General features: G+C 73.6%; 49 protein-coding genes, 2 tRNA genes and 1 other RNA gene. 9 read left to right on the top strand and 43 right to left on the bottom strand.

Annotation, left to right across the window (positions count from 1 at the left end; translation table 11 throughout):
- Positions 1 to 169 precede the first annotated feature (169 nt).
- Together ACLQ14_RS17185 and ACLQ14_RS17180 are read right to left on the bottom strand one after the other, a co-directional pair.
- Positions 170 to 245, bottom strand: a tRNA-Lys gene (locus ACLQ14_RS17185).
- A 53-nt stretch (positions 246 to 298) separates the two neighbouring features.
- The gene (locus tag ACLQ14_RS17180) at positions 299 to 652 is read right to left on the bottom strand and encodes a GroES family chaperonin (RefSeq protein WP_425815249.1); all 354 of its coding nucleotides are present in this window, start codon (positions 650 to 652) and stop codon (positions 299 to 301) included.
- A 114-nt stretch (positions 653 to 766) separates the two neighbouring features.
- On the opposite strand from ACLQ14_RS17180, the gene bcp reads away from it, so the two are divergent.
- A complete protein-coding gene (bcp, locus tag ACLQ14_RS17175; RefSeq protein ID WP_425815247.1) occupies positions 767 to 1,246 on the top strand; it encodes a thioredoxin-dependent thiol peroxidase in 480 nt (159 codons plus the stop codon).
- 36 nt (positions 1,247 to 1,282) lie between these two features.
- Here bcp and ACLQ14_RS17170 read toward each other — a convergent pair.
- The 3 genes from ACLQ14_RS17170 to trxA form a co-directional block, all read right to left on the bottom strand.
- A tRNA-Leu gene (locus ACLQ14_RS17170) sits at positions 1,283 to 1,367 on the bottom strand.
- Between the two features lie 14 nt (positions 1,368 to 1,381).
- The gene (locus tag ACLQ14_RS17165) at positions 1,382 to 2,068 is read right to left on the bottom strand and encodes an HNH endonuclease (RefSeq protein WP_425815245.1); all 687 of its coding nucleotides are present in this window, start codon (positions 2,066 to 2,068) and stop codon (positions 1,382 to 1,384) included.
- Positions 2,069 to 2,143: 75 nt separating this feature from the next.
- A complete protein-coding gene (gene trxA / locus ACLQ14_RS17160) occupies positions 2,144 to 2,527 on the bottom strand; it encodes a thioredoxin (protein ID WP_425815243.1) in 384 nt (127 codons plus the stop codon).
- Positions 2,528 to 2,668: 141 nt separating this feature from the next.
- Between trxA and ACLQ14_RS17155 the strand changes: the two genes are divergently transcribed.
- Both ACLQ14_RS17155 and ACLQ14_RS17150 read left to right on the top strand, forming a co-directional pair.
- Positions 2,669 to 3,241, top strand: coding sequence for an NUDIX hydrolase family protein (locus ACLQ14_RS17155; RefSeq protein ID WP_425815241.1), 573 nt, complete (start codon positions 2,669 to 2,671; stop codon positions 3,239 to 3,241).
- Complete coding sequence (locus ACLQ14_RS17150) at positions 3,238 to 3,609, top strand: DUF3054 domain-containing protein (protein WP_425815239.1); 372 nt, start codon at positions 3,238 to 3,240, stop codon at positions 3,607 to 3,609. Before ACLQ14_RS17155 ends, ACLQ14_RS17150 begins: the two co-directional genes overlap by 4 nt.
- Here the strand turns inward: ACLQ14_RS17150 and rdgB are convergent.
- From rdgB to clpS, 7 genes are read right to left on the bottom strand one after another with little or no spacing between them, the layout of a single operon-like run.
- Positions 3,606 to 4,250 carry an RdgB/HAM1 family non-canonical purine NTP pyrophosphatase gene (gene rdgB, locus ACLQ14_RS17145; protein WP_425815237.1) on the bottom strand — a complete coding sequence of 215 codons (645 nt, stop codon included), beginning with the start codon at positions 4,248 to 4,250 and terminating at the stop codon, positions 3,606 to 3,608. The genes ACLQ14_RS17150 and rdgB overlap by 4 nt on opposite strands.
- Positions 4,247 to 5,029, bottom strand: coding sequence for a ribonuclease PH (rph, locus tag ACLQ14_RS17140; RefSeq protein WP_425815235.1), 783 nt, complete (start codon positions 5,027 to 5,029; stop codon positions 4,247 to 4,249). The genes rdgB and rph overlap by 4 nt, the downstream gene beginning before the upstream one ends.
- Before the next feature lie 20 nt (positions 5,030 to 5,049).
- Positions 5,050 to 5,853: an MBL fold metallo-hydrolase gene (locus ACLQ14_RS17135; protein WP_425815233.1), complete on the bottom strand. Its 804-nt coding sequence runs from the start codon at positions 5,851 to 5,853 to the stop codon at positions 5,050 to 5,052.
- A complete protein-coding gene (gene murI / locus ACLQ14_RS17130) occupies positions 5,853 to 6,656 on the bottom strand; it encodes a glutamate racemase (protein WP_425815231.1) in 804 nt (267 codons plus the stop codon). Before murI ends, ACLQ14_RS17135 begins: the two co-directional genes overlap by 1 nt.
- Before the next feature lie 59 nt (positions 6,657 to 6,715).
- Positions 6,716 to 7,918, bottom strand: a complete 1,203-nt coding sequence (locus ACLQ14_RS17125; protein ID WP_425815229.1) for an ROK family transcriptional regulator — start codon at positions 7,916 to 7,918, stop codon at positions 6,716 to 6,718.
- Positions 7,918 to 8,592 carry a DUF2017 family protein gene (locus ACLQ14_RS17120; RefSeq protein ID WP_425815227.1) on the bottom strand — a complete coding sequence of 225 codons (675 nt, stop codon included), beginning with the start codon at positions 8,590 to 8,592 and terminating at the stop codon, positions 7,918 to 7,920. The genes ACLQ14_RS17125 and ACLQ14_RS17120 overlap by 1 nt, the downstream gene beginning before the upstream one ends.
- The gene (gene clpS, locus ACLQ14_RS17115) at positions 8,589 to 8,882 is read right to left on the bottom strand and encodes an ATP-dependent Clp protease adapter ClpS (RefSeq protein ID WP_425815333.1); all 294 of its coding nucleotides are present in this window, start codon (positions 8,880 to 8,882) and stop codon (positions 8,589 to 8,591) included. The genes ACLQ14_RS17120 and clpS overlap by 4 nt, the downstream gene beginning before the upstream one ends.
- Positions 8,883 to 8,992: 110 nt before the next feature.
- Here clpS and ACLQ14_RS17110 point away from each other — a divergent pair, with 110 nt between their 5' ends.
- Positions 8,993 to 10,384, top strand: coding sequence for a nicotinate phosphoribosyltransferase (locus tag ACLQ14_RS17110; protein ID WP_425815225.1), 1,392 nt, complete (start codon positions 8,993 to 8,995; stop codon positions 10,382 to 10,384).
- A 10-nt stretch (positions 10,385 to 10,394) separates the two neighbouring features.
- Here ACLQ14_RS17110 and ACLQ14_RS17105 read toward each other — a convergent pair whose 3' ends face one another.
- The 9 genes from ACLQ14_RS17105 to ACLQ14_RS17065 form a co-directional block, all read right to left on the bottom strand.
- Positions 10,395 to 12,209: a DEAD/DEAH box helicase gene (locus ACLQ14_RS17105; protein WP_425815331.1), complete on the bottom strand. Its 1,815-nt coding sequence runs from the start codon at positions 12,207 to 12,209 to the stop codon at positions 10,395 to 10,397.
- Between the two features lie 89 nt (positions 12,210 to 12,298).
- Positions 12,299 to 12,658 carry a DUF3039 domain-containing protein gene (locus ACLQ14_RS17100; protein ID WP_425815223.1) on the bottom strand — a complete coding sequence of 120 codons (360 nt, stop codon included), beginning with the start codon at positions 12,656 to 12,658 and terminating at the stop codon, positions 12,299 to 12,301.
- A gap of 30 nt (positions 12,659 to 12,688) precedes the next feature.
- Entirely contained in the window at positions 12,689 to 14,023 is a 1,335-nt protein-coding gene (locus tag ACLQ14_RS17095) for an extracellular solute-binding protein (RefSeq protein ID WP_425815221.1), read from the bottom strand.
- A 128-nt stretch (positions 14,024 to 14,151) separates the two neighbouring features.
- Positions 14,152 to 14,934 (bottom strand): glucosamine-6-phosphate deaminase, encoded by a 783-nt coding sequence (nagB, locus tag ACLQ14_RS17090; protein WP_425815219.1) that lies wholly within the window; start codon positions 14,932 to 14,934, stop codon positions 14,152 to 14,154.
- A gap of 32 nt (positions 14,935 to 14,966) precedes the next feature.
- Complete coding sequence (locus tag ACLQ14_RS17085; protein WP_425815217.1) at positions 14,967 to 15,962, bottom strand: ROK family protein; 996 nt, start codon at positions 15,960 to 15,962, stop codon at positions 14,967 to 14,969.
- 1 nt (position 15,963) lies between these two features.
- Positions 15,964 to 16,878 (bottom strand): carbohydrate ABC transporter permease, encoded by a 915-nt coding sequence (locus tag ACLQ14_RS17080; RefSeq protein ID WP_425815215.1) that lies wholly within the window; start codon positions 16,876 to 16,878, stop codon positions 15,964 to 15,966.
- Positions 16,875 to 17,852, bottom strand: coding sequence for a carbohydrate ABC transporter permease (locus tag ACLQ14_RS17075; protein WP_425815213.1), 978 nt, complete (start codon positions 17,850 to 17,852; stop codon positions 16,875 to 16,877). The genes ACLQ14_RS17080 and ACLQ14_RS17075 overlap by 4 nt, the downstream gene beginning before the upstream one ends.
- Before the next feature lie 39 nt (positions 17,853 to 17,891).
- On the bottom strand, positions 17,892 to 19,232 hold the full coding sequence (locus ACLQ14_RS17070; RefSeq protein WP_425815211.1) for a sugar ABC transporter substrate-binding protein: 1,341 nt from the start codon (positions 19,230 to 19,232) through the stop codon (positions 17,892 to 17,894).
- Between the two features lie 133 nt (positions 19,233 to 19,365).
- Positions 19,366 to 20,529, bottom strand: coding sequence for an ROK family protein (locus tag ACLQ14_RS17065; protein WP_425815209.1), 1,164 nt, complete (start codon positions 20,527 to 20,529; stop codon positions 19,366 to 19,368).
- A 274-nt stretch (positions 20,530 to 20,803) separates the two neighbouring features.
- Between ACLQ14_RS17065 and ACLQ14_RS17060 the strand changes: the two genes are divergently transcribed.
- Both ACLQ14_RS17060 and ACLQ14_RS17055 read left to right on the top strand, forming a co-directional pair.
- A complete protein-coding gene (locus ACLQ14_RS17060) occupies positions 20,804 to 21,184 on the top strand; it encodes a hypothetical protein (protein ID WP_425815208.1) in 381 nt (126 codons plus the stop codon).
- Between the two features lie 213 nt (positions 21,185 to 21,397).
- Positions 21,398 to 21,823 carry a peptidoglycan-binding domain-containing protein gene (locus ACLQ14_RS17055; RefSeq protein WP_425815206.1) on the top strand — a complete coding sequence of 142 codons (426 nt, stop codon included), beginning with the start codon at positions 21,398 to 21,400 and terminating at the stop codon, positions 21,821 to 21,823.
- A 57-nt stretch (positions 21,824 to 21,880) separates the two neighbouring features.
- On the opposite strand, the gene ssrA is transcribed toward ACLQ14_RS17055, so the two are convergent.
- The 20 genes from ssrA to ACLQ14_RS16955 all read right to left on the bottom strand — a co-directional run bounded on the left by ssrA (position 21,881) and on the right by ACLQ14_RS16955 (position 42,804).
- Positions 21,881 to 22,249: a transfer-messenger RNA gene (ssrA, locus tag ACLQ14_RS17050) on the bottom strand.
- 144 nt (positions 22,250 to 22,393) lie between these two features.
- Entirely contained in the window at positions 22,394 to 22,810 is a 417-nt protein-coding gene (locus tag ACLQ14_RS17045; protein ID WP_425815204.1) for a hypothetical protein, read from the bottom strand.
- A gap of 46 nt (positions 22,811 to 22,856) precedes the next feature.
- Positions 22,857 to 23,327: an SsrA-binding protein SmpB gene (smpB, locus tag ACLQ14_RS17040; RefSeq protein ID WP_425815202.1), complete on the bottom strand. Its 471-nt coding sequence runs from the start codon at positions 23,325 to 23,327 to the stop codon at positions 22,857 to 22,859.
- Between the two features lie 114 nt (positions 23,328 to 23,441).
- Positions 23,442 to 24,887, bottom strand: a complete 1,446-nt coding sequence (locus tag ACLQ14_RS17035; RefSeq protein WP_425815200.1) for a peptidoglycan DD-metalloendopeptidase family protein — start codon at positions 24,885 to 24,887, stop codon at positions 23,442 to 23,444.
- 1 nt (position 24,888) lies between these two features.
- Entirely contained in the window at positions 24,889 to 25,803 is a 915-nt protein-coding gene (gene ftsX, locus ACLQ14_RS17030; RefSeq protein WP_425815198.1) for a permease-like cell division protein FtsX, read from the bottom strand.
- Positions 25,800 to 26,495: a cell division ATP-binding protein FtsE gene (gene ftsE, locus ACLQ14_RS17025; RefSeq protein WP_425815196.1), complete on the bottom strand. Its 696-nt coding sequence runs from the start codon at positions 26,493 to 26,495 to the stop codon at positions 25,800 to 25,802. The genes ftsX and ftsE overlap by 4 nt, the downstream gene beginning before the upstream one ends.
- Before the next feature lie 182 nt (positions 26,496 to 26,677).
- Complete coding sequence (prfB, locus tag ACLQ14_RS17020) at positions 26,678 to 27,793, bottom strand: peptide chain release factor 2 (protein ID WP_425815194.1); 1,116 nt, start codon at positions 27,791 to 27,793, stop codon at positions 26,678 to 26,680.
- 78 nt (positions 27,794 to 27,871) lie between these two features.
- Complete coding sequence (locus ACLQ14_RS17015; protein WP_425815192.1) at positions 27,872 to 28,303, bottom strand: hypothetical protein; 432 nt, start codon at positions 28,301 to 28,303, stop codon at positions 27,872 to 27,874.
- A 480-nt stretch (positions 28,304 to 28,783) separates the two neighbouring features.
- Positions 28,784 to 29,239, bottom strand: coding sequence for a pilus assembly protein TadG-related protein (locus ACLQ14_RS17010; RefSeq protein WP_425815190.1), 456 nt, complete (start codon positions 29,237 to 29,239; stop codon positions 28,784 to 28,786).
- Complete coding sequence (locus ACLQ14_RS17005; protein WP_425815188.1) at positions 29,239 to 29,736, bottom strand: pilus assembly protein; 498 nt, start codon at positions 29,734 to 29,736, stop codon at positions 29,239 to 29,241. The genes ACLQ14_RS17010 and ACLQ14_RS17005 overlap by 1 nt, the downstream gene beginning before the upstream one ends.
- On the bottom strand, positions 29,733 to 30,146 hold the full coding sequence (locus ACLQ14_RS17000) for a TadE/TadG family type IV pilus assembly protein (protein ID WP_425815186.1): 414 nt from the start codon (positions 30,144 to 30,146) through the stop codon (positions 29,733 to 29,735). The genes ACLQ14_RS17005 and ACLQ14_RS17000 overlap by 4 nt, the downstream gene beginning before the upstream one ends.
- On the bottom strand, positions 30,143 to 30,340 hold the full coding sequence (locus ACLQ14_RS16995) for a hypothetical protein (RefSeq protein ID WP_425815329.1): 198 nt from the start codon (positions 30,338 to 30,340) through the stop codon (positions 30,143 to 30,145). The genes ACLQ14_RS17000 and ACLQ14_RS16995 overlap by 4 nt, the downstream gene beginning before the upstream one ends.
- Positions 30,341 to 30,451: 111 nt before the next feature.
- Positions 30,452 to 31,390: a type II secretion system F family protein gene (locus ACLQ14_RS16990; RefSeq protein ID WP_425815184.1), complete on the bottom strand. Its 939-nt coding sequence runs from the start codon at positions 31,388 to 31,390 to the stop codon at positions 30,452 to 30,454.
- The gene (locus ACLQ14_RS16985) at positions 31,387 to 32,244 is read right to left on the bottom strand and encodes a type II secretion system F family protein (protein ID WP_425815182.1); all 858 of its coding nucleotides are present in this window, start codon (positions 32,242 to 32,244) and stop codon (positions 31,387 to 31,389) included. Before ACLQ14_RS16985 ends, ACLQ14_RS16990 begins: the two co-directional genes overlap by 4 nt.
- Entirely contained in the window at positions 32,244 to 33,515 is a 1,272-nt protein-coding gene (locus ACLQ14_RS16980) for a CpaF family protein (RefSeq protein WP_425815180.1), read from the bottom strand. The genes ACLQ14_RS16985 and ACLQ14_RS16980 overlap by 1 nt, the downstream gene beginning before the upstream one ends.
- Positions 33,516 to 33,717: 202 nt before the next feature.
- Entirely contained in the window at positions 33,718 to 36,099 is a 2,382-nt protein-coding gene (locus ACLQ14_RS16975; protein WP_425815178.1) for an FAD-dependent oxidoreductase, read from the bottom strand.
- A gap of 11 nt (positions 36,100 to 36,110) precedes the next feature.
- On the bottom strand, positions 36,111 to 36,977 hold the full coding sequence (locus tag ACLQ14_RS16970) for an SDR family oxidoreductase (RefSeq protein WP_425815176.1): 867 nt from the start codon (positions 36,975 to 36,977) through the stop codon (positions 36,111 to 36,113).
- 29 nt (positions 36,978 to 37,006) lie between these two features.
- Complete coding sequence (locus tag ACLQ14_RS16965; RefSeq protein WP_425815174.1) at positions 37,007 to 38,194, bottom strand: acyl-CoA dehydrogenase family protein; 1,188 nt, start codon at positions 38,192 to 38,194, stop codon at positions 37,007 to 37,009.
- The gene (aroA, locus tag ACLQ14_RS16960; protein ID WP_425815172.1) at positions 38,191 to 41,355 is read right to left on the bottom strand and encodes a 3-phosphoshikimate 1-carboxyvinyltransferase; all 3,165 of its coding nucleotides are present in this window, start codon (positions 41,353 to 41,355) and stop codon (positions 38,191 to 38,193) included. The genes ACLQ14_RS16965 and aroA overlap by 4 nt, the downstream gene beginning before the upstream one ends.
- 207 nt (positions 41,356 to 41,562) lie before the next feature.
- The gene (locus ACLQ14_RS16955) at positions 41,563 to 42,804 is read right to left on the bottom strand and encodes a S1C family serine protease (RefSeq protein ID WP_425815170.1); all 1,242 of its coding nucleotides are present in this window, start codon (positions 42,802 to 42,804) and stop codon (positions 41,563 to 41,565) included.
- Between the two features lie 196 nt (positions 42,805 to 43,000).
- Here ACLQ14_RS16955 and ACLQ14_RS16950 point away from each other — a divergent pair, with 196 nt between their 5' ends.
- Positions 43,001 to 44,239 carry a pyridoxal phosphate-dependent aminotransferase gene (locus tag ACLQ14_RS16950; RefSeq protein WP_425815168.1) on the top strand — a complete coding sequence of 413 codons (1,239 nt, stop codon included), beginning with the start codon at positions 43,001 to 43,003 and terminating at the stop codon, positions 44,237 to 44,239.
- Between the two features lie 10 nt (positions 44,240 to 44,249).
- Here the strand turns inward: ACLQ14_RS16950 and ACLQ14_RS16945 are convergent, their stop codons facing one another.
- Positions 44,250 to 44,867 carry a LysE/ArgO family amino acid transporter gene (locus ACLQ14_RS16945; protein ID WP_425815166.1) on the bottom strand — a complete coding sequence of 206 codons (618 nt, stop codon included), beginning with the start codon at positions 44,865 to 44,867 and terminating at the stop codon, positions 44,250 to 44,252.
- A 92-nt stretch (positions 44,868 to 44,959) separates the two neighbouring features.
- On the opposite strand from ACLQ14_RS16945, the gene ACLQ14_RS16940 reads away from it, so the two are divergent.
- Positions 44,960 to 45,865: a LysR family transcriptional regulator ArgP gene (locus tag ACLQ14_RS16940; protein ID WP_425815164.1), complete on the top strand. Its 906-nt coding sequence runs from the start codon at positions 44,960 to 44,962 to the stop codon at positions 45,863 to 45,865.
- 37 nt (positions 45,866 to 45,902) lie between these two features.
- Here the strand turns inward: ACLQ14_RS16940 and ACLQ14_RS16935 are convergent, their stop codons facing one another.
- Complete coding sequence (locus ACLQ14_RS16935; RefSeq protein ID WP_425815162.1) at positions 45,903 to 47,267, bottom strand: multidrug effflux MFS transporter; 1,365 nt, start codon at positions 47,265 to 47,267, stop codon at positions 45,903 to 45,905.
- Between the two features lie 157 nt (positions 47,268 to 47,424).
- Between ACLQ14_RS16935 and ACLQ14_RS16930 the strand changes: the two genes are divergently transcribed.
- A complete protein-coding gene (locus tag ACLQ14_RS16930) occupies positions 47,425 to 48,198 on the top strand; it encodes an SOS response-associated peptidase (RefSeq protein WP_425815160.1) in 774 nt (257 codons plus the stop codon).
- Positions 48,199 to 48,842: the final 644 nt, after the last annotated feature.

Raw genomic sequence — 48,842 nt, 5'->3', positions numbered from 1 at the left:
TCAGGGACTCGAACCCCGAACCCGCTGATTAAGAGTCAGCTGCTCTGCCAATTGAGCTAATGGCGCGCGAGAAGAAGAGTAGCAGCCCCCGGACCGGGTCAGGACCGGAGCACCACTCACCACGACGAGCGCCCGCCCGCCCCGAGGAGCGGTGCGGTCTGGTCGATGGTGGTGCGCCATCAGGGACTCGAACCCCGAACCCGCTGATTAAGAGTCAGCTGCTCTGCCAATTGAGCTAATGGCGCGCGAGAAGAAGGGTAGCAGCACCCCGCCGTGCCCTCGAAATCGAGTCCCCGGGCTACAGGTAGAGCCCGGTGCGCTCCCCTGGGGCCGGCTGCTCGAAGACCCCGTGCACGTCCCGCTCGCGCAGCAGCACGTAGTCCGTGCCGCCCAGGTCGACCTCGGCGCGCTCGTCCGGGTCGAACAGCACGCGGTCGCCCACCTCGACGCGTCGCACGTTCTCGCCCACCGCCACGACGGAGCCCCATGCGAGCTTCTTGGGCCCGACGGCGGTCGCGGGGATCACGAGCCCCGCGGACGTCTGGCGCTCGGCCGAGTCGGTCTCCGGCAGCACGAGCAGCCGGTCGTGCAGCATCCGGACGGGTACGTGCGGTGCGGGGGTCTCGGCGGCGGGAGTAGGGGTCTTGCTCACGGTCCCACGCTACCGGCCGGCGGCCGCCCACCCGCGCCCGTCCCCAGGCTCGGCAGCCACGCGCGGGCGGCACGTCGCTAGAGTCGCACCGAACCCGACCCACTGGAGGACCCCGTGACCGCGCACCGCCTCGCCGTCGGCGACGACGCCCCCGACCTCACGCTCCCGACCGCGGACGGCGGCACGTACCGCCTCGCGGACCACCGCGGCCGCCGCGTCGTCGTCTACTTCTACCCGGCGGCCGCGACCCCCGGCTGCACCACCGAGGCGTGCGACTTCCGCGACTCCCTGGCGTCGCTCCAGGGCGCGGGGTACGACGTCGTCGGCGTCTCGCCCGACCCCGTCGCCAAGCTGGCGACCTTCGCGGCCGACGAGCACCTCCCGTTCCCCCTCGTGAGCGACACCGAGCACACGGCGCTGGAGGCCTGGGGCGCGTGGGGCGAGAAGAAGAACTACGGCCGCACCTACACGGGAGTCATCCGGTCGACGGTCGTCGTCGACGAGGAGGGCAAGGTCGCGCTGGCGCAGTACAACGTGCGCGCGACCGGCCACGTCGCGAAGCTGCGCCGAGACCTCGTGATCGACCCGCTCTGAGGCCACGCGGGTGTTCGCCGTCGCGCAACCTACGTCTGGTGCCGGAGACGGGAGTCGAACCCGCACGCCCGAGGGCACGGCGATCTAAACGCCGGATGTCTGCCAGTTCCATCACTCCGGCCGGCGGGCGCCAGTCTAGCCACCTTGACCGTCTGCACCGTCCTCACGTTCCCCCGGGGCGACGCATCCGCGGTGCTTGACCGACCGACCGGCGAAGGTCGGCGTCTGGGCATGACAGTTCGGGCACAGAAAGCGAAGGTTCGACGCGCGATTGTCCCTGAAGTCGCCGCTGATGTGATCGACGTGCAACATGAGCGGGGCGCCTTGCCAGCGGCCGTCGCAACCACACGCTTCGCAGCTGTAGGACCGACCAAGCTCGAGCAGGGCCCGCCGCAGGAGGTGAGGCGGCCGACGCTTGGTCCGCACGGGCTCATGGATGAGCACGTCGGCTGCCGCGAGACGATTTGCCCGCACCCGTGCGCCTTGGTCGCGGCGGAAGTGGCTCGTGTCGACGCCTAGCTGCTTCAGCATCCGACCGATGTGCGCGTGCGCACCCCCGGACTCCACCAGGCCGAGGTGTCGGGGGACGGCCGCGACCGAGTCAGAGTTCGCGGCCGCCTCCTGCAGCACCTCGCGCGTGTACCTCCTGCGGGGCGCGAAGTGGCTCGTGTCGACGCCCAGCTCCTTCAGCCGCTTGCTGATATGGCTGTAGGAGCCGCTGCGCGTCGGGACGTCGAGGTACCGGAGCACGCCCGCCAGCGAGTCGGCATGCGCAGCCGCCTCGGTCAGGATCTCGTACGTGTACTTGTGCCGCCTGCTCATAATCGAACACTAGTTCGAACGACAGACAGTGGCCTGGGCCTGCGAGCGGCACCCGGAGCGCTACCGCGGCGCGGCTCAGCTCTGCTGGGCCGCGCTCTCCGCCTTGGCCTTCTCGATCTGGGCGCGCACGTCGTCCATGTCGAGGCCGCGGACCTGGTCGATGACCTGCTGGAGCGCGGAGGCGGGCAGCGCGCCGGGCTGGGAGAACACGAGCACACCCTCACGGAACGCCATCAGCGTCGGGATCGACGTGATCTGCGCGCCGGCGGCGAGGCTCTGCTCGGCCTCGGTGTCGACCTTGCCGTAGACGATGTCGGAGTTCGCCTCCGACGACTGCTCGAAGACGGGCGCGAACATGCGGCACGGGCCGCACCACGACGCCCACCAGTCGACGAGGACGATGTCGTTCTCGAGGACGGTCTTCTCGAACGTCTCGCCCGTGAGTGCCTGGGTGGCCATCTGGCTTCCTTCCTTCGGGGGTTTCCGACCGGTACAGCGGTCCGGGGAGCCGCCGTATTCCCACGACGACGACACCCGAGCCGGGTCCGGCGCCCGACCCGGCCGTGCGCCGTCGGGCGCGCGCACGGTAGAACTGGACCCGTGACCGACACCGCCGACCTCCCTCCCGACGACGACTTCCCGCACGAGCGCCCCCACCCCGCGGGCTGGCTCACGCCGGAGGAGATGGCGGCCGCACGCGCCCAGCTGCCGCTGGTCTACGTGGACGCCGTGCCGGTGCGGGTCGACGAGTCGGGCGACGTGGTCGCCGTCGGGCTGCTGCTGCGCGTGAGCCCGACGGGCGCGATGACGCGCGCGCTGGTGAGCGGGCGCGTGATGTACCACGAGCGGATCCGCGACGCCCTGCTGCGGCACATCGAGAAGGACCTGGGGCCCGTCGCGCTGCCGCTCGTCCCGCCGTCCCCGCAGCCGTTCACCGTCGCCGAGTACTTCCCGACGCCGGGGATCACCTCGTACCACGACCCGCGCCAGCACGCGGTGTCGCTCGCCTACGTCGTGCCGATCAGCGGCGACGCCCAACCCCAGCAGTCCGCGCTCGATCTGGCCTGGCTGACGCCGGAGCAGGCCTGCAGCGACGAGATCCAGCTCGAGATGCACGGCGGGCAGGGCACCCTCCTGCGCCAGGCGATGGCCCACGTGGGCCGGCTCCCGTGAGGCCGCGCACGGTTGCGCTCGCCGCGCTCGCCGACGTCGTGTGGGTGCTCGTGTTCGCGGCGATCGGCCGGCGGTCGCACGACGAGCACGAGGGCCTCGTCGCGGTCCTGGCCACCGCGTGGCCGTTCCTCGCCGGCGTGGCTGTGGGGTGGCTCGCGGCCCGCGCCTGGCGCCGTCCCCTCCCGCTCTGGCCGACGGCCGTGGCCGTGTGGGCGGGCGCCTGGGCCGTCGGAATGCTGCTCCGCCTCGCCACAGGTCAGGGCATCGCGCTCAGCTTCCAGGTCGTGGCCGCGGTGTTCCTCGGCCTGGGGCTCGTCGGGTGGCGTGCACTGGCCGGCGTCGTGGCGCGGCGGCGCGGCGGGGCCTAGTCCCTGGCCTTCGCCAGCACCCCCGCGACGTCGGGCGCAAGGGCCCGGAACGCTCGCCCCCGGTGGCTGATCGCGTTCTTCTCGGCGGGCGAGAGCTCGGCGGTCGAGCGGGTCTCGCCGTCGGGGCGGAACACCGGGTCGTAGCCGAACCCGCCGTCTCCGTGGCGCTCGCGCAGGAGGCTCCCCCGCAGCTCGCCCACGTGCACGACCTCGGTCCCGTCCGGGGTGACGAGCGCGGCCGCGCAGACGAACGCTGCGCCGCGGTGCGCGTCGGGCACGTCGGCGACCTGCGCGAGCAGCAGGTCGAGGTTCGCGGCGTCGTCGCCGTGCCGCCCGCTCCACCGCGCCGAGAAGACGCCGGGGGCGCCGCCGAGCACGTCGACGGCGATGCCGGAGTCGTCCGCGACCGCGGGCAGGCCCGTGAACGCGACGAGCGCCCGGGCCTTGATGAGCGCGTTCTCCTCGAACGTCACGCCGTCCTCGACGGGCTCGGGCGCGCCGACGTCACCCGCGCCGACGACCGCCGCCGGGTCGAGGTCGGCGAGCGCCGGGACGGCGTGCAGGATCTCCCGCAGCTCGCCGACCTTGTGCGGGTTGTGGGTCGCGAGGACGAGCCGAACGCCCTCCGCGGCCCCGCTCACCGGTGGCCCTCGGGCTCGGCGGAGAGCGCGGCCCGCTGGAGCGCGGCGAGCGTCGCGTTGCCCGCGACGGCAAGGTCGAGCAGCGCGTCGAGCTCGGCGCGGTCGAACGGGGCGTGCTCGGCGGTGCCCTGCACCTCGACGAACGTCCCCGCACCGGTGACGACGACGTTCATGTCGGTCTCGGCGCGCACGTCCTCCTCGTACGGCAGGTCGAGCATCGGCACCCCGTCGATGATCCCGACGCTCACGGCCGACACGGAGTCCGTGAGTACCGGCGTCCCCGCAGGCACGAGGCTCGGCCGGACCAGCCCGGAGCGCTGCCCCCACGCGACGGCGTCGGCGAGGGCGACGTAGGCGCCCGTGATGGCGGCGGTGCGGGTGCCGCCGTCGGCCTGGAGGACGTCGCAGTCGAGGACGATCGTGTTCTCGCCGAGGGCCTTCACGTCGACGACGGCGCGCAGCGAGCGCCCGACGAGGCGCGAGATCTCGTGGGTGCGCCCGCCGACGCGGCCCTTGACGGACTCGCGGTCGCTGCGGGTCGAGGTGGCGCGCGGGAGCATCGCGTACTCGGCGGTCACCCAGCCCTCGCCCGAGCCCTTCTTCCAGCGCGGGACGCCCTCGGTGAACGACGCGGCGCACAGCACGCGCGTCCCGCCGAACTCGACGAGGACGCTGCCCTCGGCGGAGTCCAGCCAGCCGCGGGTGATGCGGACGGGGCGGAGCTCGTCGGTGCTGCGGCCGTCGGCCCGGGTGATGGTCGTGGTCGTGTCGTTCGGCATGGACCCAGCCTAGGCGCGCCTCAGAGGGTGTACGTCGTGCCCGCCGCGGCGAGGGCGACGGGCCCGGCGTAGGCGGACGCCGCCTCGGCGAGCGCGACCTGCGGGTCGTTCCAGGCGGGCAGGTGCGTGAGCACGAGGCGCCGCGCCCCGGCGGCGCTCGCCGCCCGGCCGGCGCGGTACCCGGTCAGGTGGATCCCGTCGAGCAGGTCGCGGCCCTCCTGGAACGCGGCCTCGCACAGGAACAGGTCGGCCCCGCGCGCGGCCTCGACGAGCCCGTCGCACGCGTCGGTGTCGCCCGAGTAGACGAGCGTCGCCTGCTCGCCGGGGCGGTCGGTCGAGGGGCCCGTGACGCGGATCGCGTAGGCCTCGACGGGGTGCCGCACGGGCACGACCTCGAGCACGAACGGACCGAGCCGGACCGGGCGCTCCGGTGACCACGCCCGGAACGCGAACACGGACCGCATGTCCTCGTCGTCCCGCGAGCCATAGGCGTCCGCGAGGCGCCGCTCGGTGCCCGACGGCCCCCAGACGGCGAGCGGCCCGAGCGCCGGGTCGTGCAGGACGCCCCGCGACGGGTGGTACCGCCGGTACACGTAGAGGCCGCAGAGGTCGGCGAAGTGGTCCGGGTGCAGGTGGCTGAGCGCGACGGCGTCGACGTCGAACGGGTCCAGGACACGCTGCAGTGCGCCCAGCGCCCCGTTCCCGAGGTCGAGGACGACGGTCCAGGTGCGGCCCGACCCGTCCTCCGCCTGGACCGCGTACGACGACGCGGGCCCGGCGGGGCCGGCGAACGAGCCCGCGCAGCCCACCACGACCAGGCGCATCAGACCTGCTCCACGGCGCGCACCTCGGGGCCGAGGAACCGGCGGGCGAGCTGCTCGAACCGCTCCGCGCCCCCGGTGGAGACGAACCGGTGCTCGGGCGGCCCCGCCAGCGGCGAGCGCTCGAGCCCGTGCGCGACGAGCGTGCGGTAGACGTCGCGGGCGGTCTCCTCCGCGGACGAGACGAGCGACACCTCCTCGCCCATGACGTACGAGATCGCGCCCGTCAGCAGCGGGTAGTGGGTGCAGCCGAGGACGAGCGTGTCGACGCCGACCGTGCGGAGCGGGTCCAGGTACTCGTGCGCGACGTCCAGCACCTCGGGGCCGGACGTGACGCCCGCCTCGATGAGCTCGACGAACCGGGGGCACGCCCGGGACACCAGCGTGATGCCGGACGCGACGGCGAACGCGTCGTCGTACGCGCGCGACTCGATCGTGGCCCGCGTGCCGATGACCCCGACGTGACCGGTGCGCGTGGTGGCGACCGCGCGTCGGGCGGCGGGAAGGATCACCTCGACGACGGGGACTCCCCGGCGGACCGTGTACCGCTCGCGGGCGTCGTGCAGCACCGCCGACGACGCGCTGTTGCACGCGATGACGAGCATCTTGACGCCCTCGTCGACGAGCTGGTCCATGATCGCGAGGGACAGTGCCCGGACCGCCGCGAGGGGCTTGGGGCCGTAGGGGCTGTTGGCCGTGTCGCCGATGTAGTGCAGGGACTCGCCTGGCAGCTGGTCGAGGATCGATCGGGCCACGGTCAGTCCGCCGACACCGGAGTCGAAGATCCCGATGGGCGCGTCGTTCACGGTCCGAGCCTAACGGGGCACCGGCCCCGCGCCCGCCACCGACACCGGCCCCGCGTGGCTCAGTCGACGCGGCCCGCGCGCTCGAGGGCGCGCGACCGCAGCTCGCGGAGCAGCGCGACCCGGGCGCCGTCGAGCACGGCGCCGTCCGGCACGCCGGTCGCCACGACGCGCGTCCGCCAGGGCGAGGACGCCGCCACGTGCTCCTCGACGAGCCCGGCGAGGCGGTCGCCGCCGAGCACCGCCGGCGGGCCGGCGAGGACGAGCAGCCCGGGGTCGAGGACCGCGAGGACCGGCGCGACGCACTCGGCGACCCGGCGCGCCAGCGCCTCGAGCACCGCGTCGGACGCCAGGGCTGCCGCGAGCGCCGCGTCGGGTCCCGCGTCCGGCTCGGCCGGCGCCGTCCCGTGCCGCCGGCCGAGCTCGAGCACCGCGGACACGCTCAGCAGGTGGTGCACCGTCGACGGCTCGACCGGGTCGTCCGCCTCGAGCGCCGCGGGCGAGCGCAGGTAGCCGACCTCGCCGGCCGCCCCGGCGGCTCCCCGCACGACGACGCCGCCCAGGTCCGTCGCGAGCCCCACGCCCTGCCCCATCCACAGGATCGAGAAGCCGTCGGCGTCGCGGGCCGCGCCGTGCTCGCGCTCGGCGAGGGCGGCGAGCTTCACGTCGTTGTCGAGCACGACGTCGCAGCCCAGCGCGTCGCCGAGGTGGCGGCCCACGCCACGGTCTGGCCATCCGGGGAAGTCTTCCGCGAAGCGGAGGGTGTCGGTCCGCGGGTCCACCGCCGCGGAGACGCCCACGACGGCGAGGTCGAGCTGGTCGCGCGCCGCGCCCGCCTCGCGGCACACCCGGTCGACGAGCGCGACGAGCTCGTCCACGCCTCCCGACGTGGCGTCGTGCGGCCCGGGTCCCGGACCGTCGACCGCGCGCGCCACCTCCGCGCGCGCCAGCTCGGTGCCGAGCACGTCGACCGCGACGGCCGCGAGCCGGTGCGCGCGGGCGTCCACCGCGACCCCCACCCGGCCACCCGGGATCGGCCCGTAGGCGACGGCGTCGGGCCCGCGTCCGCCCGACACGCGGGCCACCGGCCCGACGAGCCCGAGCGACTCGAGCCGCTGGACGACCTGCGCGGCCGTCGGCTTCGAGAGCCCGCTGAGCGCGCCCAGGCGACCGCGCGTGAGCGGCCCGTGCGCGAACAGCAGCTCGAGCGCACGCCGGTCGTTGAGCGTCCGGAGCAGGGCCGGCTGACCGGGCTGGGGCGCCATCACGCCCGCGGGCCCGCGGGCGGCCGCCGCCGCAGGTCCGCCAGCATGGCCCCCACGAGCGACTCCTGGAGCCAGCCCGCGGTGACGAAGACCGCACCGAGGAACTGCCGCGACGCGTCGCCCACACCACCCGGCGCGTCGTCGTCCGTCGGCTCCTCCGCGGCGTCGTCGGCCGCGCCCGCCTCGATCTCGGCGTACAGGTCCTCGGCCTCGTCGTCGTCCGTCACCCCGAGGCGCGACGCGAGGACGAGCCGGACGTCCGTGAGCGCCGCGGCCGTGTCGCGCGCGGCGTCGCGCGGGACGACCAGGTCCGTCCGCTCGGCGCGCACGTGCCGGCCGGTGGCGGCCGCGCGGGCGACCTCGTCGTCCAGCAGGCGCTCCGCGAACGCCAGCAGGCGCGTCGCCTTCGCGCCCGCGAGCTCGCCCTGGGTGAGCCGTCGGAACTCGCCCGAGACCTCCGGGTCCGTCGACGCCTCCGGCAGCAGACGCGACAGGGCCGGGTCGCGCGGCGGGAGCGCCTCGGCCTCGAGCGTGCCCCACGGGGAGCCGTCGGCGTCCGGCACGGCGTCCTGGAGCAGCTCGACGACGTCGCCCACCACGTGCGCGAGCACCACCCGCTCCGGCGTGTCCAGCTGCGCGACGTAGCCGCGCCGCGTCGCCTTGAAGGGCCTCACGCGCCGTCCTTCTGGAGGGTCGCCCACAGGCCGAAGTCGTGCATCGCCTGCACGTCCACCTCCATGCGCTCGCGCCCGCCGTGCGAGACGACGGCGCGGCCCTCCTGGTGCACCTGCAGCATGAGCTGGTTCGCCCTCTCCGGCGGGTACCCGAAGTAGCTCTCGAACACGTAAGTCACGTAGCTCATGAGGTTCACCGGGTCGTTCCACACGATCGTCGACCACGCGTCCGCGACGCGCAGCGCGGCGTCGTCCGGGCGCACCTCCGCCTCCGGAGCCGCCGCCGACATCGTGATCAGGTCCACGCCTCCATGCTAGGTGGTGGGACCCGCGCCTCCGCTCGCCGTCCGAGGCCCGGGCCGCGCATGCCACGCCCCGGCGCGTGCCCTAGGTTGTGGTCATGGCCACGCTCCCGGGGCTCACGGTGCACGACGACGTGCCCCGCCTCACACCGCCGCCCGCGTACGCGCCCGGGCGGACCTCGCTCCTGACCGACCGCTACGAGCTCACGATGCTGCAGGCAGCGCTCGCCGACGGGACGGCGGAACGGCACTGCGTCTTCGAGGTGTTCACGCGCCGCCTGCCGGCCGGCCGGCGCTACGGCGTGCTCGCGGGCACGGGGCGGGTGCTGGAGGCGCTCGGCTCGTTCCGGTTCGAGGACGCCGAGCTCGAGTGGCTGGGGCGCGAGCGCATCGTCGACGACCGCACCCTCGCCTACCTCGCCGACTACCGCTTCACCGGCAGCATCACCGGGTACGCCGAGGGCGAGACGTACTTCCCGCAGTCCCCCGTGCTCGTCGTCGAGGGCACGTTCGCCGAGGCGGTGATCCTCGAGACCCTCGTCCTGTCGGTCCTCAACTACGACTCGGCCGTCGCCGCCGCCGCCTCCCGCATGACGAGCGCCGCCGTCGACCGCCCGTGCCTCGAGATGGGCGCGCGCCGGGCGCACGAGCAGGCCGCGGTCGCCGCCTCACGCGCCGCCGTGATCGGCGGGTTCGCCGGCACGTCCGACCTGGAGGCCGGGCGCCGCTACGGGCTGCCCACCATCGGCACCGCAGCGCACGCCTTCACGCTCCTGCACGACGACGAGGAGTCCGCCTTCGCGAGCCAGGTCGCCTCGCTCGGCGCCGGGACGACGCTGCTGGTGGACACCTACGACGTCCGCACGGGGGTCGAGCGCGCGGTCGCCGCCGCGGGCACCGGCCTCGGCGCGGTCCGCCTCGACTCCGGCGACCTCATGGGCCTCGCCGTCGACGTGCGCCGTCAGCTCGACGACCTCGGCGCGACGGGCACGAAGATCGTCGTCACGTCCGACCTCGACGAGCACGCGATCGCGGCGCTCGCGTCCGCGCCCGTCGACACGTACGGCGTCGGCACCTCGCTCGTCACGGGCTCCGGCTCGCCGACCTGCGGGATGGTCTACAAGCTGGTCGCCCGCGAGGGCCGCGACGGCGTCCTCGAGCCCGTCGCGAAGGCGTCGACGCTCAAGACGAGCGCCGGCGGCCGGAAGGTGGCGGCGCGGCGCCTCGACGGCGACGGCCGCGCGGTCGAGGAGCTCGTCGTGACGGGCGACGACCTCGCCCTGCGCTCGTGGGCCGTGCCCGACGACACCCGGCCCCTGCACGTGCCCCTCGTCACCGACGGCGCGGTCGACACCCGGTGGACCGGCCCGAGCGGGGTGCAGGCGGCAGCGCGGCGGCACGCGGAGTCCCGCGCCGAGCTCCCGCGCGGGGCCCGCCGGCTCTCGGTCGGCGACCCCGCGCTCGACACGGTCTACCTCCGCCTCCCGTAGCGCCCGACGCTCAGCGCTTGCCGACGAACCAGTTCCGCACGAGCTCGACGCGCGCCTCGAGCTGGTCGACGGTCGCGAGCGGGACCTCCGGGCCGCCGCACCGGCGCCGCAGCTCGGTGTGCACGCTGCCGTGCGGCTGCCCGCTGCGCCGCGCCCACGCCGACACCAGCTTCTGGAGCTCCTTGCGGAGCTCGGCCGCGCGACGGTGGTCGAACGCCGCCCGCTCGCGCGCCGCCGCGTCCGGGTCCTGCGGTGCCGCGCGGCCGCCCGCCTGGCCCGCCTGCCGCTCGCGCAGCAGGGTCGTGACCTGGTCGGCGTCGAGCAGGCCGGGGAGCCCCAGGAAGTCGAGCTCCTCCGCCGACCCGACCTCCGCGCCCGTCCCGAACTCGCCGCCGTCGAACAGCACGCGGTCGAACGTCGCCTGGGCCTCGAGCGCCTTGAAGCTCGCCTCGAGCCCGTCCGGCCCGACGGCGTCCGGCGCGTCCCGCACGCGGTTCGCGTCGGCGAGCAGGCCGTCCTCCAGGGCGTTCTCGTCCTCGCCCGACGACGGCCGGTCGAGCGCGTGGTCGCGCTCGTCCTCCATGGACCCCGCGAGCGCGAGGAGCTGGGGCACGCTCGGGAGGAACACGGACGCGGTCTCGCCCCGGCGCCGGGCGCGGACGAACCGGCCGACGGCCTGCGCGAAGAACAGCGGCGTCGCGGTGCTCGTCGCGTAGACGCCGACCGCGAGGCGCGGCACGTCGACGCCCTCGGACACCATGCGCACAGCGACCATCCAGCGTGAGTCGCCGGACGAGAACTCCTCGATCCGCGCCGACGCGCCGTCGTCGTCGGACAGCACGACGGTCGGCGCATGGCCGGTGATCCGGCGCAGGTGGGCGGCGTAGGCGCGGGCGTCGGACTGGTCCGTCGCGATGACCATCGCGCCCGCGTCGGGGACGGAGCGCCGCACCTCGGTCAGCCGCGTGTCGGCGGCCTGGAGGACGGACGGGACCCACTCGCCCTCGGGGTCGAGGGCGGTGCGCCACGCCTGCGCCGTCATGTCCTTGGTGAGGGCCTCGCCGAGCGTGGCCGCGACCTCGTCGCCCGCGCGCGTCCGCCAGCGCATCTGGCCCGAGTAGGACAGGAAGATCACAGGCCGCACGACGTGGTCGCGCAGTGCCTCCCCGTACCCGTAGCTGTAGTCCGCGGTCGACCGGCGGATGCCGTCCGGGCCCTGCTCGTAGCGCACGAACGGGATCGGCGCCGTGTCGGAGCGGAACGGCGTGCCCGTCAGCGCGAGCCGCCGCGACGCGCCCTCGAAGGCCTCGCGCACCGCGTCGCCCCAGCTCAGCGCGTCGCCGCCGTGGTGGACCTCGTCGAGGATCACGAGCGTCGGCGCAGCCTCCGTGCGCGCCCGGTGCAGCGCGGGCTTGCTCGCGACCTGCGCGTAGGTCAGCGCGACGCCGTCGTAGTGGGACCCGTGCCGGCCCTGGCTGTTCTTGAAGGTCGGGTCGAGGTGGATGCCCACCCGCGCCGCGGCGTCGGCCCACTGGTGCTTGAGGTGCTCCGTCGGCGCGACGACCGTGACCCGCCGGACCACGCGCCGCTCCAGCAGGTCGGTCGCGATGCGCAGCGCGAACGTCGTCTTGCCGGCGCCCGGCGTCGCGACCGCGAGGAAGTCGCGGGGCGACCGCTCGCGGTACAGGTCGAGCGCGGCCGCCTGCCAGGCGCGCAGCTTCCCCGCGGTGCCCCAGGGGGCGCGGCGCGGGTACGCCGGGCTGAGCTGCTCGGCCGCGAACGTCGACGCGGCCTGCGGGCCGGCGGGCGGGTGCGGGGCGAACAGCGACGGCTGCTCCGCGGCCGCGTGGTCGACGGCGGTGCGGTCTGCGGGAGGACGAGAGGACGGGCGGGTGCGGGGGCTCTCGTTCGCCGTCACTTGCCGCCCTTACCCCCAAAGAAGCCCTTGCGGCCCGAGCCGCCGCCGGAGCCCTTCTGGTCGCCGTCGCCGTCCTGCGGCTCGCGCAGACCCTCGTAGATCTCCTTGCAGACCGGGCAGACCGGGAACTTCTTCGGGTCGCGACCCGGGACCCACACCTTGCCGCAGAGCGCGATCACGGGTGCCCCCGTCACCGCGGACTCGAGGATCTTCTCCTTGCGGACATAGTGGGCGAAGCGCTCGTGGTCCCCGGGCTCGGCGAGCTCGCGGGTCTCCTCCCGCTCGAGCACCGCCGTGGACGACCCGCCGGACGGGTCGTCGTACGCAGGCTGGGGGCTGGAGAGCGGTTCGGTCATGATCCTGATCCTACGTCGGGGGCCCCACGCTCACTTCGCGTTGAGGGTGTCCTCGATCTCCTTGTCGAGCTTCTTGGCGATCGCCGGGACGGAGCCGCCGGCCGCGATCTCCGCGAACGCGTCCTGGAGGTACTGCTTCGACTCGACCGTCGCCCACTGGGGCGACGCCGGGGTCAGGATCGCGTTCTGCGCGGCGCGGGCGCTCGCGAGGGTGACGCTGTCCTGGGGCAGGTTCTCGGCCGACGTGATGCGTGCGGGGATGAAGTCGTTCAGTGCCATGAGGTCCTGGTAGCCGGGCGACGTCATGATCTTGAGCACCTGGTACGCGAGCTCGGGGTTCTTCGACTTCGCGGCGACGCCGAGGTTCGAGCCGCCCGCGAACGTCGCCGCGACGGAACCCTTCTCCTTGCCGGGGAGCGCGAACGCGACGAGCTTCGACGGGTCGCCGTAGGTGGTGCCGCAGCCGGGCGGGTCCGCCTTCTTAGAGGCACTGACGGCGCCGGCGAGCGAGGCGGGTCCCGCCAGGTAGCCGATCTTGCCCTTGCAGAAGACCTTCGCCGCGTCGGCCTCGTCGGCGTCCGCGGGCCCGACCTTCTGGTTGTTGGCCTTCTTCATGACGTTCTGCGCCTGGACGAGCCCGATGATCCCGCCCGACGACGAGAAGCCGGCCTTCCAGGACCCGTCGTCCGCCTGCTTGGCGATGTACCCGCCGTTCTCCCACACGTACGGCATGACGTCGTACCAGTCCTTGCCGGGCAGGTAGATGCCGGAGCGACTGCTCTTCTTCTCCTTGAGCGTGGTGCCCGCGGCGACGTACTCGCCGAGCGACTCGGGGATGGTGCCGCTCACGATGTCGCTCGAGCCCAGCACCACGTGCCCGATCGAGTAGTACGGGGGCGCGAAGAAGCGCCCCTCGTAGGAGCCGATCTCGACGAACCCGGGGAGCAGGTCGTCGCCGCCGAGGTCCTCGTACCTGTCGGTGAGGTCCAGGAGCGCCCCCGTCGCGGTGAAGCCCGGCGTCTGGGTGTTGCCCATCTCGACGACGTCGGGGATCGTGCCCTTCCCGTCGATGAGCTCCTTGGCGTAGTCGTCCTGGTAGGTGCCCCACGCCTCCTTCTCGACCACCAGCTTGTTGCCCGGGAACTTCGCCTCGAACGTCGCCTTGAGGTAGTCGTTCGCCGCGTCCTGCGCTGCTGACGGAGCGATGAGCGACACCGTGATCGTCTGGCCGGTCGGGTACGTCGGGTCGTCCCCGGTCGCCTTGCCCGACGAGCAGGCCGACAGCACGAGGCCGGCGACGCCGAGGACGGCGACGAGCGGGACGGCCGCGCGCCGGCGCCGCGGGATGAGGTGGTGGGACGACACGGACGGGTCCTCTCGATCGTGCTCCGGAGCGCTCGACGTGCGCACCGGACGGGAGCCGGACGCGCAGGCGGCGCGCACAGCCTACAAGGTGCGGCCGACCCGCCGGGCATGCTGCCCGGCGGCCCGGGTCACAGTCCCTGCCACCCCGGCTTCGACGCGAACGTCTGGCGGTAGTAGCCCGCGAGCTGCAGGCGGCTGGCGGCCGCGTCGTCGACCAGGACGGTCGCGTGCGGGTGCATCTGCATGATGGTCGCCGGCCACAGCGCGCTGACGGCGCCCTCGGCGAGCTGGTGCACGGCCTCAGCCTTGCCCTTGCCGGTCGCGAGCAGCACCAGGTGGCGCGCCGACATGATCGTCGCGAGCCCCTGCGTGAGGCAGTGGTGCGGGACCTTGTCGATGTCGTCGTCAAAGAACCGCGCGTTGTCCTCGCGCGTCTGCTGGGTGAGGGTCTTGATGCGGGTGCGCGACGCGAGCGACGAGCCCGGCTCGTTGAACGCGATGTGCCCGTCGGTGCCGATCCCGAGGATCTGCAGGTCGACACCGCCGGCGTCGACGATCGCCCGCTCGTAGGCCGCGCACGCCGTCGGCAGGTCCTCGGCGAGTCCGTCGGGGCCCTGGACGGCCCCGGGCGCGAAGTCGACGCGCGACGCGATCTCCTTCTCGATCACATTGCGGTAGCGCTCGGGGTGCTCGGCCGGCAGGCCGACGTACTCGTCGAGCATGAACGCCCGCGCGCCCGCGAAGGACAGCCCGTCCTCGGCGTGCCGCCGGGCCAGCTCGTCGTACACCTTGAGCGGGCTCGAGCCCGTGGCGAGCCCCAGGACGGCGTCCGGCTTGGTCCGGACGAGCCGCTCGACGGCGTCCGCCGCGAGCCGGGCGAGCTCGTCGGCCGGTGCGATGACAACTTCCATGACTGCTCCAGTCGCTCGGTGGTCGGTGGTCGCTACTCGCTGCGCAGGCCCGCCAGCGCCGCGCCGACGGCCGCGATGGGCACGTCCGACGGCGCGAGGCTGACCCGGTCCGCGATGCGGAGGCTCTCGAGGAACGGCGAGGTCGCGGCCTGCTCGGCCAGAGCCTCGCACAGCACCTCGAGCAGCGGCGCGCCGACCCCGGTCACGCCGCCGCCGATGACGATCCGGCGCACGTCGTACGACAGCACGATGATGCGCAGGCACTCGGCGAGCGCCACCGCGAAGTCGTGCCGGATCTCCAGGGCCCGGGGGTCGCCGTCGGCGGCCGCCCGGAAGACGAGCAGCGGCGCGGGGACGTCCGACGACGTCGGCCACCGCCGCGCGAGGGCGCTGCCGCTCGCGTAGAGCTCCACGCAGCCCCGCTGGCCGCACGCGCACACCGGGCCGTCGGGGCGGATCGGGATGTGCCCGACCTCGCCCGCGGCGCCGCTCGCGCCGCGCCGCAGCTCGCCCCCGAGCACGACGCCCGCCGCCATCCCCGTCCCGAGGGCGAGGTAGGCCAGGTCGTCGGCGTCGGGGCCGAGGGCGAACGACGCGCCCAGGGCCGCGACGTTGAGGTCGTTGTCGACGTGCACCGGCACGCCGCCGAGCTCCGCGCCGATCCTGGCGGCGAGCGGGAACTGGTCGGAGTGGATCCCGAGGTTCACGGCGTGGTGGACGGAGCCCGTCGCGGGGTCCACGAGGCCGGGGACCCCGACGCCGACGGCGCCGATCTCCCGCAGCTCGAGGTCCGCGGCGCGGGCGAGGCGCCGGACGACGTCCGAAGCCGACCGCACCACGCCGTCCCCGCCGCGGATCGTCGGGAGGCGGACGGAGTCCACGACCGTGCCGTCCGCGTCGAGCAGGACACCGAGCACCTTGGTGCCGCCGATGTCGAGCCCGACCGCGAACGTGCCAGGTCGCTGCTCCGCCTCGCCGTCCCCGATCGTCTCCGCGTAGGTCTCGTCGAACGAGGCAGAGATGCTCACGTCAGCCCTTCACCGCTCCCGCTGACATCCCGGCGACCAGGTTGCGCTGGATGATCAGGAAGAACACCACGACAGGCAGCGCGAACAGCACCGAGGCCGCCATCTGGCCGCCGAAGTCCGTGCCCCCGGTGGGCGTCGAGAACGAGTTGAGCCACACCGGGAGGGTGTACTTGCTGGAGTCCTTCATGAAGGTGTAGGCGACGATGTAGTCGTTCCACGCGGTGATGAAGCCGAAGATGCTCGTCGAGATCACGCCCGGCAGGACCAGCGGGAACAGGACGCTCCGCAGGGTGCGCCACGTGCTCGCGCCGTCCATCCAGGCGGCCTCCTCCACCTCGGCCGGGATCGCGACGAAGAACCCGCGCATCACCCAGATGGAGAACGGCAGGACGGCCGCGACGTAAGCGAGGATCAGCCCCAGGTACGTGTTGAGCAGGTGCGCCTGGTTGAAGATCAGGAACTGCGGGATCAGGAGCGCGGTCCCGGGCAGCATCTGCACCACGAGGATCAGCACCATGATGGTGCGCCGCCCGCGGAACCGGAACCGGCTCAGCGCGGCCGACGCGAACAGCGCCAGGACCACGGCAACGATGATCGCCGCGAAGACCACGATCACGCTGTTCTTGAGGTTCGTGAGGAACGTGGTGTCGTTGATGGCGACGTCGAAGTTGTGCAGCGTCGGGTGCTTCGGCACGAACAGCGGGTCGACCGTCAGGAGCTCCGACCGCGGCTTGAACGCGGTGTTGACCATCCAGTAGACCGGGAAGATCCACACCACGCTGAAGACGATCGCGACGAGGTTGATCCAGAACCGCGGCCGCTTGCGCCGCTTCTTCAGGGGGCGCGGGGACGCTCCCGCGGGCGTGATCACGCCCGCCTCGGCGGCGGCGTTCGACTCGGCGGCGAGTGACGTCACAGGTCCTCCCCGGACTTGAGCAGGCGGCGGACGTAGAAGGCGCTGATGACCATCAGCAGGACGGTCGTGACCACGGAGATCGCGGCGCCGGTGCCGATCTTGAAGCTGGTGAACGCCGTCATGTAGGTCCACACGCCCAGCGTCGCGGTGGCGTTGTCGGGGCCACCCTGGGTGACCAGCCAGATCTGGTTGAACACGTTGAAGTCCCAGATGATCGACAGCACCGTGATGAGCAGGAGCGTCGGCTTGAGGAAGTTCAGCGTGATCGAGAAGTAGATCCGCCGCTCGCTCGCGCCGTCGATCCGGGCGGCCTCGCGGTAGGCCGGGTCGATCTGCGTCTGCGCCGCGTAGGTGGTGAGCGCGATGAACGGGACGGCCTGCCACACGACGAGCAGCCAGATGCACAGCAGCGCGAGCCACTTGTCGTTCGCCCACGAGAGGTTCGTGGTGTCGCCGAAGATGTGGAGCTGCTTGAGCAGCCAGTTCACGATGCCGTACCCCGGCTGGAACAGCCAGTTCCACACCTGCGACGAGGCGACGTTGGGCATGCCCCAGGCGAAGATGAGCACGACCGTGACGATGTACTTCATTGCGGTGCCGAGCCGGGTGAGCAGCTCGGAGACCGCGACGCCGATGAGCACGCTGCCGAGCACCATCGCGGCGGTGAACCACAGCGTCAGCGCGAGAGCCCGGTAGAAGTCGGGATCGCTGAAGATGTCGGTGTACTGCTGCAGGCCGACGGCGTCGTACGCGCCCGTGAAGAGCGACCGCTGGTCGTAGTCGGTGAACGACGTGTACACGAGGAACGCGATCGGCGCGACGATCACGAGGACCATCACGATCCCGGCGGGCGAGATCAGCCAGAGCGGGGCCCAGCGAGAGCGCTTGGAGTCACGGCGAGGGGCGCGTGGCCGCCGCCCACGGGGGGCGGCGGCCACACCCTCGTCCGCGACAGTCGCAGTTGAGGAACTCATCGGTTGCTTCCTGTCGAGGGTGGAGCGAGGACGCGAGGGTCAGCCGTTGAGGGCCTTGTTCACGGTCGCGTCCCAGTCCTTCGTGGCGTCCGCGACGGACTTGCTGCCCGAGGCGATGGACTGGAAGAACTGCTTCATGCCCGGGTCCTCGAGCTGGGCCCAGCCGGCCGACGGCGGGGTCGCCTTCGAGTTCTTCGCGGCCGTGAAGAACGCACCGTCGGTGTCGGCGAGCTTGCCGCTCGCGGTCGCCGCGTCGATGCCCTCCTGGCTGTTCGGGATCCAGTGGTCGGTGCCGAACACGTAGGTGTTCTGGATCTCCGGGCTGGCGGCGATCTTGGTCCAGACCAGGGCCAGGTCCTGCTGCTGGCTCTTGGTCGCGATGCCCCAGTCGGAGCCCGCCAGCATGACGGGCTGCGTGCCGCTGCCGGCCTGGCTCGGCATCGCGAAGGTGCCCAGCTTGCCGGTGAGCTTCGGGTTGGCCTTCTCGATGGCCCCGATCTCCCAGTTGTTCCCGACGACCGTAGCGGCCTTGCCGTCCGCGAACACCTGGTCCTGGTCCGGCTTGTCGGTGTTGAGCGTCTGGCTCGCCTTCGACGAGTAGGCGTTCTGGAAGTCCTTCCAGTTCGTCAGGCCCTGCTGCGACTTGTCGCTCCCGAAGCCGGAGTTCCAGGTCGTGCCGGACTGCGTGGCGAGGTCGCCACCCGCGTCCCACAGCCACTGGATGCCCGCGTACCAGTACTGGCCGGGCAGGTAGAACGACGAGTAGTCGGAGGCCGTGTTCGCGGCCTTGATCTTGTCGAGGTCCTGCTTCAGCTCGTCGTACGTCGTCGGCGCGGCGGTGATGCCCGCCTTCGACCAGACGTCCTTGTTGTAGATGGCGGCGCGGGTCGCGCCGAAGGACGGGACGCCGTAGAGCTTGCCGTCGACGGTCGCCGGGTCGACGAGGCCGCCGAGCCAGCTCTGGCCCTGCGCGAGCTCGTCCTTGTAGGGCGTGAGGTCCATGAGGCCGCCGGTGGCGGCGAAGGTCGAGACCTGGGTGTTGCCGATGTCGATGACGTCGGGCGGCGTGCTCGTGGAGAGCGCGGTCGTGATCTTCGTCGCGATGTCGGCCCACTGCTGGGTCTCGACCTTGACCTTGGCGCCGGTCTCCTTCTCGAACTCGGCGTTGATCGCCGCGAGGGACTTGTCCGAGAGGTCGCCGGTCATGGCCCAGACCGTGAGGGTCTTGCCCGAGCCGTCGACGGTGCCGATGGTCTTCTGCGCGCTCGCGCCGTCGGTCTTGTCGCCGCTGCCGCCGCTGCCGCTGCTGGAGCAGGCGGCCAGGCTGAGCGCGGCGACGACGCCGAATGCGCCGATCGCCATGGTGCGTGTCTTCTTCAACGCGTCTCCTTGAGTCGTGCGCGGGTGCGCATTCCAGGGTTCCCGGCGGCGCCCACTGCGATGGGCCCTCCGCAAGGCGGGGTGCACCCCCGGGCCGCCGACGGCCCGGTGCGTGCGGGGTGAACCGACGAGGTCATGCGACCCCCATCTGGTTCGCGAGCACGAGGACGGCCGCGCCTGCGAGCACGTCGTCCTCGCCGAGCGACGCCATCTCGAGCCGGAGCTCGCTGGTGATGGCGGGCATCGTGCGCTCCCGGATCGTCGCGAGAGCGGCCTCACGGAGCGGCCCGTCGAGCAGGTCCGCGGGACCGCTCAGCAGGACGTCCACGAGGTCGAGCGTGCTGATGACCGGCACCAGCGCCGATCCCAGCAGCACGCCGACCGAGGCGAGGGCCGCCTCGGCAGACTGGGGGTCGAGCCCGTCGACGGCGCGGCGCAGCGCCGGCGCGGCCAGGACGGTCTCGAGGCAGCCGGTGCGCCCGCAGGCGCACCGCTCGCCGCCGGAGGTGACGACGGTGATGTGGCCGATCTCGCCGGCCGCGCTCCGCCGGCCGCGCAGCGGTGCGCCGTCGATCATGACGCCGGCGCCCACACCCTCGCCGATCGTGATCACGAGCAGCCCGTCGCCGTCGGCGCCGCCGAAGGTGTACTCGCCGAGGGCCGCGATGTTGGCGTCGTTCGCGACGTGGACCGGCAGCCCGAGACGACCGGAGAGCTCGGCGGCGAGCGGGACGCCGAACCACCGGCGGTTGGGGGCCTCGATCACGACGCCGTCGGCGTCGATGACGCCGGGCGAGCCGATGCCGACGCCGATCACGGGCTGGGTGGCCGACGCGACCAGCAGCCGGGCGAAGCGGGTGAGCAGGTCGACCATGTCGGCGCCGGTGCGCCCTTCGATGGGCAGCTGCTGGCGGTGGACGAAGTCGCCCGTGAGGGTCGAGACGGCCCCGTGCATCACGGCGCCGTCCGTGAGGTCGACGGAGACGATCTGGAAGGCGTCCGTCCGCATCCCGACGAGGATCGCGGGCTTGCCGACGCGCTGGCCGGGGCGGACGCCGAGCTCCTCCACCAGGCCCTCCGCGATCAGCGCGGCGACGAGGTCGGAGATGGTCACCCGCGTGAGGCCGGTGGCGCGGGCGAGGTCGGCACGGGACGTGGGCCCCTCGTGGAAGAGGTGGCGCAGGACGAGCGACCGGTTGTGTGCCCGAGCGTGCTCGGGGAGCACCTTGGTGCTCGGGCGGAGCGAGCTGCCGAGCCCTCTCCGGGGCGCTCCCGCGCCGGTGACCGTCGTCGTCATAGCGGTTAGTAGACCCTCCTTACGAAGCGTCGTCAACTTTTCCCAGATGACTGTGTCCATTCCGTAACCTTGCTCGCGCCGACACCTCTCGGGCGGCCCGTCCCACCAGGCGGCCAGGGCCGTGCGCGGGCAAGCCTCCGCAGGTCACGACTTGCTCACGGCCGGGGGTGAGCACGCTCCCACGGGTGCCGCTGCGGGTCCGGGCTGCCTAGGCTGGCGCCAGCACGTGACCGGCCTCCGGCCGAACCCGCTCACGACCCGGAAGGGAAGCAGCGTGCCCCAGGCCAGCGCACCGTCCCGGCCCGCCGGCGACCTCGGCGCGTACCGTCGCCGGATCGGCCGGCTGACGGAAGCCGCCCGCGGGTCCCACGGGGCGCGGCCGGTCGGGTTCGTCGTGACACGCGTGGTCACGCACTGGGACACCGTCGGGCCCCACCTGGCCCCCAGCCACGTCAACCCCGTCGAGCGCCTCGAGTGGCGCGTCCACTTCGACGACGCCCTCCCCGAGCTCTACTGCGACGACGCCGCCGTGCGGGGCACGTCCGCGCTCGACGCGCTCCGCGACGGGCGGCTCCGCCTCGGTGAGCGCCACCTGCACGTGGCCTGGCTCGACGGCGCCGAGGCTGACGACGTGTGGAGCGCGCTCGGCTGGTAGCGGCTCGGCCCGGGTGGGCGCGTTCTCAGGCACTTCTCGATGTCACGGCCGTCATGTACATATCAGGAAGATTTCAGCAGATCCCAGACTGAAATGGACATTACCGACCACCTTCGCTATTCTCGCCGTGTCGTGGCGCTGCCGCGACTCGGGCAGGGCCATGAAAGTCTGTATTGCACGGACCTATCAGCAGCCCAATAGGAAAGGAATCCCATGAACCGTCTCCTTCGGCGAAGCCTCGCGACGCTCGTGATGATCGCAGCGATCGTGCTGCCAACCGCGTTTTCGGCGACTTCTGCCCAAGCGGCCACGTACGCCTGTACCTCGGCTGCCACAATCGGCGGGCTCTCCGTACCCGTTTACCACACCGGCGCAGGCGAGACCCAGTACTGCACCATGAGCACGAGTCAGAGCGCGACATGGAACGGGGGTGCCTTCGCTCTGCAGTATGCGCTTCACACCTGCTACGGGTACGACCTCGAAATCGACGGTCATTTCGGCCCGGACACAAAGAAGTTCCTCGCAAAGGCACAGGCCCGTGAAGGCATCACCGGCGACGGCGTCTACGGACCGATCACGTCTAGCCATCTGAAGTTTGTTCTGGCGGCGTCACCCTCCAAGTGCGGCGGGCGGGTCTGACGTTCAGCGGACGCAGAAGAGCCCGTCCGAGCGAACTCGGACGGGCTCTTCTGCCACGGGTGGAGGTGCGGGGAATCGAACCCCGGTCCGGTGACGCAGATCCAGGACTTCTCCGGGCGCAGTCTGCTGTTGATTTTCTCGGCCCCAGCACTCACGCAGACAAGGTGCTGACGGGCTCAGTCAACTAAAAGTCCCTGTTGCGCCGTTGACGAGCGCAGCAAGCAGTGGCTCCCTAGATGACGCCAGGAACCGGGGCGAGAGCATCCCCGGGCTGACGGACTTCGAAGACTCGCTCAGGCGGCGAGTGCGAAGTCGGTGCGCTTGGAATCGGCACCTATGGGTTTGCAGGCATCGTTAACGAGATAAGCCTGCGTCCTCGGCCCGCTTCTCCTCGAAGCACGACGACCGTCGAAACCGATCACCCCCGTGTGAAGTTGTCAACGCCAGGACGCCCGTGTGATGACGAGCCCGACGGCGACGCACGCCGGAGCGTGCGCTGACAGCCTACGGGATGAACCGCCCGTCGGGCACGGGTATTCCGGGGAGGCACGGCGCTACCGCCTGACGGCCTCAGAGCTTGCCGCGGCTCACGGAGTCGACGAACAGACCGGCGGCGATCCCGACCAGCCAGGTGTCCTTCGCGAGGCCGATCCCCTGCGGGGACGGCCGGACGCTCCCGTCGCGGGTAGCGCCGGGCGTCTTGACGTAGAGGCCCACGAGGCCGCCCGAGAACACGCCCAGCGCCAGCGAGACGAAGGCGGTCGGGATGAACGGCACGATCAGCGCGACGCCGAGCGCCATCTCCGTGTTCGAGAGGGTCCGGACGAACCTCGCCGGCTCCCAGTCCGCAAGGAACGGGTAGGCCGTCGAGGCCTGACCGTGGAGCATCGCGGCGTGCTCCTCGTCGACGTTGCGCTTGTCGAGACCCGAGCTGAGGATGAACGCGCCCGCAGCGAGCCGTGGAAAGAGCTGGTGCAGCTTGATCATGCTGCCAACCTACGGCGCCACGTCCGATTCGTCACCCGCGGCAGGGTCAGGCCAGCTCCCGGTGCCGGATGGCCCGCTGGGACTCGAGGTTGTCCTGCCGCTCGCGGAGCGCCTGCCGCTTGTCCCACTCCTTCTTGCCTCGCGCGAGCGCGATCTCGACCTTCGCACGGCCGTCGAGGAAGTAGAGCTGGAGCGGGATGATCGTCTGGCCCTTCTCGTGCGAGCGGGAGCCGAGGCGCTCGATCTCCGACTTGTGCAGGAGCAACTTGCGCTTGCGCCGCGGCGCGTGGTTGGTCCAGGTGCCCTGCGAGTACTCGGGGACGTAGACGTTCTCGAGCCACGCCTCGCCCCGGTCCACGAGGACGAAGCCGTCGACGAGCGACGCGCGACCCTGCCGCAGGGCCTTGACCTCCGTGCCGTTCAGGACGATGCCGGCCTCGAACACGTCCTCGATGACGTAGTCGTGGCGGGCCTTGCGGTTGGTCGCGACGACCTGGCGGCCCGTGTCCTTCGGCACCGTGCTCAGCTCCTGAAGTGGTGGGGTGACGACGGCGCGCGGTGCTCCGTCCGACCCACCAGCCTACGGGACCGCGCCCACGGCGAGCCCGCGATTTGTCAGGGCAGGAACGGCTCAGGGCAGGAACGGCATGGGGTTGGTGAAGCTCCCGTCGAGCATGACCTCGAAGTGGAGGTGGCAGCCCGTGCTGAGGCCATAGGTCCCCGCGTGCCCGACCGTCTGGCCCTGACTGACGTGCTGACCGTCCCGGACCGAGTAGTTCACCATGTGGTTGTACGTGGTGAAGAGCTCCTTCGACCCGTAGGACCCGTTGTCGACGACGACCCGGTTGCCGTAGCCGCCCAGCCATCCCGCGTAGACGACGGTGCCGGACGCGGCCGCCTTGATCGGCACGCCGCATGGCGCGTGGAGGTCGACGCCCGAGTGGAGCCGCCAGACGTGGAGGATCGGGTGCAGCCGCATCCCGTACGACGACGTCACGTACGTGTTCGCGACAGGCCACGCGAGCCGGCCGGCGGAGACGTTCGCGCTGCCGGACGAACCGCCCGACGAGCCGGAGCTTCCGCCACCGGACGATCCACCGCCGGACGAGCCGGCCTTCTTCTGCTCAGCCGCCCGCTTCTTGGCCTCCGCCTCCTGGCGCTTCTTCTCGGCGGCCGCACGCGCGGCGTTGCGCTCGCGGACCTGCTGGGCGAAGACCGCGACCTGGTGCTGAGCCGCGGCGGTGTCGGACTCGTTCTGGTCGAGCGACGCCTTGGCCGCGGCCTTCTCCTTCTCGACGGCGGCCGCCTTGGTCTTCTGCTGCGCCTGCAGCTGGTCCAGGGCGGCCTTGCGCTCCTGGGCCGCCTGCTGCGCGGCCTGCGCCTCCTTGACCTTCTGGTCCGCCTCGGCCTTGAGGTCCGCCACCTGCTTACGGACCGCCTCGAGCCGCACCGACCGGTTCTTGGCCACCGCCTCGGTGTCCTGCAGCGACCGGAGCTCGCGCGACTGCGTCCGCGAGACCGTCTTGGCGAGCGCGTAGTCGTCGACGAACTGCTGCGTGCTCTGCGCGCCCGTCACGACGCCCAGGCTCGTCAGCGCCCCGTCGCCCCGCATCGAGCGCCGGGCCATCGCAGCGACGTCGTCGTGCGCGGCGGCGACCTGCGTGGCGCCCTTCGCCACCTGGCCCTCGAGCGCCGTCTCCTGCGCCTGCGCGTCCGCGAGCCGCTGCGCCAGCAGCTGCTGGGCGCGCAGCGTCGACTCGACCTTCCCGTTCGCGACGTCCAGGTCGGCCTGCGCGACGGGGATCTTCGCCTCGATGCCCTTGAGCTCCAGGTAGACCTTCGACAGCGTCGCGGAGGTGTCCTCGAGCTCCGACTTCAGGTTCTCGTTCTTCGCCTCGAGCGCCTTCTGCTTCGCGACCGCCGCGGCTCGTCGGTCGTCGAGGTCGTCGGCGTGCGCCCCGACGGCCGATCCCGCGAGCAGCGTCGCGCCCACCGCCGCGGCGAGGGCGCGCGCCAGCCAGAGCCGCGCCGTCGGGCGCGCGCTCGAGGAACCGGAGGAACGGGTCAGGTCTCGCATCTCACACCCTCGTGTAACGGCGCAGGGTCAGGACGCTCGCGACGGCGGCGAGCACCACGGCGACCGCGAGCAGGACAGGCGCGATCGTGAGCACGTCCCGTTCGGTGACGTACGGCGCCCAGGTCACCGAGCGCGCGAGCCAGTCGTCGACGAGGTACTTCACCGCCAGCCACAGCCCGCCGATCGCGAGGCACGCGCCCAGGAGCGCCGAGAACGCACCCTCGAGCATGAAGGGCAGATGGACGAACCAGTTGCTCGCCCCCACCAGGCGCATGATGCCCGTCTCTCGGCGCCGGCTCATCGCCGACAGCCGGATCGTCGTCGTGGTCAGCAGCACCGCCGCGAGGAGCATGACGGCGGCCAGGCCGGCCGAGAGGTACGACGCGCGGTTCAGGGCGAGGAACAGCGAGTCGAAGATCCGGCGCTCGTCCTGCACGTACTCGACGCCGGGACGCCCGGTGACCACGTCCGCGACCACCTGGTACTGCGACGGGTCCTTGAGCTTGATCCGGAACGACGCCTGCATGTCGTCCTTCGTGAGCTGCGTCCCGTTGTAGCCGTCCGGGTAACGCGCCTGGAACTCCTTGAACGCCTCGGCCGTCGACTCGAACTGGACCTTCTCGACGAGCGGCGCCACCGTCGGCGACTTCATCAGGGCGGACAGCGCGTCGATCTGCTGCTGCGTGGCGGCCCCGCTCGAGCAGCCGGCCTCGGTCGAGCCCTGCGGGCACAGGAAGACCGACACCTCGACCTTGCCGTACCAGTCGTCCTGCAGCTTGCCGATCTGCATCTGGAGGAGCGCCGCCGCGCCCACGAACGTCAGCGACACGAACGTCACGAGCACCACCGCGACCACCATGGTCACGTTGCGGCGCAGGCCCTGGCCGATCTCGGACAGGACGTACTGGAACCTCACGCGATGCGCTCCGATCCGTAGGCGCCACGGGACTCGTCGCGCACCACCTCGCCCGTCTTGAGCTCGATGACGCGCTTGCGCAGCTCGTCGACCATCTCGTCGTCGTGCGTCGCCATGACGACCGTCGTGCCGTTGCGGTGGATGCGGTCGAGCAGGCGCGTGATGCCGAGCGAGGTCGTCGGGTCGAGGTTCCCGGTCGGCTCGTCGGCCAGGAGGATCGGCGGCCGGTTCACCATCGCGCGGGCGATCGCGACGCGCTGCTGCTCGCCGCCCGAGAGCTCCTCGGGCAGGCGCTTCTCCTTGCCGTCCAGGCCCACGAGCTCGAGCACCTCCGGCACCCGGAGGCGGATCGTGTGCCGCGGCTCCCCGATCACCTGCAGCGCGAACGCCACGTTGTCGAAGACCGTCTTGTTGGGCAGGAGGCGGAAGTCCTGGAAGACCACGCCGATGCCGCGGCGCAGCTGCGGGACCTTCCAGCTCGACAGGCGCGACAGGTCGCGGCCGGCGACGAACACCCGGCCGCCCGTCGGGCGCTCCTCGCGGAGCACCAGGTGCAGGAAGGTCGACTTGCCGGAGCCCGAGGCGCCGACGATGAAGACGAACTCACCGCGCTCGATGTCCACGCTCACGCGGTCCAGCGCGGGACGGGCACCGCGCGCATACACCTTCGTGACGTCGTCGAACCGGATCACGCTCGATCACCCCTCCCGTGGGCGCGCCTCGCCGCACGCGGCCACGCGCGGCGGGTTCGACACTATGCACGGCGTCCGGCGGGCCCGACGGCGACACGCCGGGGTGCCGCTTGCCTGGACGGGGCCTGGACGCGGGCGCGCGAGGGCGCTCGAAGGCGCCGGGGAGAGGGAGGGGGGCGGGGTCAGGACGCCTGCGCCGCGCCACGGCGCCAGCGGATCCCGGCCTCGATGAAGTCGTCGATGTCGCCGTCGAACACGGCCGACGGGTTGCCGACCTCGTGCTCCGTGCGCAGGTCCTTGACCATCTGGTACGGCTGGAGGACGTAGGAGCGCATCTGGTCGCCCCAGCTCGCCTTGATGTCGCCCGCGAGCTCCTTCTTCTTCGCCGCCTCCTCCTGCTGGCGGACCAGCAGCAGGCGCGACTGGAGCACGCGGAGCGCGGCGGCGCGGTTCTGGATCTGCGACTTCTCGTTCTGCATCGACACGACGATCCCGGTGGGGATGTGCGTCATGCGGACGGCCGAGTCCGTCGTGTTCACCGACTGCCCGCCCGGGCCCGACGAGCGGAACACGTCGACCTTGATCTCCGACTCGGGGATCTCGATGCTGTCCGTCTGCTCGATCAGAGGGATGACCTCGACCGCCGCGAACGACGTCTGGCGCCGGCCTTGGTTGTCGAACGGCGAGATGCGGACCAGGCGGTGCGTGCCCGCCTCGACCGAGAGGTTCCCGAACGCGTACGGCGCCTTCACCTCGAACGTCGCCGACTTGAGGCCGGCCTCCTCGGCGTAGGACGTGTCGAGCACGTGCGTCGTGTAGCCGTGACGCTCCGCCCACCGCAGGTACATACGCAGGAGCATCTCGGCGAAGTCCGCGGCGTCGACGCCGCCCGCGCCGGAGCGGATCGTGACGACGGCCTCGCGCGCGTCGTACTCGCCGTTCAGGAGGGTGCGCACCTCGAGCAGGTCGAGGTCCTTGCGGATGCCCGCGAGCTCGCGCTCCGCCTCGGCGAGGGTCTCCGCGTCTCCCCCGTCCTCGGTCCCCATCTCGACCAGGGTCTCGAGGTCGTCGATGCGGCTCGCCATGTTCGTGACCCGGTCCAGCTCGGCCTGCGTCTGCGAGAGGGCCGTCGTGACCTTCTGCGCCGCGTCGGGGTCGTCCCACAGGTCCGGGGCGGCGGCCTCCTCCGACAGCTGCGCGACCTTCTTCTCCAGCGCGGCCGGGTCGCTCACCGACTCGATCGACTCGAGAGTGCTACGGAGGGCCTTGATCTCAGCCGGGAAGTCGATGGTCGCCACGAGGTTCTACCCTACGCGACGGCGACGGGCCGCCTCCCCATGGGGGGAGACGGCCCGTCGGGCTGCCACAGGAGTCCGTCAGCTGCTCGGCGCGATCGAGACGATGCGCCACTGGGCCCCACCCTTGCCGTCGGGGGTCACGTTGACGAGCCAGTTGTCGTACGTGACCGACGACGCGGCGTCGCCCGCGTCCGCGATCTGCTTCTTGACCGCCGCCGTCATGCCGGTCTGCGTCTCGACGAACGCGACCACGTCGTCCTGGCCCTTGGCGACCGTCAGGCTGATCTGCCCGTGGTACGGCGTCGCCTTCGCGTCCGGGAACTTCTCGTTGATCGCGTCGGCGAGCTTCTGCGCCGCGACGTCGGCAGGGCGCTGGGTCGCAGCGCCGGTCGCCGCCGCGGCGCTGGTGGTGGTGGCGGACGACGACGAGTCGTCGTCCGAGCTGCAGGCCGCCGCGCCGAACCCGATCAGGGCGGCGAGGGGCAGGGCGACCAGAGCGGTCTTCTTCATGGCAACGGGCTCCTTCATCAGCTGCGTCTGTTCTCGTCTGTCTCGTCAGCGTCACCGCCGGCATCCGACGCCACGAGGGACCGCACGACCCGACGCGGTCGCGCCACGGCGTCAGGTCTGGGGGACAGCTCTTCTGGACGAGGTGCGGGCCGCGCGACGGTGCGACCATCCGGCGCGGTGCGGCGGCACTGGCCCGGTGAACTGCGGGGCCAACGAGGTCGGAACGCCGACGTCGGGCCGCACCCTCGAACGGGATGCCACCACCAAGTTAACACCGCGTTCACATGCTGCCCTCACGGATTTCCCGGTTGGCCCGCTGTGGTCAGGTGGTGCGCCCTGGCTCGGGCAGGCGGGTCGGGGGCTCGGGTCGGTCAGCGCCGAGCAAGCGGATCCGACGTCGAGCAAGCGGGTGATCGCTGCTTGGTCGGCGGAGGACGTTCTTGCTCGACGACGCTGCGCGCCCGATCTCCCCGTCGACGCTCAGTCGGCTCGCGCGCGGGCGTCCGCGGTGACGACGACCCCGCCCGAGAACCCGGCCGTCGCCCACGTGAGCAGCGCCGGCCGGACGCGGGCGCGCAGCACGACCTCCGCGGTGCGACCGTCGGGGGTGGACGCGCTCACCACGCGGACCTCCTGGTAGCCGGCCACGAGCTCTGGCGAGTCGCCGAGCACGGCGGTGACCGCGTCCTGGACGTCGGCGTCGGAGAGCACGAGCGCCGGCGCGGCGCCACCCCCCTGGCTGGCGAAGTAGGCGCCGCGGTCCAGGCGGTCGGCGGCGTCGAGCGCGATCTGGTCGGCGGCGTCGTACAGGCGCTTGCGCTCGAGGTGCACCGAGGACGCCGACGCCACGGCGAGGATGAGCCCCAGCGCCAGGACGACGACGCCGATCGTGAGCAGCATGACCTGACCGGACTCCCGGTCCTCCGTGCGCCTCATCACCACCCCGACAGGTCCGCGTAGCGGGGGAACGTGCCGTGCGCGCTCGCCTCGACCGGAACCGCGAGCGGGACGTGCGCCCGCACGAACGCCGGCACCATCGGGAGCGCGACCTCCACCCGCACGTGCGCGACCACCGCGGTGCCCGACGCGCCGCACGGGCCTCCGAGGCACGACAGCGCGACCGCGCCCGCGGCGTCGTCGAGGGGGACGTGCTGGTCCTCGAACGCGAGCCGCGTCGCGTCCACCGCGAGCGCCGCGCCGGTCCCCTGACCCGGCGCCATCACGAACACCCGGGCCGCGCCGCTGGCCGCCGACTCCGCCGCGAACGACGCGGCCTGGACCCGGCCGACCGTGAGGACGAGGTACACGAGCGGAACGAGCAGCACGAGGCTCGCGCCCAGGAACTCGACGAGAGCGCTCCCCCGCTCCGACGCGTGCCGGCCGGCCCCGGCGGGCCGTGGCGCGGGCTTGCGTCGAAGGTCCGGCGCCCTCACCGAGGCTCCCGGACGGCGTGCCCGACGACGTCGATCACGCCTCCGGGGCCGAGCAGCCCCACGACGGGCAGGGGCGCCTCGACCGAGACCTCGACGACGTCGACGCCGTCGCGGGTCGTGTAGCGGGCCGTCACGTCGCGCGCGTACCGGGACGACAGGTCCGCGGTGACGAGCTCTCGCGTGCGCCGGACGGCGTCGTCCGGCCCGCGGTCGGCCCGGGCGCCGTAGCGGGCGCCCTCCGCCGCGCTGTCGACGAGCATCGACCGCACGTGCTGGGCGAGCGCGACCTGCACGACACCCAGGAACAGCACGACGAGGAGCACCGACACCAGGACGAAGTCGACGACGGCCGACCCGTCCTCCGCGCCTCGCGGCGGCGCGCCACCCGCACGCGGCGCGCCCCGGCTCACGGGCCCTTGACGCTGTTGATCGCGTTGCTGAACGTCGAGGTGAGGGCGGGGCCCGCGATCGCCCAGAGGGCGATGACGAGACCTGCGGTCATCAGCGTGACGAGCACCCAGCCCGGCACGTCGCCGCGCTCGCGGTCGTCGCCCGCACGGCGCGCGAGCCCCGCGCGCAGACGGTGCACGACGGTTCCCGCCAGGACGTGAGCACTCCGGCTCACGAGATCGATCAGCGGCTTCTTCACTGCTACCTCCGGTGTTGCGGCTGGTGGTCGACGCGCGGGGCGGTCGAGCGAACGAGGATCACGACGTCACAGCCCGATGCGGAGCGTGACGAGACTGGGGAAGACCGCGAACACGACAGTCACCGGGAGCACGAGGAACACCACCGGGATCATCATGGCGACCTCCTTCTTGCCGCCCGTCTCCATGAGCGCGCGGCGGCCCGCCTCCCGGACGTCCTGCGCCTGCGCGCGGAGCACGTCCGCGAGCGGGGTGCCGCGCTCGACCGCGACCGAGACGCCGTCGGCGAACCGGGTGACGGCCGGGAGGGCGATGCGGTCGGCGAGCTGCTCGAGCGCCCGCACGAGCGACGTGCCGGAACGCACCGCCGCGAGCGCGACGCCGAGCTCCTCGGCGAGCGCGCCGTGCGCCGTCCGGCGGACCCGGTCCAGCGCGCCGACCGGCGACTCCCCCGCCGTCACCGCAAGCGCGAGGAGCTCGGCGACCGTGGGGAACTCGGCGAGGATCCGCTCCTCCCGCGCCGCGACCTCGCGGCCGAGCAGGTAGTCGCACACGAGCGCGCCGGCGACGCCGCACAGCGCGACGAGCGCGAAGAGCGGGACCACGGACGCGCCGCGCGCGACGAGCAGCAGCACCGCGAGCGCCAGGCCGACGGCGAGCCCGACGACGCCGAAGACGACCTGCCGCGCCCGGTACTGCTCGACGGACTCGGCGCGCCCCGCGCGCAGGAGCCGGCGCGCGAGCTCGGCCCGCGACGACCCGAACCGCTCGAACGCGCGGCCGACGTCGTCGAGCCACGGCGCGGCCAGTCGCTCGAGCGCCCCGAACGGCGTCCGCACCGGGGCGGCCGCGAGGAGCGCCGACTCGGCCGACGGCGCGCGGAGCCACGGCGCGACCCGCTCCACGAGCGTGGTGCGGCGCGCGCGCAGGCGGGCGACGACGAGCAGCAGGCCGAGCGCGAACGCCGCGCCCGCGACGGCGCCCCAGCCGGCGAGGTGGGCCGTCATCGCAGCACCCGCGTCTCCTCGGGCAGGCGCCCGATCCGGATCATGAGCCGGTAGGCGAACGCGCAGCACAGGGCGCCCAGCCCCAGCACGGCGACGCCGGCCACGGAGTCGTAGGCCCGCGCCGTCTCCGGCCGGGTCGCGAGCAGCGCCAGCACGACCCACGGACCCGCGACGGCGAGCCGCGCGGCGTTGACCGTCCACGACTGCCGCGCCTCCAGCTCGCCGCGGGTCCGCGCGTCCTCGCGCAGGAACGTGGACAGGGTGCGGAGCAGACGCCCAAGGTCGGTGCCGCCGACGTCGCGCGTCATGCGCAGCGCCTCGACGATCCGGTCGCCCACGGGGTCGGCGAGCCGCGCCTTCAGCGCGTCGAGGCAGGCGGAGAAGCGGCCCGACGCTCGGAAGTCGGTCGCGAACGCGCGGAACTGCGGCCGGAGCTCGACGGGCCCGCGCTCGCCGAGCTGGGCCACGGCCTCCGGCAGCGACAGGCCGGCGCGGACGCCCGACGCCAGGTTGTCCACCACCTCGGGCCAGACCTCGCGCAGCGCGACCCGGCGGCGTCGGGCCCGCGACCGCACGAGCATGGCGGGGATCCCGGCCGCGAGCAGCGCGAACGCCAGGCTGATGACCCCCGATCGCGTGAAGGCCAGGCCCAGGAGCGCGACGACCACAGCCACCACGGCGCTCGCCCCCACGAGCCCGCCGGGCGTGACGCCCGTGGCGCCCGCCTGGACGAGCAGGTCCTGCGTCCGTGCGGACCAGCCGTCGACCCGGCGGGTACGCGTCGTCGGCGCCCACCACGCGGTCCACACCGAGCACAGGCCCGCGCCGAGCAGCAGCCCCACCACGACGCCCATCAGCGCTCCCCGCCGTACGTGCCCGCGAGCCTGTGGGGGTCGGCAAGCAGAGCGAGGACGTCGACCCCCACCCGCTCGTAACGGTCGAGCGCGGGCGGGACGCCGTCGCCCCGCACCAGCTCGCCGCCGTTCCGGCCGCCGCCGACGCGATGAAAGATCGTCGACGTCTCGACGACGCCCTGCTCGACCCGGCCGGGCACGCCGACGATCTCGCGGACCTGGCGGCGCCCGTCGGGCGCGACGCCGAGGTGCACGACGACGTCGACCGAGGACGCGACGGTGGGGAGCACGAAGCGGTCGGACACGTTCTCGCCGGCCAGCAGCGGCAGGGCCGTCATCTTGCCGATCGCCTCACGCGCCGAGCTGGCGTGCAGCGTGCACATGCCGGGGATCCCCGAGTTGAGCGCGATCAGCAGGTCGAACGCCTCGGCCTCCCGGACCTCGCCGATCACGATGCGGTCGGGACGCATGCGCAGCGCCTCCTTGACGAGGCGGCGCAGGGTGATCTCACCGGTCCCCTCGAGGCTCGGCTGTCGGCACTGCATCGCGACGAGGTCACGCGCCGCGATCCGCAGCTCGAAGACCTCCTCGCACGTGATGACGCGCTGCGTCGCGGGCACCGAGCCCGCGAGCGCGTTGAGCATGGTCGTCTTGCCGGCCTGGGTGGCCCCGGACACGAGCACGTTCAGGCCCGCACGGACGGTCGCGTCGAGGAACGACGCCGCCTGCCCGGTGAGCGAGCCCAGCCCCACGAGGTCGGCCAGGTGCGACGCGCGCAGCACGTGCTTGCGGATGTTCACTGCCATCTCGGTGCGCGTGACGTCGGGGATGACGACGTGCAGCCGCTCGCCCCCGGGGAGGCTCGCGTCGACGAAGGGGCTGGACAGGTCCAGGCGGCGGCCGCTCGAGGCGAGCATCCGCTCGACGAGGTCGCGCAGCTGCTCGTGGCTGAGGATCGTCGTGGTGAGCTCCGGCTCGCCGCGCCGGGCGACGAACACCTGCGCGGGGCCGTTGACCCAGACCTCCTCGACCTCCGGGTCGTCGAGGTACGGCTGGAGCGGACCGAAGCCGGCGACGGCGTCGAGCACCTGCTGCGCGACCGCCTTCGGGTCGGCCAGCGGCGGCACCACACCCTGGGCGGTGCGCGCGTCGTAGTCGCCGAGCGCGTCGGCGACGAGCTGGCGGGCGGCCGCGGCGTCGCGCGTGGGGTCGATGCCCCGCCTGCGCACGAGCTCACGGACCTCGCGCTCGAGGATGTCGGCGCCGTTCACCCGTCCCCCTTTCCGGCCCCCCGGCCGTCCCGACCACACGCCGTCGCGTGGTCCGGTCACGGTAGCGGGGTCAGGCCGTCCCGCGTCCGGCGCCTGTGGATAAGACAGGTGCGGCGCCGAGGTTGCCAGGGGATACCGTTCCAGGTCCACACTGTTCCACGATGTGGGACGCGTTCCGGTCGGGGTGCGGTTCCGGTCGAGGTCAGGCGGGAAGCAGCGCGCGAGAGGCCTCGAGCCCCTCGCGCGTGGCGCGGACGGCGTCGAGCGTCCGGGCGTCCCGCGCCCCGCCGACGACGACGCACGCGATCCCGAGCCGGTCCAGCTCGCCCGCGAGGCCGTCCACGGGCTCCTGGCCCGCGCACACGATCACGGTGTCGGCGGGGACCTCGCGGGCCGCGCCGTCGGCGTCCACGACCTCGAGGACCCCGGGCCGGATCTTCGTGTACATGACACCGGTCACCATCTGTACGCCCGCATGACGGAGCGCGCCGACGACCACCCAGCGCGCCGTGGCACCGACGCCGGCGCCGATCTTGCCCGAGCGGCGCAGCACGGTCACCGACCCGCCCGGCCGCGGGGACGTCACCGGAAAGCGTGCGGGCTCGGGAGCGGCCCACCGTTGGGCGGCGGCGCGACCCGGAAGGCCGCGGTCGACCTCGACCCCGAACCGTTCGCCGAACCGCGCCGCCCGGGCTGCCTCGTCGTGCTCCTCGACGAGGAACGTGGCGACGTCCACGCCGACCCCGCCGCCTCCGACGATCGCGACGGACCCGTCGGGCACCCCCTGGCGGAGGGCGGTCTCGTAGTCGACGACGTGCGGCAGGTCGGCGCCCGGCAGCCCGCCGGGCCCGGGGTCGAGCCGGCGCGGCCGCACCCCGGTCGCGACGACCACCCCGTCGAACCCCACGACGTCGGACGCCCGAGCCCGCTCCCCCACCCGCACCTCGGCCCCGAGTTCCGCGAGCTCGGCCGCGAGCCCCGCCACCGCGGCGGCGTAGTCCTCCTTGCCGGGCACGCGCGCCGCGAGCTCGAGCTGCCCCCCGAGCACGTCCCGCGCCTCGAACAGCGTCACAGGCCTCCCGCGCCGCGCGAGGTCGACCGCTGCGGCCAGCCCGGCGGGCCCGCCCCCGACGACGGCGACACCCCGAGAGGCCGAGACCACGGACGCACGGCCGGAACCACGCGGACGGTCGCGCGCGGACGTGGCACCCAAGGCGACGTCGGCACGAGCGGGCGGCCGGGGATCCTTCGCGCCGTCGTGGAGGGTCTGGCGGGAGGCCCCGAGGGACGAGGGGCCGGATGGAAGACGGCGCGAAGGATCTCCGGCCGCGCGCGAACCCGACGCCGACGCCCGACCGGACCACGATCGAACGCGAGGCAGCGGCAGCTCCACCTCCCGCCCGGCGCGCGGGTTCACGAGGCACGAGACGCGCTCCCCGACGAGCGACCGGTCGATGCACGCCTGGTCGCACCCGAGGCACGTGGTGACGAGGTCGAACCGGCCCACGAGCGACTTGGCGACGATGGCGGGGTCGGCGAGGAACGGCCGGGCGAGGGCGACGGCGTCGACGGTGCCGCGGGCGAGGACGTCCTCGACGTCGCGCAGGTCGGTGAACCTGTTGCTGGCGATGACGGGCACGCCGGGGCGCCCGCTGGACCGGACGGCGGCGGCGACGCGTTCGGCGACGGGGATCCAGGCGCCGTGCGGGACGGCGGACTGGACGGTGGGGACGCGCGACTCGTGCCAGCCGACGCCGACGTTCACGGCGTCGGCGAGCGGCGCGTCGTCGGTCCCGACGAGCTCGTGGACCAGCGCGGCGACCTCGGCCGCGCTCGACGATCCCGGCATGAGGTCGTCGCCGGAGACCCGCACGAGCACGGGCACCTCCGGCCCGACGGCGTCGCGCACGGCCTGCACGACGGCGAGCGGGAAGGCCCGGCGCCGGACGTCGTCGCCTCCCCAGGCGTCCTCGCGCAGGTTCGTCAGGGGCGAGCAGAACTGGTTGACCAGGTATCCCTCGGAGGCCATGACCTCGACGGCGTCGAAGCCGGCCTCCACGGCTGCGCGCGCGGCTGCGGCGAAGTGCCGGACGACGGCCAGCACCCCGGCGTGCGTGAGCTCGCGCGGCACGGCGCCGCGGGCCGCGCGCCAGGGCACGGGCGACGGCGCGACCGCCTGCTCGGGGCCGCCGTCCGCGCCCACGACCCCGTCGAGCAGCGCGTACCGCCCCGCGTGGAACAGCTGCGCGGCGATGCGCCCGCCGGCGTCGTGGACGGCGGCGGTCACCTCCGCGAGCGCCGCCCGGGTGGCCGGGTCGGTGAGCACGGCGTAGTCCGCTCCCCCGCGCCCGGGCCCGTCGACCGCGAGCCCGCCCGTGACGACGAGCGCCGCTCCGCCGTCGACGCGCTCGCGGTAGAACGCGGCCAGCCCGGCGGCGTCGGGCACGGCCGACCACGCGCCGGGCGGGACCGCGCCCGCAGCCTCGAGCCCCGTGTGCATGGAGCCGAGGACGACGCGGTGCGGCAGCTCGAGGCTCCCGAGCCGCCAGGGGCTCCGCGTGCGGGCGAGCGGGTCGGGCGCCATGGGCCGGCCGCTCACTCGACGGCGTCGGTCCGGCCGGCCTCGTGCGCGTCGAGCGCGTCGTCGGCGCCGAACACCGAGGCACGCAGGTCGCCGGTCGTGTCGGACCAGAAGGGCGGCGCGATGACCGTGAGCCCGCCGTCGACGGACAGCACCTGGCCGGTGATGTACCCAGCCTTGTCGGACAGGAAGAAGTCGACGGCGTCGGCCATGTCCTCGGCGGTGCCGGGGCGCTGGAGCGGGAGCTTCTCGAGGACCGTCTCGACGGGCGCCATGCCGGGGACGCGCTCGTAGAAGTACTCGAGCGAGTCGGTGTCGATGAGCCCGCCGTTGACCGCGTTGACCGTGATGCCGCGGGGCCCGTACTCGGTGGCCATGTAGGTGACGTAGGACTCGGCCATGGCCTTGGCGGCGCCGAGCGCGGCGTACGTCGGGAACGCGCGCAGCGAGCCGTAGCTCGACACGTACACGATCCGCCCGCCGCCCGTCATCAGCTCCGCGGCGCGCTGCGCGCCGAGGACGAACGACCGGACGTTCATCGCGTAGCTGCGGTCGAGGTGGTGCAGCTTGAGGGCCGCGACCGGCTTGAACGCCGACGCCGCCGCGTTCGCGACGAAGTGGTCGAGGCGGCCGTAGCGTTCGCGAACGGCCTCGAACAGGGCGTCGATGTCCTCCGGCGACTCCATGTCGGCCCGGACTGCGAGGCCGTCGGCGCCCGCCGCGCGCACCTCGGCGAGCGTCTTCTCGGCGAGGTCCTCGTTGGTCTTGTAGTTGACGACGACGTCGACGCCGCGCTGCGCCAGCTTGAGCGCGAGCACCTTGCCGATGCCGCGGGACGCACCGGTGACGACGGCGACGGGCGCCGGGTTCGGGGTGGTCATGCCTGGTGTTCTCCTCGGGTGGTGACGGGTCAGAAGCCGGCGGTGCCGTCGAGGACGGCGCGGGCGACGACGAGCTTCTGGATCTCGTTCGTGCCCTCCTCGAACCGCTGCGCCCGCGCGTCGCGGTACACGCGCTCGATGGCGTTGCGGTGCCAGTAGCCCTGGCCGCCATGGATCTGCAGGGCCCTGTCGGTCACGCGGGCGAGCATGTCGACGGCGACCATCTTGGACGCGCTGGACAGCGCGCCGGCGTCGGGCGCGTCCGCCTCGTAGGCGCGAGCCGCCTCGAGGACGAGCGCCCGCGCGGCGGCGATGTCCGCGTAGTTCTCCGCGAGGTAGAACTGCACGGCCTGCCGCTCCCGCAGCTTCTTGCCGAACGTCTCGCGGCGGTCCGCGTACTCGATCGCGAGCTCCTGGGCACGCTCGGCGAGCCCGACGCAGCTCATCGCGACCGACACGCGCGACGGGAGCAGGAAGCCGCCGAGCGCGACCTCGAGCCCCTGGCCCTCGTCGCCGAGCCGCGCGGACACCGGCACCGGGACGTCGTGGAAGCGCAGGATCGCGTGGTCGGTGCCGCGCACGCCCATGGTGTCGGAGTCGTCGACGACCTCCGCGCCCGGCAGGCCGGTGTTGGGCACGAGCAGCGCGACCGTGCCCTCGTGCCCGCGCGTGCCCTCGAGCCGCGCCGCGAGCAGCCAGTAGTCGCACCTCACCCCGAACGTGATGAGGTGCTTCTCGCCGCTGAGGTAGTACGTGTCGCCCTCGCGCCGGACGGTCGTGCGGATGTCCGCGCCGGTCCCGGCGGTCGGCTCGGTCAGCGTGAACGCGACGAGCTTCTCGCCCGCCACGGACGGCTTGACGACCTCCTCGAGCTGCTGCGGCGTCGCGTACGGGGCCATGGCGCGCCAGGTCCCGTTGATCACGTGCACGAGCATCCGGATCGACGCGTGCGACCGCGACACGACCTCCATGAGCTCGAGGTAGCGCGGGAACGGGATGCCCCGGCCCCCGAGCTCGGGCGGCGCCGCGAGCGAGAGGTACCCGCGGTCGCGCAGCTCGGCGAACAGCTCGGGCGGCACGTCGCCCGTCGCCTCGATCCGCTCGGACCACTCCTCCCCGGGGCCGGCGACCCAGGCGGCGACCTCGGCCTTGAGGGCCGCGAACGCGGCCTCGTCGAAGGCCGGTGGGGCGGGGGGCTTCTCGACGACGGCGCTCACGCGCGTCCTCCTTCGGTGTCGGCGTCGACGAGCGCGGAGGCGCGCTCGCGCAGGACGTTCTTCTGGATCTTCCCGACGGCGTTGCGCGGCAGGACGTCGACGACCTCCAGCCGCTCCGGCCAGTAGTACTTCGACAGGCCGGCCGCCTCGAGATACTTCTGCATCGACGCGAAGCCGAGCCGCTCGCCCGGCCTCGCGGGCACGACGAAGGCGCAGGCGCGCTCGCCGAGCCGCGCGTCGGGCATCGCGACGATCGCGACGTCCGCGACGAGCGGGTGCTGGTACAGGAGGTTCTCGACCTCGACGACGGGCACCTTCTCGCCGCCGCGGTTGATGACGTCCTTGACACGGCCCGTGATGTGCAGGAACCCGTGCTCGTCGACGTGCGCGAGGTCGCCCGTCCGGTACCAGCCGTCGGCGGTGAACACGTCGGCCGTGAGGTCCGGCCGGTCGAGGTAGCCGTCGAACATCGTCGGCGAGTGCAGCTCGTAGTTCCCGTCGGCGCCGGCAGGGAGCTCGCGGCCCTCGTCGTCGACGATCCGGATCCGGATCCCGGGCAGCGGGCGACCGTCGGTGCCCCAGGCGTCCTCGGGACGGTCGCCGGGCGCGGCCAGGGTGCCGAGGCAGGTCTCGGTGGTGCCGAAGGCCCCGAGCATCGCCGACCCGAGGACCTCGCTGGCCCGCCGGGCGAGGGCGCGCGGCACGGCGGCACCCGTGGGCACGAAGACCCGCAGGGTCGAGGGCTGGGGCGCGCCCGCCTCGACGGCGGCGACCAGGTCCGTGAGGAACGGGGTCGCGGCCTGCACGAACGTGGCGCGCCCGGCGTCCGGGCGGGCGCCGAAGACCTGGTCGAGCGCCACCTGCGCGTCCCAGTCGGGCTGGATGACGGCGGCCACGCCGAGCCGCCACGCGAGCAGCATCCCGTAGAGGAACCCCGTCTGGTGGGCGAGCGGCGAGGGCACGTAGACCCGGTCGCCGTCCCCCAGCCCGAGGTGCGCGACCTCCATCGACGTCGCCCGCGCGAGCGTGCGGTGCCGGTGCTGGACGCCCTTGGGCTCGCCCGTGGTCCCCGACGTGAACAGGAGCTGGCAGCCGTCGTCGGGCCCGACGACGCGACCCTCCGCCTCGACCCGGGCTGCCGCGCCCTCGCCCACCGACGTGAGCGCCGCGTGGTAGTAGCGCCACGTCCACTCCTGGGCCTGGCGCGACTCCGCCGCCTCGACGGGCAGCGGCGGCTCGCCGACCCGCGCGCCCGGGGCGCGCCGCGCCTCGGTGCGCAGGACCACGACGTGCTCGACGGACACGGGCCGCCCGGCAGCGCGCGCCTCCCCCGCCGCCTCGAGCAGCTCGAGCGGGGGCCGGCGCCGGCGGTACGACGTCGGGAGGAAGACCACCCGGGCGCGGGACCGCTGGAGTGTCATCGACGTCTCGCGCGGCCCGAACACGGGCATGATCGGCGTCACGACGCCCCCGACCTGCATGACCCCCAGCGCGATCGCCACGAACTCGCGCCAGTTGGGCAGCTGGAGGGCGACGGGCTCGCCGCGGGTGACGCCGAGGTCGAGGAGCAGCGCCGCGACGCGGTCGGCCTCGTCCTGCAGCTCGCGCCACGTCGTCGCCACGGGCCCGTCCGGCCCGACCTCGACGACGGCGGTCGCCTCCGGCCGGGTGCGCGCGAGCTCCCGCACGCGGTCGGGCAGGACGAGTGCGCCGTCGTCGGACCCGGCCGGTGCGCCGAGCGCGCCCGCCTCGGCCTCCGACACGTCGTCCGTCGCCGCGACGGGGGCCCAGTCCTCCACCTCGGACGCGGCCTGCGCGCTGTCGACGACGGACAGGTCGAGCCCGACGGACGTCATGGCCTCGAGGAACTCGGGGTAGGAGATGCGGTACGCGTGCGGGTAGGTCAGCGTCGAGACGCCCTCCGCGCGCGTCGCGGCGACCGAGAGCGCCATGAGCACGCGGTGGTCGTTGAACGACGAGAGCGGCGCGCCCCGCAGCCGGCGCCCGCCGGTCACGTGCAGCTCGTCGCCGCGCACGAGGCCGGCGTCCGCGCCGAGCCGGCCGAGCTGGAGCATGGCCCCGACCCGGTCCGACTCCTTGAGCCGCACGTGGCCGGCGTTGCGGAACCGGCTCGTGCCCTCGGCGAACGACGCCATCGCGGACAGCACCGGCAGCAGGTCGGGGATGGGCCCGCAGTCGACGTCGACGGGTCGCAGCGGGGAGCCGTCGTGCCGGACCCGCACGAACCCCGTCGCCAGGTCGCGCTCGAACGGCACGCCCATGGCGGCGGCGAGGTCGAGGAAGTCGGCCTCGGGGTGGTCGGTGTCGGCGGCGCGCGTGGCGCGGAGGCCGCGCAGCAGCACGTCGGACGGGTGGGCGGCGGCCGCCGCGATGCCGAACGCTGCAGACCCGATGTCCGGCGGCAGCTCGTAGCGCGCGGGCGTCGCCGTCTGGTTCGCGGGGACGCGGAAGGTCAGCCAGTCGTCGTCCGGCTCCACGACGAGGCCGAAGTGGCGCATCATCCGGACCGTCAGCTCGACGTACGGCCGCTCGTTGAGCGTGCCGCCGGTGACGTGGATGGTCGTGTCCCGCTCGGCGAACGGCGCGAGGAGCAGCAGGCCCGACAGCCACTGCGACAGCGTGCCCGCGATGTGCGCCTCGCCGCCGCGCGGGCGGCGCGGCTGGACCGTGATGGGCGGCCGGTCGGCGTCGGACTCGAGCTCGACGCCCAGCTCGCGCAGCGCGTCGAGGAGCGCCTTGATGGGCCGGCGCCGGAAGTACTTCATGCCCGTGAGCGTCACGGGCCTGTCGGCGAGCGAGGCGAGCCCCGTCAGGAAGTAGAGGGTCGTCCCCGACGACCCGACGTCGAGGACGCCGTCCGCGGCCCGCGACCCGTGGTCCACGAGGTCCCCCGCCCCCTTCGTCGAGTACGGGCCGCCGTCGACGACGTAGTCGTCGCCGACGATCTCGATCCGCGTCCCGAGCGCGCGCAGCACCCCCGTCGTCCACTCGACCTGACGCGTGCCTGACACCCCCGTCACGACGCTCCGCCCCGGCGCCAGCGACGCCAGCACCAGCGCCCGGTGCGCGTGGTACTTGGACACCGGGACCTCGAGCTCCCCCACCACCGCGTCGCCCGTCCCTGCGACCCGTAGCTGCATCGTCGACACCCTCCGCTCCCACGTGGTGCGGACGTGACGGGCGGCCCGCGTCGGACGCGCGGCGGACGGGCGGGCACGCGTCCCGTCGTCCGTCGTGGAGGTCTGGCGCGGCGTCGTCGCACGTCCAGCCTGGCTCACCGGAGGTTACCCCTCCGTAGGCTTCGGCACCGTAGGTTGGCCGTCAGGCGGACGCGTGTCGGGGGACGATCAGGACTCGTCGTGCCGTCCCAGGGTCACCAGCTCGCCCCCCGGGAGCACCACGAACGACGTGTCGGACACGCCGGTGGACGCCTCGCCGAGGATCTCGTGGACGACCGTGAGCGCGTCCTCGATGTCGATCGCGTAGCCCTCCACGTCGGCCGTCCCGCTCGTCGCGGCGGTCGTCATGCCGACGACCTCACCGTCCGAGTCGAGCAGCGCGCCACCCGAGTCGCCCGAGACCACGTCGGCGTCGACCGCGATGACGCCGGTCAGGGTCTCGCCGCTCTCGCCGTACTCCGAGGCCGTCGTGATGGTCTGGTCGAGGGCCGCGACCGTGCCGTCCGCGGCGCGCAGGACTCCCGTGCCGCCCGAGTTCCCGACCGCGGTGACGTCGTCGCCGACGGTGAGGTCGTCGTCGGTGTCGAGCGTCGCCGTGGTGAGGCCGGACGCCCCGGAGAGCTGGAGGACCGCGACGTCGTGCGTCGTCGAGCTCGCGGTGACCGTCGCCGTGTACGACTTTCCGGTCGCCGCGTCGACGACGCGCACCTCGCTCGCCCCCTCGACCACGTGCGCGTTGGTCAGCACCTCGCCGTCCGAGGTCAGGACGATGCCGGTGCCTGCCGACTCCGCGCGCCCGCCGTCGAGGATCGCCTCGACCACCACGACGCCCGCAGCCTCGGACGACGTCGCCGTCGTCTGCTCGAGCGCGGTCGAGGTGCCGGACGCGGTGCCCGACGCCCCGCCGGACGCCGCCCCGCCGCCTCCCGGCATGCCTGACGGCGCCTGGCCGGTGCCGTCCGACCCGCCGGTGCCGTCCGACGGTGCTTCCCCGACCGAGCCGCCGTCGCTCGAGCCGCTCTCGCCCGAGCCGTCGGTCCCCTGGCCGGGCGCGACGCCGGTCCCCGGGCCGCCGAGCCCGGTGCCGACGGACGAGCCGCCCGCCGCCTGGGCGGACTGCCCGCCGCCGACGAGCGCCGTCACGCCGGCCCCGCCGAGCGCGCCGACGACGAGGGCACCCGCGACCGAGCCGGCGAGGACCCGCCGGGACTGCCGAGGGTGCTGCGGGGTCGCCGACGGGCCGGCCTGGTCCTCGGGGGGCGCCGTAGGCGCGGGCGGGACCGGCGCGTCGCTCGCGGGCAGCGCCGGCGGAGCGAAGGGCGGGGCGGGTGCCGCGGCCGACGGCGGGACCGGCCCGAGGGCGTCGGGCGTGCGCTCGTCCTGCTGCTCGTTGTCGTGCTCGGTGGTCATCGTTCCTCCTCGGATCGCGGCACCGGGTGGCGCCTCGGGTCCTAGACCACGCCTCGCACGTGGGTCCGACGTCGGCCGTCGCCCAGCGCCGCCTGTGAGTCCGCTCCAGCCACCCTGGGAACCTGGGTGCTGCCCGAGAGCCGGAGTGCGGCCCCGCGCCGGCGACGTCGTCGGGGCGGCTGGGTACGCTGCCGCCATGCCGTCGGACCCGCTGTCACTCCCGCCCGGCCGCTGGCGCGACGTCGCGCGCGCGACCGGGCTGCTCGCTCCCGACGGCGCCGTCGCGTCGACGGTCTTCGCGGAGATGAGCGCCCTGGCCGTCCGCACGGGCGCTCTCAACCTGGGCCAGGGCTTCCCGGACGTCGACGGGCCGTCGTGGATCCGGCGTGCCGCCGCCGACGCCATCGCGCCCGACGCCGAGCACGGCGCCAACCAGTACCCGCCGGGGCCGGGCATCCCCGCGCTGCGGGAGGCGGTCGCGGCCCACCAGGCGCGTCACTACGGCCTCGAGCTCGACCCGGAGACCGAGGTCCTCGTGACCACGGGCGCGACCGAGGCGGTCGCCGCCGCGCTCCTCGCGCTCGCGGGGCCCGGCGACGACGTCGTGACGCTCGAGCCGTTCTACGACGCATACGCAGCCGGCATCGCGCTCGCCGGCGCGCGGCACGTCACCGTCCCGCTGCTCCCCGGGCCCGACGGGTTCCGCCTCGACGCCGACGCGCTGCGCGCCGCCGTCACCCCGCGCACGCGCCTGATCCTGCTGAACACGCCCCACAACCCGACGGGCACGGTCCTCACGCGCGCCGAGCTCGAGGCCGTCGCCGCGGTGGCCCGCGAGGCGGACGCCGTCGTCGTGACGGACGAGGTCTACGAGCACCTGACCTTCGACGGCGCACGTCACGTCCCCCTCGCCACCCTCCCGGGCATGGCAGAGCGCACGCTCACGGTGTCGTCGTCGGGCAAGACGTTCTCGCTCACGGGCTGGAAGATCGGCTGGGTCACCGGGCCCGCACCGCTCGTGACGGCGGTCCGGACGGTCAAGCAGTTCCTCACCTACGTGTCGGGCTCGCCGTTCCAGCCCGCCATCGCCACGGCCCTCGCCGACGACGCCTACCCCCGCGAGCTCGCCGCCTCGCTCGCCGCGCGCCGCGACCTGCTGTGCGAGGGGCTGGAGGCGGCGGGCTTCGCCGTCGTGCGTCCCCGGGGCACCTACTTCGTCCTGGCCGACGCCGCCCCGCTCGGGTTCGACGATGGCACCGCGCTGTGCCGGACGCTGCCCGAGCGCGCGGGCGTGGTGGGGGTGCCGGTGTCGGCGTTCTGCGCCGCTGGCTCGCCGAGCGAGCGGGCGCTGCGGTCGTGGGTGCGGTTCACGTTCGTGAAGCGCGAGGACGTGCTCCGCGACGCGGTCGCGCGGCTCGCGGCGCTCGCCCGGTAGCGCGGTCGGCTCAGCGGGCGACCAGCGACACCGCGACCAGCACCATCACGACGGCGATCACGCCGTCGAGCACGCGCCACGCGGCGGGCTTCGCGAAAACGGGCGCGAGGGCGCGCGCGCCGTACCCGAGGCCCGTGAACCACAGCCAGCTCCCGACGCACGCGCCCGCCGCGAAAGCCCAGCGCAGCGCGCCGTGGCCGGCGGCGACCGAGCCGAGCAGGAGCACCGTGTCGAGGTAGACGTGCGGGTTGAGCCACGTGAGGGCGAGCGCCGTGAGGACCGTCGCGCGCAGGGCGGCGGGCGGCCGCTCGCCCGCGGGGTGCAGGGCGCCGGGGTCGTGGCGCGGCAGGGCTCTCAGGGCGGACCGGATCCCGTAGCCGACCAGCACCGCGGCCCCGACCCACCGAACCACCTCGAGCGCCGTGCCCGAGCGCGCGACGACGCTGCCCAGGCCCGCCGTGCCCGCCGCGATGAGCGCGGTGTCGCTCGCGGCACAGATCAGCACGACGGTCCCGATGTGCTCGCGCCGGACGCCCTGGCGCAGCACGAACGCGTTCTGCGCCCCGATCGCCACGATGAGCGAGAGGCCGAACGCGAGTCCCGAGAGCACGGCGGCGAAGGTGTCCATCGACGACGACGCTATCGTCCGGCGGCCGGCAGCGGCCGCCGTCGAGCCGTGAAGCACCACGACGGTTTCTGAACAGTCGTTAGCATCGCTTCATGGACTGGGACCTCGCGCAGCTCCGCGCCCTCGACGCCGTCGTGAGCCACGGCACCTTCGACGCGGCCGCCCGCGCGCTGCACGTGACGCCGTCGGCGGTGAGCCAGCGGATCAAGGCGCTCGAGGCCCAGGCGGGGCGCGTGCTGGTCCGGCGCAGCAAGCCCGTCAGCGCGACCGAGGACGGGCGCGAGCTGCTGCGGCTCGCGCGGCAGCTCGCTCTGCTCGTCGCCGAGGCCGAGGCGGCGCTCGCCGGCGACGACGCGCCCGCGCGACGCGTCGTGCTCCCGGTCGCGGTGAACGCGGACTCGCTCGCCACGTGGGCCGTGCCGGCGCTGGCAGGGCTCGGGGACGGCGTGGCTGTCGACGTGCGGCGCGAGGACCAGGACCACTCGGTCGAGCTGCTGCGCGACGGCGAGGTGATGGCCGCGATCACGACCCAGGCACGCCCGGTGCAGGGCTGCACCGTCACGACGCTCGGCGCGATGCGCTACCTGCCGGTCGCCTCGCCCGCCTTCGCGCGGCGCTGGTTCGGGTCCCGGACGGCGCCCGACGTGGCGCCCGACGCGCTGGCCGGGGCGCCCGTCGTCGTGTACGACCGCAAGGACGACCTCCAGGACCGCTACCTGCGGCGTCGGACGCGGCGCCGGATCGACCCGCCACGCCACCACGTCCCGGGCTCGACGGCGTTCGCGCAGGCCGTCCGGCTCGGCCTCGGCTGGGGGATGCTCCCCGAGCAGCAGGCGGACGACCTCGTCGCGCGGGGCGACCTCGTGGTCCTCGACCCGGCCGGCGCCGACGACGTCCGGCTGCACTGGCAGCAGTGGCGCGTCCGCTCCGCGTCGCTCGACACCCTGGCCGCGGCCGTGCGGGAGACCGCGGCCCGCGCGCTGCGCCCGGCGGGCTGACGCCGTCGGGCGCGCTGACGCCGTCGGGCGCGCGAGGTCACGACGACGCGGGGACCCCCGCGTGGAAGCCGCCCTCGCGACGGAACGCGGGCGTGGCGACGGCGAGCACGAGCAGCGCGACCGCGATCGCGCCGACGATGACCGTGCTCATGGCCGTGGCGGTCGAGCCGAGCACCCCGACGAGAGGGCTGACGACACCAGCGATGCCGGTCTGGAGCGCGCCGATCACCGCGGAGGCCGTGCCCGCCATCTCCCCGTGGCGGGTCAGCGCGAGCGCCGACGCGTTGGAGGGGACCATGCCCTGCATCGCGAGCACGAGCCAGAGGCCCGCGAGGACGCCGAGCAGCCCGCCCGCGCCCGTGACGGCGAACGCCACGAGGCCGGTCGCGAACACGAGCTGGACGACGAGCGCCGTCCGCAGGAGGCGGATGGGCGCCACCTTGCGCACGAGCGCCGCGTTGACCTGGGCGGATGCGACAAGCGCGAGGCCGTTCACCGCGAAGAGCAGCGAGAACGCGCCCGACGACAGCCCGAAGTGCTGCTGGAACACGAACGGCGAACCCGACACGTAGCTCATGACGACGGCCTGGCCCAGGCCCGGGATGAGCGCGAGCGCGAGGAAGCGGCGGTCGCGCACCAGGGTCCGGTAGCCGCGCAGCGCGGCCGGCAGCCCGCCCGTGACGCGGCGCTCGGCGGGCAGCGTCTCCGGGAGCGCGCGCAGGACGACCGCCCCGAGCGCGACCCCCATGAGCGCGAGCACGAGGAAGATCCCGTGCCAGCTCCCCCAACCCTCGACGAGCGACCCGACCGTGGGCGCGAGGAGCGGCGACAGCCCGATGACGAGCATCAGCCGGGAGAACATCCGGGCTGCCTCCGCGCCGCTGAAGCGGTCACGGATGATGGCCATGCTCGTCACGGACGCCGACGCGTTGAAGAAGCCCTGGACGACGCGCAGCACGATCAGCAGCGTGATGTTCGGGACCATGATCGACAGCACGGACGTCACGACGTGCCCGGCGAGGCCGACGAGCAGGGGGGCGCGGCGACCGAAGCGGTCGGACAGCGGCCCGATCACCAGCGTGCCGAGGGCGGCGCCGATGAGCATGGCGGACATCGTGATCTGGGCACCGGCGTCGGTCGTGTGCAGGTCGCGCGCCACGTCCGGCAGCGCCGGGAGGTACATGTCCGTCGTGAACGCCGGGAGGGCGGAGAGCGAGCCGAGCAGCATGATCCAGGCGGCGGTCGAGCGGGGGCCCGTGCGCGGGCCGGTCAGGACACGGCGGCGGAGGGTCGCTCGGGGGGCTCGGGATGCGGAGGCCTGCGGCGCCGGGGCCGCGGGAGTCGTCGCGGCGGTGAGGTCGGGGCTGGGGTTCGGATCATCGGGGTCGTCGGCACGAGTCACGGCACCCAGTCTATCGAATCGTTTCGAGCGTGCCGAGCGGATGGGCGATGGCTCGGCGTGACGATCCTGTGCGGATGGGACGGACACGGCGTGCTGCCGCGTCGCCGGACGGCGCCTGCCGCGGCGCGATGTCGGTGGCGTGCCCGACCATGGAGCCATGTGCGGCCGCTACGCCTCGTTCCGAGAGGCCCAGGACCTCGCCGACGCCTTCGCGATCGACGCCGCCCTCGTCGAGCCCGCCGTGCGCGAGCTCGCCCCGAGCTGGAACGTCGCGCCGACGCAGGACGTACGGATCGTCGTCGAGCGCGCGCCCAAGACGGGCAGCGGGGAGCCCGAAGCCGCCCCCGCGCGGTCGCTCCGACTCGCCCGGTGGGGGCTGGTGCCGAGCTGGGCCAAGGACCCGTCCGTCGGGAACCGGATGATCAACGCCCGCGTCGAGTCGCTCGCGGACAAGCCGGCGTTCGCGAAGCCCTTCGCCGCCCGGCGCTGCCTGGTCCCCGCCGACGGCTACTACGAGTGGAAGAAGCTGCAGCCCGCCCCCGGCTCCGCGCCGTCGGGGAGGGCCCGCACGCCCAAGCAGCCGTTCTACATCACGCCCGCCGACGACGACGTCGCCGCCCTCGCGGGCCTGTACGAGTTCTGGCGCGACCCGAGCCGCGCGGCCGACGACCCCCGGCGCTGGCTCGTGTCCGTGACGATCGTCACCATGCCCGCCAGCCAGGACCTCGCCACGATCCACGACCGCATGCCTCTCGTCCTGCCACGTTCGGCGTGGGACGCATGGCTCGACCCGTCGGTCGGGGCCGAGGGCGCGTCCGCCCTGCTGCGCGCCGCGCCGGAGCCGCTGCGCTTCCGCGAGGTGTCGTCGCTCGTGAGCAACGTCAACAACGACTCCCCCGCGCTGCTGGAACCGGTCAGCCAGGCGTCGTGACCGCCCGTCGGCGGGTTCCGACCGCCCGCCTGTAGAGTCCCGCGAACGAGGCCAGCCCGCCGACCACCGAGGAGAAGACGAACCGTGTGCCACCCCGCGACCTGCCCCACCTGCGGCAAGACCACGTGGACCGGGTGCGGCGAGCACGTCGACGCCGTGCGCCGCGACGTCCCGCCCGAGCAGTGGTGCGACGGGCACCCTGACGCACCGGAGAGCACCTTCCTGTCTGCGCGCCTGGGTCACTGACGGACGACCGGCTCGGGCCGCTGACGGTGATGTCGGGTCCGCCGACGGTGACGTCCGGTCCGCCGACAGCGACGTCCGGTCCGCCGACCGTGACGTCCGGTCCACCGACGGTGACGTCCGGTTTGCCGACGGTAACGCGGCGGGGCTTCATGAGGTAACCGCTGGCTCGTGGGCCCGGGGGCTCGCCGGGCGACGAGCGACCGGGTCTGCGACCCAGGCACCGATCACGCTCGCACGTCCGCTGCGCTCCTCGCGCCGGGCGCTGAACGGTCGGCGAGCGTGTGCCGGAGTGAGCGCGCTGCAGGTCCAGCCCGCGCGTTGAACGGCCGAGATTTGGCGGGCTCCATTGCTTGCGGGACGGACCGCTCCTCCCATAGAATCGAACACATGTTCGAACG

The organism is Luteimicrobium sp. DT211 (genome assembly GCF_049844995.1).
Taxonomy (GTDB): domain Bacteria; phylum Actinomycetota; class Actinomycetes; order Actinomycetales; family Cellulomonadaceae; genus Luteimicrobium.
The sequence above is the reverse complement of the archived record's forward strand: the minus strand, read 5'-3'. Positions and strand labels throughout refer to the sequence as shown.

Bases quoted from the DNA above. Each gene is read 5' to 3' on its own strand.
- ACLQ14_RS17165 (WP_425815245.1), bottom strand. From the start codon at position 2,068: ATGAGCAGGCGGCACAAGTACACGTACGAGATCCTGACCGAGGCGGCT.
- trxA (WP_425815243.1), bottom strand. From the start codon at position 2,527: ATGGCCACCCAGGCACTCACGGGCGAGACGTTCGAGAAGACCGTCCTC.
- rph (WP_425815235.1), bottom strand. From the start codon at position 5,029: ATGCCGAACGACACGACCACGACCATCACCCGGGCCGACGGCCGCAGC.
- ACLQ14_RS17135 (WP_425815233.1), bottom strand. From the start codon at position 5,853: ATGCGCCTGGTCGTGGTGGGCTGCGCGGGCTCGTTCGCCGGCCCCGCC.
- ACLQ14_RS17125 (WP_425815229.1), bottom strand. From the start codon at position 7,918: ATGGCGCCCCAGCCCGGTCAGCCGGCCCTGCTCCGGACGCTCAACGAC.
- clpS (WP_425815333.1), bottom strand. From the start codon at position 8,882: ATGTCGGCGGCGGCTCCGGAGGCGGAGGTGCGCCCGGACGACGCCGCG.
- ACLQ14_RS17110 (WP_425815225.1), top strand. From the start codon at position 8,993: ATGGCCACGCTCCCGGGGCTCACGGTGCACGACGACGTGCCCCGCCTC.
- ACLQ14_RS17100 (WP_425815223.1), bottom strand. From the start codon at position 12,658: ATGACCGAACCGCTCTCCAGCCCCCAGCCTGCGTACGACGACCCGTCC.
- nagB (WP_425815219.1), bottom strand. From the start codon at position 14,934: ATGGAAGTTGTCATCGCACCGGCCGACGAGCTCGCCCGGCTCGCGGCG.
- ACLQ14_RS17075 (WP_425815213.1), bottom strand. From the start codon at position 17,852: ATGAGTTCCTCAACTGCGACTGTCGCGGACGAGGGTGTGGCCGCCGCC.
- ACLQ14_RS17065 (WP_425815209.1), bottom strand. From the start codon at position 20,529: ATGACGACGACGGTCACCGGCGCGGGAGCGCCCCGGAGAGGGCTCGGC.
- ACLQ14_RS17055 (WP_425815206.1), top strand. From the start codon at position 21,398: ATGAACCGTCTCCTTCGGCGAAGCCTCGCGACGCTCGTGATGATCGCA.
- ACLQ14_RS17045 (WP_425815204.1), bottom strand. From the start codon at position 22,810: ATGATCAAGCTGCACCAGCTCTTTCCACGGCTCGCTGCGGGCGCGTTC.
- ACLQ14_RS17035 (WP_425815200.1), bottom strand. From the start codon at position 24,887: ATGCGAGACCTGACCCGTTCCTCCGGTTCCTCGAGCGCGCGCCCGACG.
- ACLQ14_RS17015 (WP_425815192.1), bottom strand. From the start codon at position 28,303: ATGAAGAAGACCGCTCTGGTCGCCCTGCCCCTCGCCGCCCTGATCGGG.
- ACLQ14_RS17010 (WP_425815190.1), bottom strand. From the start codon at position 29,239: ATGAGGCGCACGGAGGACCGGGAGTCCGGTCAGGTCATGCTGCTCACG.
- ACLQ14_RS16990 (WP_425815184.1), bottom strand. From the start codon at position 31,390: ATGACGGCCCACCTCGCCGGCTGGGGCGCCGTCGCGGGCGCGGCGTTC.
- ACLQ14_RS16985 (WP_425815182.1), bottom strand. From the start codon at position 32,244: ATGGGCGTCGTGGTGGGGCTGCTGCTCGGCGCGGGCCTGTGCTCGGTG.
- ACLQ14_RS16975 (WP_425815178.1), bottom strand. From the start codon at position 36,099: ATGGCGCCCGACCCGCTCGCCCGCACGCGGAGCCCCTGGCGGCTCGGG.
- ACLQ14_RS16970 (WP_425815176.1), bottom strand. From the start codon at position 36,977: ATGACCACCCCGAACCCGGCGCCCGTCGCCGTCGTCACCGGTGCGTCC.
- aroA (WP_425815172.1), bottom strand. From the start codon at position 41,355: ATGCAGCTACGGGTCGCAGGGACGGGCGACGCGGTGGTGGGGGAGCTC.
- ACLQ14_RS16955 (WP_425815170.1), bottom strand. From the start codon at position 42,804: ATGACCACCGAGCACGACAACGAGCAGCAGGACGAGCGCACGCCCGAC.
- ACLQ14_RS16950 (WP_425815168.1), top strand. From the start codon at position 43,001: ATGCCGTCGGACCCGCTGTCACTCCCGCCCGGCCGCTGGCGCGACGTC.
- ACLQ14_RS16945 (WP_425815166.1), bottom strand. From the start codon at position 44,867: ATGGACACCTTCGCCGCCGTGCTCTCGGGACTCGCGTTCGGCCTCTCG.
- ACLQ14_RS16940 (WP_425815164.1), top strand. From the start codon at position 44,960: ATGGACTGGGACCTCGCGCAGCTCCGCGCCCTCGACGCCGTCGTGAGC.
- ACLQ14_RS16930 (WP_425815160.1), top strand. From the start codon at position 47,425: ATGTGCGGCCGCTACGCCTCGTTCCGAGAGGCCCAGGACCTCGCCGAC.